Origin of the sequence: Nocardioides sp. AX2bis (assembly GCF_902506435.1) — a bacterium.
GTDB lineage: Bacteria > Actinomycetota > Actinomycetes > Propionibacteriales > Nocardioidaceae > Nocardioides.
On sequence record NZ_LR733215.1, the window covers coordinates 1,457,285 to 1,504,468 of the forward strand.

The following is a 47,184-nucleotide window of genomic DNA, read 5'->3' on the forward strand; positions in this document are numbered from 1 at the left end:
GTCCTGCGGAACGAGGGGATGGGGCAAGAACGGTGCTCCGGCCGCCGTTCTATGCTCTGCTCGAGAGGTCTCGGGACCGCTCGACGGCGCTTGCCCTCGACCACCGTCGCTGACCTGCACCGCTTGACCCGTTCGAACATGTGTTCGATGATCAGGAGGTGTCCGCACCCGTCGCCCTCGACCCCACGCGCCCGGTCCTCGACCAGCTGCGCGAGCGGGTCTCGGCGCTCGAGGGCGCCCCGGCGCGGCTGCCGCTGCCCACCCACCCCGCCGTGGCGAGCGTGCTGGGGCTGCGGGCCGGGGGCGCGTACGGCGTCGACTCCGCCTCGCTCGCGCTGGCCCTGGCGGCCGGGGCGTCCCAGGCCGGGGAGTGGGTCGGTTTCGCGGGGTGGGGCGACTTCGGTGCGGAGGCGGCCGAGGAGCTGGGCGTCGACCTGGGGCGTACGGTCCTGGTCCCCGAGCCCGGCGAGCACTGGCGCGAGGTGACCGCGGCCCTGGTCGACGTGCTCCGCGTGGTCGTGCTGCGCCCGCCGCTGGCCGTCGACGCGAAGTCCGCCGGGCGGATCGAGGCCCGGCTGCGCACCCGCTCGGCCGCCCTGGTGGTCTGGGGGGAGTGGCCGCGCTGCGACGCCCGGCTCTCCCTCGAGCAGGTGCGCTGGACCGGCCCCGACCAGGGCCGCGGCGTGCTGCGGCAGCGCCGCGCGACCCTGGCCGTGCGCCGGGGCACCGCGCCCGCGGTGCGCGCCGACGTGCTCTTCCCCGGGGAGCGCTCGGCGCTGGAGCTGGTCGCGCCTGTCGAGCACGAGCGGCGCGTCACCCGCCCCGCCCGCTGGGCGACGGCGGCTGCGGCTGCAGGAGCCGTCGGATGAGCGCCCGGGTCCTGGTCGTGTGGTGCCCCGACTGGCCGGTCGTGGCCGCGCTGGTCGAGGCCGGCCGACCGACCGCCGCCCCCGCGGCGGTGCTGCACGCCGGCGCGGTCGAGGTCTGCAACGGCCCTGCCCGCGCCGAGTCGGTGCGCCGTGGCCAGCGCCGCCGCGACGCCCAGGCCCGCTGCCCCGAGCTGGTGCTGCTCGAGGCCAACCCCGACCGCGACGTGCGGACCTTCGAGCCGGTCCTGGCCGCGGTCGAGGCGCTGCGGCCCGGGGTCTCCCCGATGCGGCCCGGCCTGCTGGCCGTCCAGGCACCGGGACGCTACTTCGGCGGCGAGGAGTCGGCCGCCGCGGTCGTCGCCGAGTGCCTGGTCGACCAGGGCGTCTGGGACTGCCGGGTCGGGGTGGCCGACGACCTCTTCACCGCCGAGCAGGCCGCCCGAGCCGCGGAGGTCCAGGGCTGCCGGGTGGTGCCCCCGGGCGGGTCCGGGGCCTTCCTGCGGGGTCTGCCGGTGGCGGTGCTCGAGGGCGACGGCCCGGCCGGCCGCGAGGCGGTCAGCCTGCTGCGCCGGCTCGGCCTGCGCACCCTCGGCGACCTCGCCGACCTGCCCGGCGAGGCGGTCCGCCAGCGCTTCGGCCGCTACGGCGGCGACGTGTGGCGCCGCGTGCGGGGCGAGGACCCGAGCCTGGTCGCGGCTCGCACCCCGCCGCCCGAGCTGGCCACCGAGGTGCCCTTCGAGCCGCCCCTGGACTCCGTCGAGGCGATCTGCTTCAGCGTCCGCACCACCGCCGAGCGGTTCGTGACCGGCCTGGCCGAGCGCGGCCTGGTGGCCACCGAGGTGCGCGTCGAGGCCGAGCAGGAGGGCGTCGTGGCGTCCTCGCGGGCCTGGCTGCACCCGCGCCACTTCTCCTCCCGCGACCTCGTCGACCGGGTGCACTGGCAGCTCCAGTCCCGCGCGACCAGCGGGCTGCGCCCGGGCCGCGACGCCGGGGCGATGACCGCGCCGGTGGGGCTGGTGCGCTTCGTGCCCGAGACCGTCGAGCCCACCGCCGCCCACGCCGAGGGGCTGTGGGGCGGCAGCGCCGACGACCAGGTCGAGCGGGGCGTGGCCCGGGTCCAGGCCCTGGTCGGCTTCGACGCCGTACGCCGCCCCGTGCGCCAGGGCGGCCGGTCGCCGGCGGCCCGGCAGGCCACCGTGTCGTGGGGGGAGCGGGCGGTCGGGCTGCGCCCGGTCGAGCGGCCCTGGCCGGGCCGGGTGCCCGGACCGCCCCCGGTGCGGGTCTTCGCGGCCCCGCTGGGCGCCGAGGTCGTCGACGAGGGCGGGCGCGCGGTCGCGGTGACCGACCGCGGCGTGGTCACCGCCGAGCCGTCCCGCTTCCGCCTCGGCGCGACCGGGACGACCACCGGGACGACCGCCGGGCACGCCACGCTGCCCTGGCAGCCGGTCGCGGCGTGGGCCGGCCCATGGCCGGTCGACGAGTCCTGGTGGGACGGCGGGGCCGCCCCCGGTCCGGCCGCCCGCTTCCAGGTGGTCGGCGTGGACGGGCGCGCCTGGCTGCTGGTCTGCGGGTCGGCCGGCTGGCGGGTCGAGGCGGGGTACGACTGATGGGCTGGAACAACCCCGAGCTGCCCTGGCGCGAGCTCGAGCGACGCCTCTCGGCACGGCCGGGTGCCGAGGACGCCCCGATCTCGCGGCGCAAGGCCGCCCGCCCCTCCGCGCGGCCGGTCGAGCGCCCGAGCGGGGGCACGCCGTACGCCGAGCTGCACTGCCACAGCCACTTCAGCTTCCTCGACGGCGCGAGCTCGCCGGGCGACCTGGTCGCCGAGGCCGCCCGGCTGGGCCTGGAGGGCCTGGCGCTGACCGACCACGACGGGTTCCACGGCGCGCCGCTGTTCGCCGAGGCAGCCGCGGTCCACGGCCTGCGCACGGTCTACGGCGCCGAGCTGTCACTGGGGCTGAGCGGGCCGCAGAACGGCGTCGCCGACCCCGAGGGCCAGCACCTGCTCGTCCTGGCCAGGGGCGTCGAGGGCTACCACCGCCTGGCCGCGGCGATGACCGAGGCGCACCTGCGCGGCGACGAGAAGGGCAAGCCGGTCCACGACCTCGACGAGCTGGCCGAGCGTGGCCGGGGCCACTGGGCGGTGCTGACCGGGTGCCGCAAGGGCAGCGTGCGCCAGGCGCTGGCCGCCGGGGGACCCCGGGCGGCGGCGGAGGCGCTGGACGCGCTGACCGCGCGCTTCGGCCTCGAGCACGTCCTGGTCGAGTTGAGCGCCCGGCCCGTGCCCGGCGCTGACGCCACCGAGGACCTGCTGGCCGCGTTGGCCGCCGACCACGGCCTCGACGTCGTGGCGACCGGCAACGTGCACCACGCCGCACCGGCCCAGGCCCGGCTCGCCGCGGCGATGGCGGCCGTCCGCGCCCGGCGCAGCCTGAGTGACATGGACGGCTGGCTGGACCTGTCCGGCGGGGGACACCTGCGCAGCGGCGACGAGGTCGCCCGGGCCCTGCCCCGTCATCCGGCCGCGCTGGCCCGCACGGTCACCCTGGCCCGCGAGCTGGCCTTCGACCTGCGGGCTGCCTCCCCCCGGCTGCCCAAGCACCGGATCCCCGAGGGCCACACCCCGGCCAGCTGGCTGCGGGTGATCGCCGAGCGCGGCTTCGCCGAGCGCTACGCCCGCACCCCGCACGCCGCGCAGGCCCGCGAGCGGATGGAGCACGAGCTGCAGGTGATCGAGGAGAAGGACTTCGCCGGCTACTTCGTGATCGTGCACGACATCGTCGACTTCGCCCGTAGCCAGGGCATCCTCTGCCAGGGCCGCGGGTCGGCCGCGAGCTCGGCGGTCTGCTTCGCGCTCGGGATCACCGCCGTCGACGCGGTCTTCTACCGGCTGCCCTTCGAGCGGTTCATCTCGCGGCACCGCGACGAGGAGCCCGACATCGACGTGGACTTCGACTCCGACCGCCGCGAGGAGGTCATCCAGTGGGTCTACGAGACGTACGGCCGCCGCAACGCCGCGCAGGTCGCCAACGTGATCACCTACCGCCCCCGGATGGCCGTGCGCGACGCCGCCAAGGCTCTCGGCTACTCCCCGGGGCAGCAGGACGCGTGGTCCAAGCAGATCGACGGCTGGTCCAGCGTGGTCGAGGGCGCCGGCAGCGGGCCGGACGACCGGGTGCACTCGATCCCCGACCCGGTGGTCTCGCTGGCCGAGGAGATGCTCGGCGCCCCCCGCCACCTCGGCATCCACTCCGGCGGCATGGTCCTCACCGAGCGCCCGATCGGGGAGGTCTGCCCGATCGAGCGAGCCTCGATGGAGGCCCGCACGGTCCTGCAGTGGGACAAGGACGGCTGCGAGACGATGGGTCTGGTCAAGTTCGACTTGCTCGGGCTGGGCATGCTCGGCGCGCTGGACCACATGATGCGGATGGCCGGGGACCACCTCGGGGAGCGCTGGACGCTGGCCACGATGCCCAAGGAGGAGCCGGCGGTCTACGACATGCTCTGCCGGGCCGACTCGATCGGGGTCTTCCAGGTCGAGAGCCGCGCCCAGATCGGCACCCTGCCGCGACTGCGCCCGCGCGAGTTCTACGACCTGGCCATCGACATCGCGCTGATCCGCCCCGGACCGATCCAGGGCGGCGCGGTCCACCCGTACATCCGACGCGTCACCGGGCGCGAGGCGGTCGCCTACGACCACCCCGAGCTGGTGCCGGTCCTGGAGCGCACCAAGGGGGTGCCGCTGTTCCAGGAGCAGCTGATGGCGATGGCGGTGGCGCTGGGCGACTGCACCCGCGACGACGCCGACCTGCTGCGCCGCGCGATGGGTTCCAAGCGCGGGGTGGAGCGGATCGAGAGCATCAAGGAGAAGCTCTACGCCGGGATGGAGCGCCGCGGGCTGGTGGGGGAGAAGGCCGACGCGATCTACGTCCAGATCCTCTCCTTCGCCAACTTCGGCTTCGCCGAGTCCCACGCGCTGAGCTTCGCGCTGCTGGTCTACGCCTCGTCGTGGTTCAAGCTGCACTACCCGGCGGCGTTCCTGGCCGGGCTGCTGCGCGCGCAGCCGATGGGCTTCTACTCCCCGCAGTCCCTGGTCGGGGACGCCCGCCGGCACGGGGTCCAGGTACGCCGGCCCGACCTGCTCCGCTCGGGCGTGCAGGCGGGGCTCGAGGCGGTGGACGGGCCGCTCGACGGGCAGGCGGTCGACCAGGTCGGGCCGACCGGGCTGGCGGGGTGCTGCGAGGCGTCGTACCCCCGCGCGGAGTTCCGCGACGACGCCCCTGACCCGACCCGGACCCACCGTCGCGACGGTCGGCTGGCCTGCCGGATGGGGCTGGACTCGGTGCGCGGGATCGGCCCGGACGTCGCCCGGCGGATCGTCGCGGCCCGTGAGCAGGCGCCGTACGCCGACGTCACCGACCTCTCCCGCCGCGCGGACCTGACCGCCTCCCAGCTGGAGGCGCTGGCCACCGCGGGCGCCTTCGAGTCCTTCGGCCTGGACCGGCGCCAGGCGCTGTGGAGCGCCGGGTTCGCCGAGAGCCCCGACCACGTGGCCGGCGTGACGCCCGCGCCGGCCGCGCCCGCGCTGCCGGTCATGGGGGAGGTCGAGGAGACGCTGGCCGACCTGTGGGCCACCGGGGTCTCCACCGAGCGGCACCCCGTCGAGCACCTGCGTGAGCAGCTGCGCGCTGCCGGCATCCTGGCTGTGGCCGACCTCGGCCGGGTCGAGCACGGCCGACGGGTCCACGTGGGCGGCCTGATCACCCACCGCCAGCGCCCCGGCACCGCCGGCGGGATCACCTTCCTCAACGTCGAGGACGAGACCGGGATGCTCAACGTGGTCTGCTCGGTCGGGGTGATGAAGGCCCACCGTCAGGCCGCGCGGCACCGCGTCGCGGTCGTGGTGCGCGGGATGCTCGAGCGCAAGGACGGCACGATCAACCTGGTCGCCGACCGGGTCACCGCCCTCGACACCGTGGTGGCCGGCGCCGGCAAGGCGCTCCAGGAGCGCCAGACCTCCCGCGACTTCCGCTGACGCGCGCTGCCACACGTTCGTGTGGCCCGGCGGCCCCTCAGCCCACACGAACGTACGGCAGCGTCGGGCCCGGGTTCGGCCGGAGCCCCACCCTGCGGTAGTGTCCCGTCCGTTCCGCCAGGCACCTCCGGGTGGCCGTGACGGGGCTTCGGGCTGTGGCGCAGCTTGGTAGCGCACTTGACTGGGGGTCAAGGGGTCGCAGGTTCAAATCCTGTCAGCCCGACCGAAGTAGTTGCAGGTCAGAGGCCGTTTCCGCCGGTGGCGGAGGCGGCCTCTCTCCGCTTGTTCCTGACGTGTGTGTGCAGCGTGCGTGCAGGAGCCCTCCGATGGCACCGAGTCGAGGCTCAGTGATGATCCTGGCCGGCGCCCCAAAGTGCGCCGTGAAGGCGTTGATATTCCGTCTGCATGAGCTGGGCCACCGCGTCGCTGGCGAGGGGTTCTGGGACCGGCGGGGGTTGGTCCATGGGTGTGTACGCGTCGGGTGCAGGGCAGCCGCGATGGTGGTGGCGGCGGCATCGGTGGCCGGTGAGCGCGGTCACGTGGTCCGCGATCAGGCCGCGATGCAGAACCGCGCCCCTTCCTGAGGGCGAGCTCGCGACCGCACGCCAGGACCGCAGTGCGCAAGGGGGCGTGATGCAGCCGTTGGTGACAGGTTCGGTTTAGGCCGCGGCCGCGGTCTTGGTGGTGATCTTGTGCTCGTACTCGATGGGGGTCAACCCGTCGAGTGAGTCCTGGGGGCGCTGGCGGTGGTACTTCCGCTCGATCCACACCACGATGGCCAGACGCAGCTCTTGCCTGGTGGACCACGGCGTTGGTTGAGGACGTTGGTCTGCAGCAGGGACCAGAACGACTCCATGGCGGCGTTATCGCCGGCAGCGCCGACCCGGCCCATAATCCGACCATGCCGTGACGGTTCAGCGCGTGGGCCATCCTGCGTGCCCGAAACTGGCTGCCCCTGTCGGCGTGCAGGATGCAGCCGGCCACGTCGTGGCCCTCAAGGCGGCGTCGGGTGACGGCGCTGTTGAGGGCGTCGACGGCGAGGTGGGCGGTCATCCGGTCGCTGATGGAGTAGCCCACGATCCGATTGGCGTGGACGTCCTTGATCGCGCAGCAGTAGAGCTTCCCCTCACTCGTGGGGTGCTCGGTGATGTCGGTGAGCCAGACCCGGTTCGGAGCATCAGCTGTGAAGAGCCGCTGCACGTGGTCTTCGAAGACCGGCGGCCCGGCCTTCGTGCCCTTCCCGCGACGTCGTCGCTGGCCGCGGAGGTGATCCCTGAGGTCCAGCACAGCGACCACGCGGTGCGGCGCGACATCCGCCACCCCGCTTTGCGGGCCTCATGGGCCAAGAACCGGTACCCGAAGGTCGGATCGTCACGGTGGGCGTCGTGCAGGGCGTTGATCCGGTGCGCCTGGAGCCACTCGGCGTCGGTGACTGGATCCTCGCGCCATCGGTAGTACGGCTGGCGGGCGAGCTTGAGGACCCGGCACGCGACCGTGACGGGCACCCCGTCGGCGGCCAGCTCACCCACGAGCGGGTACATCATTTTCCCGAGCCACCGAGCTCGAGGTTCGCCTGCGACAGGTAGGCCGCAGCCCGGCGCAGGACCTCGTTCTCCTGCTCGAGAAGCTTCGCGCGGCGCCGCAGCTGTCGTAGCTCTTCGGCCGCGTCCTGGGTCACGCCGGGACGGGCGCCTTCCTCGACGTCGGCGGCCTTCATCCAGTTCGACAGCGTCGACTCGCTGATGCCGAAGTCCTCGGCGATCTGCTTCAACAACACCCCCGGCTCACGAGCACGGGCAACGGCCACCACATCGTCGCGGAACTCTTGCGGGTAGGGAGCAGGCATAGCGACATCCTCTCTTCCGGCGCCGAGCACCAGAAGTCAGTTGTCACCTACACCTGCATCACGCCCGCGTACCTGCCTGCCTCACCTACGCGTCGTACGCCCGATGTGGGACCACTGCCCGACGGCGGGGCTGGATTCGCGCCCGTCTTAGGACGTGCCGTTGATGCGGAAGTCGACGGTCTCGACCTTTGAGGCGACGCCGATGGCTTTGAGGTCGCGGCGGTTGATGCGGCCGTCGGCGTTCTGGTCGGTGACGACGGCGGGTGCGTCGTTGTAGATGCCGTCGTTGTTGAGGTCGTCGATGACGGCGACGGTCAGCGTGGTGTTGACGTCCTTGCCGGCGATCGGGGCGCCGACGATCCAGGTGTCCCAGATCTGGACGTCGTTCTTGGAACGGTCGGTGACGCCGGTGAGGTTGAACAGGTTGGCGAGGTTGGTGCCGGGCCCGGAAAAGCCGGGCAGGGTGTTGTTGGTGGTGCTGGTGAGCACGACCAGGCCGGGGAGCCGGTCGTCGGCGCCGGTCGAGAAGGTGCCGGGGAAGGGGGCGGTGTTGTTGTGCGCGGCCGGACCAGTCAACTGGTTGGCGGTGAAGCCGGTGCCGGCGAGCGAGGTGTCGTCGAACTCGATGTCGAGGTCGACGAACCAGCCGGCGCCGGCGATGCCGGCGTTGTCGCCGCGTCCGGGGGCGAGGATCTCGACGTCCACGGTCTTGGCCGCTTGCTGGCGGTCGCGGTGGCCCGGTCCAGGGGTGGCGGCGGCACCGCCCGCGGTAGCCGCAGCGTAGGTGCTGGCGAGCGCTGCGGTCACGGTGAGAGCGGTCAGGGCGGTGGCGGTCTTCTTCATGGTGGTTCCCTTTCGTCGGATGTCAGGCAGGAGTACGCCGTCTCCCGCGGATCGGTTCACCGGGTTGCGGTGAAGAGCACCAAATCGCCTTCGGAGTCGGTGACGCGCACCTGGGCCACGTCTTGGGGGGCGAGTGCGGCGGCCCCGGCCACCTGCGCCTCGCCGTTGTCGGTCGATCCCCAGGTGGCGACCTGCTGGCGCTCCCCTTCGGGCGAGACGAGCCAGGCGACGAACTGCTCATCCTGGGGGAGCCCCCGCAGGTCGAGGTCGACAGAGGTACCCCACGGCTTGGCGCTCAATGAGGTTGCTCCGGTGGCGCTCACTCCCGCCGGGGCGCTCAGGGCGAGGGTCGTGGAGACCGGTTCATCGGGTCCGAGGACCACCGCCGTGCCGGCACCCGCTCCGGCTACCAGCACCACTGCGGCGGCAGCGGTGAGGAGCAGCCGGCGTCGACGACGGGTCCGCAGGGCTCCGATCGCGTCCCCCAGGCCGGCGTCGGGAGTCACGCGGTGCGTGGATGCGGGCGCCCCGGCCCGCAGCAGCGCCGGCAGCCCGGCGTACGTCGCGAGCTCGTCGCGACACGGCGCGCAGGTCGGCAGGTGGGACTCGAGCTGGGCCCGGTCCGCGGCGTCGAGACCGCCCAGGACGTAGGGACCCAGCAGCTCGCGCAGCCGGGTGTGGGCCCGGTCCTCCTCGTGCTTGTTCATCGCTCGACTCCCATCTCCTCGAATGCGGTGCGCAAGATGCGGATCGCGTAGTACGAGCGTGACTTCACGGTGCCCGGGCGGAGCCCGAGGGTGGTCGCGGCCTCGGTGACCGTGGCACCGCGGTAGTAGAGCTCGTCGATCACGGCTCGGTGCTCGGGTGAGAGCCGCTCCAGCGCCTGCACGACGACGTAGGCGTCGACAAGGGCGTCCGCACGGTCACCGACCGCCTGCGCCGCGACGGTGTCGTCGTCGCTGACGAGTCGTACGCGGCGCTCGTCGGCGCGCCACAGATCGATCACCAGGTTGCGGGCCACCGCGAACAGGTAGGCCCGCGGGTCGCCGCGGGTCGGATCAATTCGGTCGAGATTGCGCCAGCCGCGCAGCATCGTCTCCTGCACGACGTCCTCGGCCCTTCCCCGGTCATCGACGAGGCGCAGCACGAAGGTCATCAACGCGGTCCCGTGCCGGAGGTAGAGCTCGGTCAGCACCCGCTCGTCGGCCTCAGCCGTCCTCCCGGGTGCCCGCGAGCCAGGGCGCAGCGATCTCACACGCCTGGGTACGAGATGCTCTCTTGATCGGTTCACCGCATCGCGCCGTGCACGCTAAACCGGCGGACTCGTGGAGAAGCGAAAAGCTCGAGTCGTTGGAGCATCGCCTCGAGGACCGGTGGCGCCTGATCGGTGTAGAAGATAATCTGTGCGTGGGCTGAGCCCGGCAGGATTACCACCAGGTTCTCCCCACCGGCTGACGACTCGGGCAGGTCTGTCGACACCTGGGCTACCGCCTCGTCCACGCTGTCCACGACGACCTTCGGCTCCTCCCCGAGCCCCTCGACGATCGCGTTCGGCGCCAGCCGGATCAACTGATCAGCCGGCCCTGGCTCTTGGCTCGCGAGATCGAGGACGGCATCGGCGCCAGCGCTGGCCCCGACGTGCGCAACGTCAGCGACTCCCTCGCCTTGCAGTTGTTCGACGGCGGCGCGAATCGCATCGGGGTCGATGTTCTCGATCGCGATCACCCCCGCTCCCTGGTCGGCGATCGCGACCGCCCGCTTCTCCCAGCTGGCAGCGTCGAAGGCGGCGCCGTGCGCGAGAACGGCGCCGTGGTCTCCCTCGCCCCGTCGCACCGCCGGGGAGCCGGCATCGGAGGTCGTCTGCCCTGAGGAGCCGCCGGCCGAAGTGCTGCCGGCCGTCTGGACCCTCCGCAGCCGGCGAGGCCAGGACGACGACAAGCGCAAGCGCGGTTCGCCTCAGGCTTCCGAGCATGTCAACCACACTAGGTCGCTTGGCGACCGAATCGCTTACAAGAAGTTGTCGGCGTTCGGCTGCGAGCCAGGAAGCGGGCCGTCCACTGGCTAGGATCTGCGGCTTGTTCTAGCGCGGCGGTGGTTCGGTCGAGGGCCTCCTGGCGCCGATGTCCGTTGGCGGGTGAAAGATGGGGAACAGACAGGGTGGGGACGAGGACCGGGTGCGCGGCGAGCGTGAGGTAGCGCATCCAGCCCTCAGGCGCCGCGCTGACGAAGGGCACAACGACCAGGAGGTCGACCAGTTCGGTGACCAGTGCGCTCAAGGCGGGGCGGGCCTCTTCCAGGTCATCGATCCGGGGGCTGCGGCGCCAACCATCAGGTCCGGTCAACGCCCAGAGGATGACATTGCACCGTAGGCGCTGCGCCGGGTCGTGGAGGGGCTCAGCGCCCGGCGGACTTGTCGGCTGGTGGGATCGTCGTTGTCGAGCGAGCTGAAGCCGAGGTCACCCGCGGCGACCGTCTGGGGGCCCGGCGTGCGCCTGCCTGCCACGATCCCGGTCCTTGGCTCAGAGGATTTCGAAAGGGGTAAATCAGGGCCCGGACGGCCCACGACCTGAGGGGTGCAGGCACGCCTTGTCGTGCAGGCAGCTGGACCTGCGGCGGTTCAGGGCGCCAGGAGTCGTCCGCGCCAGGCGCCATGGATGGTGCGGGTGAGCACGGTCGCCCAGGCCAGGAGCAGTCCCACGTAGAGCGCGACGGCTGCGACGGTGAGCGCGTGCAGTCCGGTGACGACCGCGAGGCCTGAAGTGCCGGTGACGACGGTGCCGACCGGGAAGGTGAAGGACCACCAGGTCAAAGTGAAGGGCAGGCCGTCGCGGGCGGTGCGGGTCGTGACGGCGATCGCGATGCACATCCAGAGCATCGCGAATCCCCACATGGGCATGCCGTAGACCAGTCCGAATGCTTCGAACGCGGTGCCGTAGGGGGCGGGGAGGATGCCGGCGGCCGGGGTGCCGAGGTTGTGCGCGGCGGTGATCGACTGGCCGAGCGGTCCCAGGACGATCCAGAGGGTGGGGACGGCCGCGGCGGCGCCGACGTCGTGGTGGACCAGGCGGCTCCAGATCATGGCGATCACGACGATGCTGGCGACCAGGGTGAGGCCGAACATGGCGTAGCAGGCCATCAGCATGGTCTCGCGCGGCTGCCCTGCTGGCAGGTGCGGGATCAGGAGCGCGCCGGTGGCGGCGCTGACCATGGGCGGCACGACCGGCATCAGCCAGCCGCCGAAGGCCGCGTCGCCGGCCACGTCGTGCACCGTGAATGCACGCAGCGGGATCGCGGCGGCGGTCCACAGACCCAACGCGGTGCCGGCGGTCCACAGCACCGCGGACACCCCGACCGCGACGCTGGCTCCCAGCAGTGGCTCTGCGACGAGGATGGCACCCGCTCCGACCGTCATCAGGGCCATGGCGGGCGCCCCGTAGAAGTGCGACATCACGGGGTCGACGGTCCACCGGCGCGCCACGTCACGGTGGTGGACCCAGTGCCCGGCGGTGGCAGCGGTCACCACCACCAGCAGGGCGACGGCCAGCAGCCACACCGCGACGGCGAACGCGCGGATGCCCGGGATAGCGACCGGCAGGGTGACGGCCGCGTTGGCGACGATGCCGGTGCCCATGACGGACGCGAACCAGTTGGGGCCGATCTTGCCCAGGGCGGGCTGACCCTGCAGGTCGGCAAGGAAGCTGCGTCGGACGGGGCCTCGGGCGGTGTGCTCGTGGCGCAGGATCGCGTGCGTCGTGGTCATGTCTCAAGGATGGGTTGCGAAGCGGGGAGCCGGTAGGACCACCTTCTTGTGGTTGCACAACATGCGCTTGTGCGCGCGATCGGCGTTGGCACTACAGTCGCGGGCGTGCACCCACCGCTTCGCCTGCCTGACCTGCGCACCATGGAGCTGTTGGTCGCAATCTCGGCCGAGGGCAGCATCGGCGGCGCCGCCCGGCGGATGCAGATCAGCCAGCAGGCCGCCTCGCAGCGGGTCAGGGCGTTCGAGAAGAGCCTGGGGTTGACGCTGCTGGCGCGAGGCACCCGCGGGTCGCTCCTCACCGGCCAGGGACGCGCCGTCGCCGAGTGGGCCGCAGGTCTGGTGGACACCGCACACGCCGTCGAGACCGCGATCGAGGCGCTGCGCCAGGAGCAGACCCTGTCGTTGAGGGTGGCCTCGAGCATGACGATCGCCGAGCACCTGTTGCCGACCTGGCTGGTGGAGTTCCGCCGCACCCAGGACGCTAACCCCGCCTTGAGCACCTCGGTGAGCCTGCGGGCCCTGAACAGTGAGCAGGTCACCGAGCAGGTGAGCCGCGGTGAGGTCGATCTCGGGTTCGTTGAGGGCAGCGCCCCGCCCGACCAGGTGAGTCACGTCGACGTCCGCACCGACGAGCTCGTCCTCGTGGTCGCCCCCGACGACCCGCTCGCGCGGCGGCGCAGCATCCGCGCAGCCCAGCTCGCTGCGATCGCGCTGACCGCCCGCGAACCGGGCTCGGGAACTCGCGCCGTCCTGGAGGACGCGCTGGCTGACCGTGGGCTGCGGGCAGCACCGGCGGCCATTGAGCTCGGCACGACCACCGCGATCCGCGAGACGGTGCGCGCCGGCGGCGCCCCGGCCGTCCTGAGCCGGCTCGCCGTCCGCGCGGACCTGCACGCGGGCCACCTGGTCGCGGTCCCGGTCAGTGGGATCGACTTGACCCGCACCCTGCGCGCGCTGTGGCTCGGTACCGGCCAGCCGTCCAGCAGCGCTGCCCGGGCCCTGCTCGACATCGCGTGCCGGCGGCGCGCGTCCGGCCCGGGAGACCGACATGGATGAGCAGACGCGTCACCGCAAGCTCGCTGCGATCGACGCTCCCCACGTCGCACCGCTGAACGACCTGGTCCGCCAATGGCGCGCCCAAGGGCGACACGTGCCCTGGTTCGACCCCGACGGCGGAGGCACCGGCGCCACCGTGCTGCTGCTGATGGAGTCTCCCGGGCCCCGCACCATCGCGGCCGGCACCGCCGCGATCACGACCGAGGACAACCCCGACCCCACCGCACGTCACCTGCGCACGGCTCGGATCGAAGCCGAGCTGGCCGCCACCGCCTGCCTGAGGTGGAACGTCATCCCCTGGGCACTCCCCACCGGCCACAAGCCCACGATCGACGACCTCGAGGACGCCCGCCCAGCACTCGCCCAAGTCAGCGAACTCCTCCACTCGCTCCACGTCGTCATCACCTTCGGCACCGCAGCCCTCAACGGCTGGATGCGACACCTCACCCTCACCCAGAACCCACGCCTCGTGCCAACCCTCGCCGTCCCCCACCCCTCGCCAGCCAACGGGCACCGACGCGCCGAGACCCACCAACGGATCCTGAACACACTTCGGAGCGCCGCCGGAACCACGTCCTGACAATGCTGCTGCCCGAAGTCGTCGCGAGAAGGAGAGGGCGTCGGCCACCGAAGACGAGAAACAGACCACCACGGCAATCCCGCGGAACAGGAGCGCCACGAGGCGACGAGCGTGAGAGCAGCACCGGTCGAGGATCGGCATGCGGGATGGTTCAACCCCGGGTCGTTGACCGGCCGGGTCATCCTGATTCCAGACCGTACAGCGGGCCCCCCTGACCGGGGCGTGATGCATGTGTAGGTGACAACTGACTTCTGGTGCTCGGCGCCGGAAGAGAGGATGTCGCTATGCCTGCTCCCTACCCGCAAGAGTTCCGCGACGATGTGGTGGCCGTTGCCCGTGCCGGTGAGCCGGGGGTGTTGTTTAAGCAGATCGCCGAGGACTTCGGCATCAGCAAGTCCACGCTGTCGAACTGGATGAAGGCCGCCGACGTCGAGGAAGGCGTCCGTCCCGGCGTGACCCAGGACGCGGCCGAAGAGCTACGACAGCTGCGGCGCCGCGCGAAGCTTCTCGAGCGGGAGAACGAGGTCCTGCGCCGGGCTGCGGCCTACCTGTCGCAGGCGAACCTCGAGCTCGGTGGCTCGGGAAAATGATGTACCCGCGCACCACCGGCACCACCTCCGAGGTGTCCCCGAGCTCCCGATAGGCGAAGCGGGTGCCGCCGATGTCGACGTGCTGCGTACGGACATCCGTCCATAAGGTCATAACTGGTCCTCTCGGCTGGGGCGTCCAGCCATTGAAGTACGATCACGCTGCAGTTCGAGTGCTCGACCCACATCCGGCAGGACCGAGCTGACCTGCGTCTGCTGAGTGCTCGCTGCGCGAGGCCAGACCGGCCGCGGGGCCCATCCCCGTCGCTGGCGATGGACTCAGGGGGCAGTCGGGTCAGGACACGAAGGCACTCGGCGTAGTCGACCGGGGCCGTTACACGAGCTCGTGACGGGGCCTCGATGGGCGACCTGGGGCCACGTCCGAGCGGAATGTCCGCGCCCCCGCAGCGGCTCCTGGCGGTCGGGACACTGCAGCATCACCGGTTTCGCCGGCTATGGTCTGACTACTTGACTGACAACATCTTGCTCGGAAAACGGTGCGCTGCCCCGTGCTGCCGTCCGTTGCCTAGCGGCGCATACCTGTGACTTGACCTACGAGAACGGCCTAGAGTGCACCCACGGGCAACAACTCGAAACGACGCACTTCCGGCCTGGGGGTCAAGGGGTCGCAGGTTCAAATCCTGTCAGCCCGACCGAAGAAGTTGCAGGTCAGAGGCCGTTTCCACCGCTGGTGGAGGCGGCCTCTTCCTGTTCGATCTCGGCGTGTGTGTGCGGTGTGTGTGCAGGGGCCCTCCTGGAGGGCACCAGGGCAGAGGCTCCAGCGACGATCTCGCGCGCCTTGGAGCTCAGCAGGTGGGAGTACAGATCACCGGTCACGGCGGTGTCGCTGTGGCCCAGGAGCTTGCTCACGATTGTGAGGTCCGCCCCTGAGGCCAGCATGAGGGAGGCCGACTGGTGCCGCTGACCGTGGAAGGTCATCCTGGGCAAGGCGGCCTGGACGCGGAGCTTCTCGAACAGCCGGGTGACGTACTGGGGCTTGAGCGGGCGCCCGTCCTCCATGGTGAAGACGTACCCGCTCTCCTCGTAGTGGTCGCCCGCTGCGAGTGCCTCGGCCGCCTGGGCGATCTGCCAGGCCACCAGCGCTCCCACGGCCCGGTCGTCCAGGGGTACACGGCGGCGGCCTGCTGCGGTCTTGGTGTCGCCGTCGCCGGTCCGGGTTCTGTTGTTACGGATGGTCAGCTCTCGCCGTGCCAGGTCCACGTGCTCGTCCCAGCGGAGTCCGATGACCTCCCCGCGCCGCAACCCGGTGAACATGACAAGCTCGAACAGAGCACCGAGGCGGTGGGTGCCGGCGACATCCAGGAACTGGCCCACCTGCGTGGCCTCCCAGGGCTCGAAGTCCTTCTTCTCCGGCCGTGGCAGTTCCAAGTCGCGGGCTGGGGTCTCATCAATCAGCTCGTCGCGAACCGCTGCCTGGAAGGCGCCCTGGAGCACGGCAACGATGCGTCGCACGGTGACCGCACCGCGGCCTTCGTCGACCAGCGCGTCGACGAAGGCTTGCACGTGCCGTCGACGGACCTCGCGCACCTGCATCGAACCCAGGGTTGAGGGTGCGATGTCCTGGGTGACGTACCGCCGGTAGTTCTCCAGCGTGGATGGCCGCAGGGGAGCAGCTCCCTTGAGGCCGACCTTGGATCGCCGCTCGAGCCACCGGGGGAGGTAGTCGGCCAGGGTCTCGCGGGAGACCGAGAGAACCTTGCCCTGGTCGATCTTGAGCGCCGCCTTGTTGCGTTCTTGCTGCGCCTCGCGCTTGGTCGGGTAGGTCCCGCCGTTGACCTGCCGCCGCTTCTTCGTCACTGGGTCCTTGCCGGCCGAGAGCCGGAACGACCACCGCCCGTGCTTGGGGTCGGCCGTCATCTGCGGGCAGGCGCGCTCGCGCTGCTCCTCCGTGGGCCGCTCGGGCAGGACACCGTAGGTCCGGCCCTGCCCATCGCGGCACCCGCACCGCCGGAACACGCCACTCACTGGTCGGCCCCCGCCGTGATCAGACCAGCATCCCGGCACCGGGTGATCCACCGGTGGGCCGTGCTGCGGTCGACCCCGATCCTGCGCGCGGTTCTGGTGACCGCCCCGTGGGGCTTGCTGATGCGCTCGTCCTCGAGCACCCCCGCGAACGCCTGAAGGTCCTCGGCGGTGGGAGCGCTGGCGCCTCGTCCCCGTGCCAGGTCCCCTGTGGTGGGCTGCGGGTGGCTCCCCAACCATGCGTCCAGGCGGTCCATAGAGGCCAACGCGTCATCGAGTTGGAGCATCGCGAAACCCTCCGGGGTGTAGGCGTCGAAGCCCTCATCGCGCTGGCGTGCCCGGTCAACCCGGAGGAAGTCAAGCTCGCGGCCGGCCTCGTGGAAGTCTTTCTGGTCCTCGTGGTGCTGCTCACGGAAGCGCTCGACGAGGTACTCCACGAGCTCGCCAAGGCGGATCTGGCGTAACTCGGCGCCGGTCAGGGCGTCGACGTCGTCGATCCGCATGCCGACGACTCGGGGCCCACCCTCGGTCATCTTGATCCGCACCGACAAGGGGTGCGGCACCGCCGTGCCGCCGACCCCGATCCAGCCGGAAGGTCCCTCAGCCGGTACGTCGATCTCGTAATACCTCGAGGTCTCCACATCGCCAGCGTAGGCAACCGCTCGGCAGAATGCAACAGATGTGCAAAAGTGTTGCATTTGCATTCGTGGGTGCGCCGGATGCTTCGAGCACGTGTCGCCGGCCCAGTCGAGGTGGGCTCAGACTTGAGGAGTCAGCAACCGAGCACCCAGGGCGACCGGCCCTGGAACGACCCCCCGGCGGGGCCCAGCACCGCCCGAGAGGAAGACATGAGAATCCCGACGTTGGAGGGGCGCCTGAGCGTCTCGATCCCGGAGGCAGCCCTCCTCCTTGGGCTCAGCCGCAACTCTGCCTACGCCGCGGCCGAGCGTGGCGACTTGCCCACGATCCGCCTCGGCCGCCGCATCCTGGTGCCGGTTGGTCCTCTCCAAGCGCTGGTCGCGGCGGCGTCCACGCCGACGTCCTTGAGCACCGGCACCAGCACCAGCACCAGCACCAGCACCGACACCGACACCGACACCGCCGAGGGTGCGGGATCGGGTCGCGAGGGTGCAGCGTGACCGACATGGGGCCACACCCGGATGTGCTGGCGCGGCTCAACACCCCCTTGGACCTCCAGCGCGCCTTCTTCGACGCGATCAGTGCCCAGGGGAGCGACCTCCTCGTCATCGACGAGGCCAACAGCGCGACTCGAGCTGCGTGGGGTGACGTCCCGCCCGGTCGGCCCTACGCGGCGTTCCTTGCCGCCCGAGGGAAGTTCAGGACCATCGCCCTGGACTTTGATGCCTCCAAGGTGGGGACGGCTGCTTCCGTCGAGGATGCGAAGTACGCGGCCGCGGTCATCCGTCTCGGCGGCATCGACCCGGTGGTCTGCCACAGTGGGTCGCTGGGTGGGCGACATGTCATCTTCACGGTCCAGTGGCCAGGGATCAGCGCACGCCGGGCCCAGGACCTCGTTGACCGGTTCGCGGGCCTGGGTCTGGTCTCTCTGGACAAGTCCAACCTCCGCAACGGGAGCACCGGGGCGATCAGGCCGCCCTGGTCGCCTCACCGGTCGGGTGCGGGGATGTCGGAGCCCGAGGGTGACCCGCATCTTGCGCTGACCAAGCTTGTGGTGGGGCACCCGCCGGAGGCCGTCTCGATACTGGTGGACGTGATCGCTGGGGCGGGCACGCGCCGACCCCGGTTGAAGCCGCCGCCCGAGACCGCTGGAGCTCGTCGCAGCGACTCCGACGATCGGTCAAGTACGTTGCAGGGCCTGGCGCTGCGGGTCCGCAACGGCGGTGGGACGCTGGCGACCCTGACTCGACTGCTTGACTCCCTGGAGCCCGCAGACCCGGTGCGCCAGCACCTCGCGGAGAAGGGCGGGGACACCCATGCCCGGGTCGCCCGCGCCTGGCACAAGGCGGTTGCCCACTACGACAAGAACCCTCCCAGGTCGGCCGCGCATGTTCCCGACCACGAGGTTCTCGACGACTGGCGCGCCGCTGAGGTGGGCCGGCTCGGGGGTTCGGCGGCGCGGGTGGCCCTGGCCCTACTCCAGGAGGCGGAGCTCCAGCGGCGTTGCCTGGTCGGCATGTCAGTTCGCCACGCCGCGGAGCGCGCGGGGATGAGCAGGAGCGCCGCGGCACGCGCGCTCTCCGACTTGGTGGAATGGCACTGCCTGGAAGTTGCGGGAACCGCCGAGGGCACCCGCGCGGCCAGATACCGGCTCCAGCCGACCGCGCACTGGTCACTGCCCACCCACGGGACAGTCGGCATCTCCCTCTACGAGGGGGGCGTGTGGAAGCCGACTGTCCCACCAGTGAACAGCGCGCTGGCGCTGGCCGATACTCCGGGTGCCGAGGTCTGGGGTCATGGAGGCCTGGGCGAACCGCGCCGCAAGGTCTACCGGGTGCTGGCCGCCGCAGCCCTGGCCGGCGGCGAGGGGGTCGACGTGTTGACCCTTGCCGCCGAGGTGGGTCGATCGGACTCAACCGTGCGGCGACACCTTCGCGCGCTGTCCGAGGTCGGTCTGGCCCGGCGCACGTCGCCAGGGCTCTGGGTCGCCGAGGCGCGGGACGCCATGGACCTAGCCTTCGACCTCGGCGTGGCCGGCGCAAGTAGCCGCCGGGCCGCGGCCCACCGCCTTGAGCGCCGCGATCACATGACGAGGGTGATCGCGGCCAGGTTCAAGGAACGCGGAATCGAACCCGTGATGTCGCCTTTGGGTGCGTTGGCTCAGCAACTCGCCCTCGGTGAGGACGTTGACGTCCTGCAGACCACTTGATGACGGCATAGTTTCGGGAGTTTCGGGAGCCTTCCACGCGCGCGCCCGCGTGCACGCACTCTGCACGCACATGGCCTAAAAGCCCAGGTCAGAGCCAGGCCTCTTGATTGTGGGACAAGAGGCAAAATCTCGGTGGCGGCGCTCCGTCGCTGCGGGTGCGCTCATCGCGCCCCTGAGTGGTTGGGTGGAGTTGTGCAGTCGACCCCCGGCGCCATCGGCCCGCGCAGGTCCGGTGGCTGAGGTTGCCGATCGCCCACGATCGCCGGCTTGGACCGGCCCGGTCCGGTGCCGGGCCGGATGCCCGCGATCGCGCACCCGGTTCAATGGTGAGCGGACCACGTGAGTGAACCGGTTGCAGGAAGACTGCCTGCCCCCACGCGTGTGTTCGCCCTGCAGGCGATGTTCGACGGGATGGATGCGCGTCAAGCTGGCGCCCCCCTGGGCGCATGCCCGTACAGCGCGAGCAAGGGTCGGCTGCAGGAGTGGGGCCAGTACTGGTGGGTCCGGGGATGGTGGCGCCCGCGCGCTGGGGCCTGAAGCACACGGACCTCAGGGCAGCCCCCCTTGGCCACTTCGTCGCCGAGGTGGGGGGTGGGTCGATGCCATCCCATTTTTTCCCGCGTTGGGTGATTTAAGCCTGACGCTCGCGTCGAAGGTGCCCCACCGCGCACGGGCACTCCGGCTCCGCCGAGGCCCTCCGGCTCCGCCCAGGCCCTCCGGCTCCGCCCAGGCCCTCCGGCTCCGCCCAAGCCCTCCGGCTCCGCCCAGGCCCTCCGGCTCCGCCCAGGCCCTCCGGCTCCGCCCAGGCCCTCCGGCTCCGCCCAGGCCCTCCGGCTCCGCCCAAGCCCTCCGGCTCCGCCCAGGCCCACCGAGACGCACCCTCAGTGGTGCTGCTGTGCCAGGTCATCCCGACGCCTGAGTCTAAGGTGCTCGGCGCGTAGCGTCGTGGCCCGTGACTGACGCCAAGGACTGGCCCACCCGACTCAATGCGTCGTTCTACGACCAGGACCCGACGGCGTACTTCCGGGACCGCATGAGTCTGCTCGCGTTGCGGGCCACCCGAGGGCCAGACCTCACCGACCTCATGGGTTTCCGCTGGGGCAGCCTGCTGGTCGGGAGGGACCCCGCCCAGCGGTCGCCAGAGGAGGAGGCCGAAAGGACCACCCGCTTCGTTGTCGCGGAGTCGCAGGTGCTCCTGCACCACGCGGCCGAGGCGGCGATCCGCACGTTCCTGGCCCACGCCAGCAACGCGGACACGCCTTGGTTGGCAATGTCGGCACTGCAGAACCACAGGGAGTTCCGCGACCGCGTGGCCGAGTTGGCCGCGCCCGCCGCCCCGGACTGGGTCCGCGAGGGGGCCGGCTGGGCGCTCCTCGGCCTGGCGCCAGCCGCGATGGACACGGACGCCGAGGCGGTACTGGCCCCCTCCCTGCGCGTGCTGCAGGCGCTCGCCCAGCGGGTGAACGGCGACGCGAACCTCTACAACTCCGCGAAGCATGGGATGACGCTGCTACCGGGCATCGAGTCGGTCGCCCTGGAGACGGAGGACGGACAACCACTCGTGTGCGCGGACGGCACCAGGGTCACGTACCTGGAGCGCTCCGCGACCTCCCGCGCCGAGTGGACCTGGTCGCAGACCACACGGTGGGTCAGTCCCCAGGGCGCCTTCTCCCTCACGCAACTCGCGGTGCTCCTCATCGAGGCCGTGTGGCGGGTCGCGAGGTGGCGCTACGTCGACGTGCCCCTCGGCCAAGTACGGCTCGTCGACGCGTCGCTCGTCGACACGGTGCTGTCCGAGTTCGCCGCCGCCGACACAGCACGGCTGAGCCTGCGGATCGGGACACAGCCGCGGCCGCCGAGGAAAAGCAACACCGGGTGAGGACCCGCTCGGCACCGGGCCAGGGTGAGTCGCCTACCACCGCGGGGAACCGCGCCGGGCGCCTCAGCAGCTGGTGTTGTCGGACCTGGCCACCAGGACCCAGCACCGATCGGGTCTAAGGTCTCGGCCGTGGAATCAACCGTCGTGATTCTCGCCTCGGCCGCGCAGCGGCTCAATCAGTGGTGGCGCCGCTCCGGGTGGGGGCCGCGGACGGTGACGCTGCTCGGGCTGACGGGCGTCGTTCTCGTCGGCCTGTCCCTCCTGCCCGGGCCGAGGCCGGACGCCTTCTGGCTGCGCGACTTCCTCCTCACGGTGGGGTCGTCGCTAGCCCTCTTCGCACCCTTCTACCTGATCACCAGGTCACTCGACCGCCACCTCGACCAGGTGGCCGCGGGGGCGACCGAGCAGGTCGAGGGCGTGCGGGCCGAGGCGGCGCAGCGCGTCGAGGAGGTCCGACGGGAGGCGGCCAGCAACAAGAGCGCCTTGTCGGGAGAGGTGGACGCGCTGCGCGCCGACGTCGACCGCCGGCTCGCCGAGACCGCCGACAGGGTCACCGCGACCCTGAAGGCCGGGGCCCAGGCCGACCGGGCGGCGTTCGACTCGCTGCGCACCGACGCCCCCACCCGGGAGGCAGTCTGGGAGGCGCTGGAGCGCGCCCAGCGGCTCACGCTGACGGTCGCCCGCCGGCCGCCCCGCGTCAACGTCAGCCGGCTCTCGCGCGTCTACGTCGCGTTCGCGATCGACACCGGCGACCTCAGCGACGAGCCGCTGGAACTGCGCGTCGAGGGCGTCGGCGGGGCCACAGAGGACTGGGTGCCGTGGCCGGTGGACCGCGAGGCCCACGACGTGCTAGTCGAGGTCGGCCGCGCGCTGTACAAGCACACGGGCGAGACCCTGGACACCCGCGCGCTGCTCGCCGGGCTGGCCGACCTGCTTGACGCCGCCCTGTCGCACCCGGACCGGCGGCCCGCCATCGAGTTGTGTCCGCCGCAGTGGATGGTCTGCGACTGGGGGGTCGTGACCTACGGGGGCACGAGCACCCGCGGCGCCGACAGGGCAAAACTGCGCGCTTCGTCCACCATTCATAGCCACTTCGCCGGGAAGTCCTGGGTCGACCAGGACTCGTGGGAGGACGCCTACGAGGTAGCCGCGGCGCTGTGGCCGACGACCGACCCTTGGGGCACCCCGATGGGTACAGAGCCCCCCTTCTGACGAGCTCCGCTGGGGGCCGGTTCGAGCGTTCTGCCACTCAGTGAGCTTGAACGCGGCACTGGGGCCGTCGGTGGTCATGCGTGTCTTGCCCGACACTGCCCGGCATGGACGGGGGCCGGAGCACGTGTGGGTGTCGTTCACGGGGGAGCAGGGAGTAGGCAGCGACCGGGTAGGGCAGTCACTTCGTGACCGCCACCGTGACCGCCACCGTGCCCGGCACCGCCGCCCACCAGTGGGCTCAAGCCTCGTGCCACGCCCCGTCCGTTGGTACCACCGCGGCCCACACCCCCGCCAAGTCAGCCTGCGCCTGGTCCGCCGCCCTCAACAACCACGCCAGGCCCTCAACCGAGTACGACTGAACCTGGGGCTTGCCCCGCTTCACCGTCGAGACCCACAACACCGGATCGTCCAGCCGCACCGGAGCCAGGAAACCGTGAGCGAGGTCGTTCCGCAGACGGTAGAACCGTCGCAGCACCTCAATCAGGAACGGCCACCGACCGTCCAAGTCCCGCTCCTTGAGAAGATGGTCGAGGTGTCGCAGCCGGTCGTTAACTGACAGCCGCGACACCACCTCAGAGCTCAACCACAGACCTGCCGACGCGTCCCGGGCGTACGCGTCCGCTAGGACCTCGTCCAGGGCCATCTCGATCCTGGTCGCCCGCTCCAGGACTCGGGCCCGCATCCGGTGCGTAGTCGTAGTCGCCGGCTCCGGTCCCAGCATCTGTTCGAACATCGCCTCGGCGCCACCCTGGGGGTCGTCAGTACTCACGCCGGGACACTACGGGCGCTCGCAGGCGACACACCGGATGAACTGACATTCACGCGGCAGTCTCCGCAGCCACACCGTGGCACCAGCACCGACGAGATGGAGCCGGAGGCCGATGGACTTGAGAACCCGTGGGACGACCTCTGGTTCTACTCCAACCCGGTCTTCGTCAACGTCCGCTGACCCTGCAGGCGGCGCCCCCGGCCCACCAGGCCGGGGGCGTCTGCGACCTGGCGGACCCACACCGCCCTAGAGGCCGAACAGCAGGTACAACCCGGTGAACGTGTACAGCGTCATGGCGCCGAGCAACGGCAGCTGGCCGACGAGGTGACGCCGAGACGGGAGGAGCTGCAGCGACCGGTCGTGGGCGACGATCACGCCGAGGACGTGCCCGACCACGATGGCCAGCACCTTGATGGTCGCCAGCAGGGTCGGGTTCGTCGACAAGAAGTAGCTGACGCCCCAGCCGCTGGTGCCGAACAGGTCCGAGCCGTTGCTGAGGGGGTCACTGACCTGGACGAGGGTCTGCTGCCCGACCTCGACGAACAGGGTCAGGTAGTGGGCGACCATGTACCCGACGATGACCGGCACGATGCTGGCGGCCAGCTGCCGGGGCATGTGACCTCGAGGTGTGCCGTCGCTCCCGGGCCCCGCCGCGGCGACGGAGACGAAGAAGGTCGTTCCCACCACGGCGCAGGCCGCCAGCAGCACCCCGGTGTCGAGGGCGGTGTTGTCAAGCATCGTCCGCTGGCTGAACCGGACCCACGGAACCGACTCCCGGAAGCTGTCGAAGGCGGTGGACCCGAGCAGCACCGCCACCACCGCGACCAGTCCTGCTTCTCCTCGTAACCCCGTCATATTGCGCAGCGGGCTCACCATGATCAGGGTGCCGTCTGCTCGCCGCCCCCAGACCGACAACCGGGCCACCAGGCTCGCGTACACCTCGAAAGGGTCCGCTCGGGCAAGCCAACGCTCGCCGAACACCGCCGCGCCGATCACGGTCACGGCCAAGTACAGGGCAAACCAGAGCCGCAGCGGTCCGAGGTAGGTGGCCTCGGGGTACACCAGCTCCAGCCACACGAAGGCGAACAGCCCGATCGCCGCTGGCCAGTAGCCCACCCAGGACGGCATGGTCGCGACGCCGCGGTCCGGGTCGCCGCCGGTCACGCGTACCAGGACGAGATGGATGGTCCGGGCCGGGCTGGCCAGGCGGACCACCGGACCGAGGAGGAGCGAGACGGGGACGATGCCGACCCACAGCCAGACATAGACCAGGCCGAACACCGGGTTGGTCAGGAGGTCCTCGCCCGCGGTGGCGGCCCAGGCTGCGAATCCCGCGACCGCCAGGCCGATGGCTCTGACGGCCGCGCGGAGGGCGGGGTGGTCGATCACGCCGGCCAGAGGTCGCGGCACGACTAGTCCGACCTCGTCGTCGGCGTAGCGGGCACGACGCCAGGCCAGCAGCAGGACCAGGAACGACACCGTCAGGGCGGCAGTGCCTCCGGCAACCGCGAACGATGCCGGGATGGGGAGGTCGGCTCCGCTGCCCAGGCCGTGGGCCGAGACGTCCACGGCCGCTCTCATCAGCTCACCTCGAGGAGCGCGACCACGTCGCCGGTGTCGTCGTCCTCGACCTCGACGGACCCGGGGGTCTGGATGGTCAGCTCGAAGGAGGTCTCGCCGGGCTGGAAGGGGAAGTACTGCTCCGGCTTGGAGTGGACGCGCAGCTCACCCGCCCGGTCGGCCTCGACGCTCACCGACAGCGATTCGCCGACACCGACGCTGATCGCCTGCGCGTTCGGCGTGATGTCCGCACCGTCCACGACGACGGCGAGGTCGGCCGGGACGGGCTCGGCGGCCTGCGACCGGGACGGCTTGGCGGCCGGCGTGCCGGACGAGGTGGTTGAGGGGGTGGTCGAGGGAGTCGCCGCCCCGTCACCTGCCGGTGCTGCCGAATCTTCAGTGCCACATGCGGTGAGGGTGGTGATGAGGATCGCGACAAGGGTGGGGGCCAGGGCCTTGGGCGTGATGACGACGCGCATGGACATCCTTCTGAGGGTGTGGCAGGCAGTGCCGCGGCCCGCGGCGCGGGTGGGCCCAGATGGCTGTAGGGCGGTGACCTACGATGCTAGATAGTACTTGACGGCGAGCGGGAGGCAGGACATGCGGACACAGACCAAAGGTGGGATCGGCGTCATCCTGATTGCGCTGATCGCGATCGGCGCCGTGCTGTTCCTGAACCGGGGCGAGGCGACACCGGCGGCGGTGGAGAAGACCTCCGACGGCGAGGACTCTCTCCTGGTGCGGGAGGACAGCCAGGTCGTGGGGGAGCCGGCGAGCTCGGGGGACGTCACCATGGTCGAGTTCCTTGACTTCGAGTGCGAGGCCTGTGGCGCGGCGTACCCGGCGGTCGAGCAGCTGCGGGCCGAGTACGACGGGCGCGTTACCTTCGTGGCCCGCTACTTCCCGCTGCCCGGCCACGTCAACGCGGAACCGGCTGCCCATGCGGTGGAGTCGGCCGCTCGCCAAGGTGAGTTCGAGGCGATGTACCAGATGATGTACGAGACGCAGGCCGAGTGGGGGGAGAGCCAGGAGCCCAAGGACGAGGTGTTCCGGTCCTACGCCGAGGAGCTCGGCCTCGACATGGAGCAGTACGACGCCGACGTCACGAGTCCGGAGGTCGCGGCCCGGGTGCAGCGCGACGTAGAAGACGGCATGGAACTCGGCGTCCAGGGCACCCCGACCTTCTACCTCGATGGTGAGCTGCTCCAGCCCCGGACCTACGAAGACTTCACTCAGGCGCTGGACGAGGCCCTCGAGTCGTGACCTCGGCGCTCGCACCCACCGGCCCCGCATCGGCTGACGTCGACGCCGGTGTCGGGCCGGGTGTGCGGCCGCTGGCCTGGCTCCTGCTCCTCGGCGGGGTGACGGGTCTGCTCGCAGCAGCAACGCTCCTGGTCGAGAAGATCGCGCTCATCGCCGATCCCGCGTACGTGCCCAGCTGCAGCATCAACCCCGTGCTCAGCTGCGGGTCGATCATGTCGACCCCGCAGGCAGAGCTCTTCGGGTTCCCCAATCCGATCATCGGAGTGGCGGCGTTCCCCGTGCTCGCTGCCACGGGGGCGGCGCTCCTGGCGGGCGCGCGGCTTGCGCGGTGGTACTGGCTCGGTCTCCAGGTGGGGGTCGTCCTGGGCCTGGTCCTCGTGGGCTGGCTGGTGTTCCAGAGTCTGTACCGCATCGGTGCCCTGTGCCCGTACTGCATGGTGGTCTGGGCGGTGGTGGTGCCAGTGGCCTTCTACGTCACGTCGTTCAACCTTCGCGCAGGACTGCTCGGAGGGGCCGCGGCGCGCTCGCGCGCGGTCCGGGTGGTCGCGGAGTCGCACGTACTGGTGCTCGCGGTGGTGCTGGTGCTCGTCCTGGCGCTGGTCCTGCACCGCTTCTGGTCCTACTGGGTGACGGTGCTCTGATGGGTGCTCAGGACGTGGTGCTGTCGGGGTCGATGCTGCTGGCGGTCCCGGTCGCGGTGCTCGCCGGCGTCGTGTCGTTCTTCTCGCCCTGCACGCTGCCGCTTCTGCCCGGTTACCTGTCTTACGTCGCCGGTGTCTCCGACGACGACGGAGCTGGCGGCGCGGCCGCCGGTGCTCCTGCTCGGTCCCGGGTCGTGGTCGGCACCGTGCTCTTCGTGGCAGGCTTCGCGGTCGTCTTCACCAGCTACGGGGTGCTGTTCGGCTCGCTGGGCTCCTCGCTGGTCCGCTACCAGGAGACGCTCGTCCGGGTCTCGGGAGCGGTGCTGGTCGTGCTGGGGCTGCTGTTCGCGGGGCTCTCGGACCGGGTCCCGTTCCTGCAACGCACCCTGCGTCCCCACTACCAGCCGCGGGTCGGACTCGCGGGTGCGCCGCTGCTCGGCATGGTCTTCGGAATCGGGTGGACCCCGTGCGTCGGACCCGCCCTGGCGGCGGTCCTCGCGCTGGCGACGACAAGCGCCACGGCCGGTCGCGGCGCAGCCCTGTCCTTCGCCTACAGCCTGGGCATCGGCGTCCCGTTCCTGCTGGCCGCGATCTGGTACGCCCGCGCACGTCGCCTGCTGGTGTGGGTACGCCGCCACTCCACGGCCATCGCCCGCGTGGGCGGCGGTGTGCTGGTCCTGATCGGGCTGCTCCAGCTCAGCGGGGCCTGGTCGGAGATAGTCGCCCAGGTGCAGGTCTGGGTCGCCGGCTGGCAGGTGCCGCTGTGAGCGCACCGGTACCCGGGCCGGACCGCGCAGGACCGGAGCGCAACCTGAAGGGCTCCGCCGTCCTGCTCCTCGTCCTGGTGCTGGTCGCTGTCGCGGCCTGGTACCTGACCGGCCCCGCCCGCGACTCCACCGACACCGCCGCCTCGAGCAGTGCCGGCAGCGGGGACGTCATCCAGCAGTACGGCGAGGGCGACCGGAAGGCGGTCGAGCCGTTCGTCGGTTCGCTGCTCGACGGCGGTGAGTTCGACAGCACCGCCCTCCAGGGCGGTGTCTCGGTGGTGAACGTCTGGGGCTCCTGGTGCGGCCCCTGCCGCGAGGAGGCTCCTGTCCTGGCGCAGGTAGCAGGCGAGACCGAGGATGAGGGGGTGCAGTTCCTCGGCATCAACGTGCGTGACAACCCCGACGCCGCCAGGGCCTTCGAGCGCACCTTCGACGTGCCGTATCCCAGCATCGTGCCGGATGACAGTCCAGAGGCGCTTCTTGCCTTCGGGGGGTTGTTGGCCTCGGCCGCGGTTCCGTCCACCGTGGTGGTGGACCCAGACGGGATGGTGGCGGCCCGGGTGGTGGGCACCGTGACGGCGCCGACGCTCCGCGCCCTCATCGAGGACGCGTCGACGGGGTCTGCGGTGACCGGTCGGTGACTGCCCGGCCCGGTGTGCACCGATCCCGCCCCCGTCCGCGGTGGCACCGCACTGCTGGGGGGTGGAGTGCCGTGGTGGCAGTGGCGCTGACGGCCGCGACCGTGGCGACCTCGACCGGTGCGGCTCGAAGCACGGTCGAGAGCTCGACCCCCGGGGTGACGCCATCGATCAACCTCGGACCCGCGCCCACCCGGGCACCCGGCCTGGAGGCGGTCCCGGCCGCTGACCCCGTACGCCGACCCGTCGAGGGCACCCGGTTCCTTCCCGTGGTGCCACAGCAGGCGGAAGGGACGTTCGCCGTCGCCTCGGCGCAGGGTGGGTCATCCGGTCCAGCCGACCTGACCTACGTGGTGGAGGTCGAGCGCGGACTGCCGTACTCCGCCGCCGACGTCGCGACCCAGGTCGACGCGGTGCTGGGCGACGAGCGCGGATGGACCGGGGTCGTGGGCACGACCTTCGACCGTGTCGAGGCAACAGCAGATCTCCGGGTGCGCCTGGCCTCACCCGACACCACCGACCGGCTGTGCGCGCCGCTGCTCACCCGCGGTCAGGTCTCCTGCCGCAACGGCGACCTGGTGGTGCTCAACGCCGTGCGCTGGGCGGTCGGGGTGCCCCACTACGGCGGACGGGTGGCTGACTACCGGCGCTACGTGGTGAACCACGAGGTGGGCCACGCCCTGGGACAAGGACACGTGTCGTGCCCGTCGCCCGGGGCGCCGGCCCCCGTCATGGTGCAGCAGACCTACGGCTTGCAGGGTTGCCGACCCAACCCGTGGCCGGCGGTTGGCTGAGGACCGGGCCCGGGTGCGTGGGCCTCAGGGAGCGTCGAGGATGGCGGGCAGCAACTGATCGTCTCGGGACTCGGCGTAGACGCAGCACCCGGTGGTGGCGGCGTCGAATGCGGGAGCCAGGGCCAGGGCGACCGGCGTCGCCAGTAGGGCCAGCCCTGCTACGGCGGCCCCACCGGCGCGCGCGCGGGCGTGACCGACCGGTGTGCCTGCGAGACGGGTGACGCGGGTCGTGACCTGTGCCCCGGCGACCGCGGGAGCAGAGGCGCGGGTCGCGGGGGCACCGGCCATCCTCATCCTTGCCAGGGCCTGGGCGAGCTGCCGGCGCTCGGCGGGAGCGCGGACGACGTCGTCGGCCTGCATCTCCGCCAGCGCACCGATCTCCTGTGGGGCTGCCGCGAGGAGTGGCCACCAGGCGAAGGTGCGTGCCAGGGCTGTGGCGAAGGCCAGCGCGAGGTCGTGCCGCACCCGCAGGTGCACCCGCTCGTGGGCCAGGACCAGGGCCAGCTGCTCGGGGGTGAGCAGCGAGGCAGCCCCGGAGGTGACCACGATCTGCGGTCGGCGACCGGGCAGGCAGTAGACCAGCGGAACCGGGTGGGAGAGCAGGAGGTAGCCGTCGGGATGGGGCGCGCCGACCATGTCCAGCGACATGCGCTGGGAGCCCCGCTCGAGGCCGGCCCGGCGGAGCTCGACCACCGTGAGCAGGAGGACGCGCAGCAGGAGCGCGCCGACGGTGCCTGCTGCGATGGCGGCGAGGAGCGCTCCTCCCGGATTGGGGTAGTGGTGGGCGAGCTCGATCGGGCTCAGCTGCATGATCGCCGCCACCTGGTCCTCGGGTGCCAGGGGGATCGCCAGGGTGAGACCGCCGAGAGCGAGGCAGAGCACGACCGAGACCGTGACCGTCTGCCACGCCCAGATCCCCGCCGCGGGGAACCTGCGTACCCACCGCGCCCGGGTGAGGACACGGTGCCCCAGGGTCGAGGTGATCGCCGCGAACGTGACCAGGATGAGGGTCGAGATCATGGCTGGGAGTTGCCCGACCCATCCAGCGCGGCGCGGAGCTCCGCCAGCTCCGCCGGGTCGAGCTGGCCGACGAAGTGCAGCAGCGTGGAGCCGCGGTCGCCGCTGCTGCTGAGGACCTGGCCCAGGAGTGCTGCGGTGTGCTCCTCGCGGCTGGTGGCAGGCACGTAGAGGAAGGCCCGACCCGACTTCTCCCGGCGGACCAGGCCCTTGCCGTGCAGGTTGTCGAGGACCGTCATCACGGTCGTGTAGGCGAGGGGACGCTCGCGCTGCAGGTCCTCGAGGACTTCGCGGACCGCAGTGGGCCGGTCCCAGTCCCACAGCCGCTGCATCACGGCCGCCTCGAGCTGGCCCAGGTCCTTCACCACAGCCGCGCTCCACCACGGTCAGTACTATCGGTCATAGTAATATTGTCCCACACGAGAACGAGGTCGCCCGGGTGTCGTCACCGCCGCGCCCGGTCCAGCCGTTCCTGGTCCCGGGGGCCTCCCTGGGTGCTGGCCTGCTGGCCTCCGCCGGGTTCGAGCCGCTGGCCGTGGGATGGCTCGTCCCGCTCGGCACGGCGTGCTGGCTTGCTGTCACGGCGGGAGCGGGCCGCACGGTCGCTGCCGCCTCCGGACTGCTCTTCGGGCTCGGGTTCTTCCTGCCCCTCCTGGCGTGGCTCGGCCCCTCCATCGGGGTCGGGGCCTGGGTGGGACTCGGCATCGTCCAGGCCTTGTGGTTCGGCCTCGCCGGGACCGCGGTCCGTGCCGTGCGCAGCGTGCCCGGCGCCGCCCTGGCGAGCGCAGCCGTGCTCACGGCCGTCGAGCTGGCACGGCAGTCCTGGCCGTTCGGCGGCCTTCCCTGGGGCCGCGCGGGCTTCTCGGTCGTGGACACGGCGTGGTCAGGGCTGCTGCCCTGGATCGGCGTGACCGGCACCACCTTCGTCTTGATGCTGCTTGCCGCGACCGCCGCGGAGGCGGTGCGCGAGGCCGGCGTGCGGACGCTGTCCACCGTGGTCGTCGTCGCCGTCTGTTCGGTGATCCCGCAGATGGCGCCACCCGTGACCACCTCCAGCAAGGAGACGTTCACCGTCGCTGCGGTGCAGGGAGGGGTCCCTGGCGACGGAGGATCGGTCGCGGCCTTTCACCGCACCATCACGCGCGAGCACCGGGACGCGACGGTGCGGCTGGCCCAACAGGTGGCTGACGGCGACGTCGCGAAACCGGATCTGGTGGTCTGGCCGGAGAGCTCGACGGCCGTCGACCCCGTGAAGGATCCCCGCGCCCGGCGTGCCGTGGACGAGGCGAGCCGCGCGATCGGCGTGCCCCTGCTGGTGAACGGCATCGTGAGCGCCGACGACCCGGATGAGGCACTGAACCAGGCCCTGCTGTGGAACCCCAGCGGCGGAGCAGGTGCTCGGTACACCAAGCGCCACCCGGTCCCGTTCGGCGAGTACGTCCCTTTCCGCGACCTGCTCGGGGGCGCCTCGGACCGCTTCCGCAAGATCCCCCGCGACATGCTGCCGGGCCGGGAGACCCCGCCGATGGAGGTCGTCGGCGACGACGTCGTCGGGGTCGCCATGGCCATCTGCTTCGACGTGGCCTATGACGACGTCATCGCGCCCCAGGTCGCCGCGGGCGCGGAGGTTGTGGTCGTGCAGACCAGCAACGCGACCTTCACCGGCACCAGCCAGCTGGACCAGCAGCTGGCCCTGACCCGTGCCCGGGCGCTCGAGGTCGGCCGCGCGGTCGTGGTCTCCTCGGTCAACGGGGTGAGCGCCGTGATCGATCCCAAGGGCGTCGTGGTCGCCCAGTCACCCACCCGGGTCACCGACGTGCTCGTGAAGCGTGTCCCGCTGGTCACCGACCTCACCCCGGCGACACGTCTGGCTCCCGTGCTGGGATCGGCGGTGTGGCTGCTGGCTGTGTTGTCGTTGGGTCTGGCGTTGGTCCGGCGCCGCCGCCAGGCCGTCCCGACAGTCGTGCGAGGTAGTCGTTGTACGCGGTGAGCTCGGCGTCACCGGACCGGTCCTCGTGCCGGTCGAAGCGCCTGCGTTCCCGTCGGTCCGAGCCGACCCAGAGCGCGATCAGTGCCACGGCCATCACCGCCAGGGGGTAGTCGCCCAGGGCCCAGCCGATGGAGGCGCCAAGGTTCTGATCGTCCAGCAGGGAGGCGCCCCAGTCGCGCTGGAGGCTGGAGAACCAGGACTCGGCCAACACCCGGTTGCTCGACATCAGGGACACCGAGAAGAAGGCGTGGAAGCCGAAGGTGACCATCAGTAGCAGCGCACGGAACGGGAAGGCCGGACGCTCCGGGCCCGGGTCGATGCCGATGAGTGCGTTGCAGAAGAGGTAACCCGAGGCGAGGAAGTGCACCACCATCAGCTGGTGAGCGGTGTGGGCCTGCAGCGACAGCTCGAACAACGAGGAGTAGTAGAAGGCCACCAGGCTGACCACGAAGAGGCCCGCTGCGACGACGGGGTGCCCGAGCAGCTGGGCAGGCAGGGAGTGCACGAGCCGGAGCAGCCACTCGCGGCCGCCGTCGGAGCCGTCCCGGCGGCGGGGGATCGCCCGCATCGCCAGGGTCACCGGCGCTGACAGCACCAGGAACATGGGCACCGCCATCGCGATGGTCATGTGCTGGACCATGTGCATGCTGAACAGCACCTCGCCGTAGGCGCCGGGTGCTCCGCTGGTGGCCCAGGTGAGCAGGGACCACCCGAGGACCCAGGTGAACGTAAGCAGGGGCGACCAGTGGTCACCGCGCTGGGCCAACCGGCGCACCGCGACCAGGTAGGTCACCACCATCACCACGGCGACCGGCAGCCACAGGGAGTCGATGTCCCACCGGGTGAACCAGCCGGCGGCGTCGAGCGCGGGTGGCAGGTCCTTGCCGAGCAGTGACTCGGCCGCGCTGAGGGGGCGTTCTGCCCCGGGGGCTGCCGGCGGCTCGGTCCGGCTCAGGGCGACGCCGGCCCCGGCCGCCACGGCCAGCACGGAGACGTCGAGTGCGACGACACGCAGGAATCGCCCCGGCCGCCCGGCCTCCATCTGGTCGATCAGCCTGGCCCGGTGCCACCAACCCAGGGTGCCGACCAGGCCGAGCGCCGTGACCTTGACGAGCAGCACGGCACCATAGCCCGACCAGAGGCCCGCGACCTGTTGTAGCCGTAGGGCTGCGCCGAGGGTGCCGGAGACCCCGACGACCAGGAACGACCACCCGGCCAGGGTCGAGTAGCGGCGCACGACGGTCACCAGCTGCGAGCCGAGCCAGGGACGAGCGAGCGCGATCGCAGCCAGACCTCCTAGCCACACCGAGGTGCCGAGCAGGTGGAAGGCCTGCAGGTTGACGGCGTCGTCGTGGTTCAGGGTCCCGGCCGCGTGGCCGGTCAGGGCCATCGGCCACAACCCGGCCAGGGCAAGGAGGACCAGCAGACCCACGGCACCTTGCCGACCGGCGACGGTGCACCCGAGTGCCACCAGTGCCGCGATGGCGCTGCTGGCGAACAGGTAGCGGCCCAGCTCGAAGTTCTGTGCGAAGAAGAGGGCCTGGCCCACCAGTCCCGGTTCGGTGAGCGAGACACCGGCCGCGTCGGCGTAGGTCAGCACGATCAGCGCGGCACCGGCAGCGCTCCACGTCGCTGCGGCGAGCAGGGCCAGGTCCACCAGCCGCTGGCGAGGGCCTTCGAGGGCGTCCCGCCTCCCGCCGTCCTGGGATCTCGTCCTGGTGGCGCCGGCGGTGGGACCCACGCACCACGCTGCCACCACAAGCAGGCCGACGGTGACCATGGCTGCGATGTCACGCACGGACTGGACCAGAGGGATCCCGACCCGGACCGCGGCGCCGGGGTCGGGCAGGCCCGGTTCGGTCGAGGCAGACAGGGCCCCCACCGCGAGGAGCAGTCCCACAGCAGCGACCGGGGCGGCCAGGACCACGACGTACCGGACGGCGCGGGTGCTCGGCGCGGGCCGGGCAGTCGGCACGGTGCTCGGCACGGTGCTCGGACCCGCGCTCATGAGGTCGACTCGCCGGATGGTGCGCGACGCGCACGCAGCCGCCGCGCGCCCACGACCAGAAGCAGGGGGATCGCGAGCACCACGACGACGAGCGCGGCCGCGATGGGGAGCCCGGCGGCCGACTGCTGCGCTGCCGGGATTGCGTCGGGGGCGCTGCTCACCGCGCCGGCGCCCGCCTCGTCCTGGGGTGCCGCGGTGTTCGCCGACACCTCGGGCGACGGCGATGAGGGTGATGATGGTGATGACGTGCTCGGGGCGCCGGCGACGCTGAACTCCACTGCCCCCTCGATCGGGTGGCCGTCCACCGACGTCACGCGGAACCGCACCTGCCAGGGTGTCGTTCTGGATGCGTCGGGCACGGCGAGCGCCGAGGAGTCGGCGAGCATGGTGTCGGTCGATCGGCCCTGGGAGACCGGCAGGCGGCCGAGCTGGCGACTCCCCACGCTCAGCACCACCGCGGCGAGGTCCGGTGAGACGTCCTCGCTGAAGACCAGTTCGACGGTGCCCGGGGCTCGGGCGACCCGATCACCTGCTGCCGGGGCGGAGTCGACGAGGTCGGTGTGCGCCGAGGCCGGACTCGGCGTGACGAGGATTGCGACGAGCAGGGCGAGCAGGGCGAGCAGCGTCAGCAGCGCCGGGGCGATGATGATCGGGACACGGTGGGTACGGGTGATGAGCTGGGACATCCGGTTCCTGCCTCTCGGGTCTACTATCGAGCATCGTAGTTGGCGTGTGTAGACGAAGGAGGGCGCATGGGTTTCGGACACGGGCACGGGCACGACGGGGGAGGCCCTGCTGGCCACGCCGGCGGCCGCCACCGGTGGCGGCTGGCGGTCTCCTTCGCCCTCGTCGCCGGGTTCTTCGTCGTGGAGCTGGTTGCCGGGCTGCTGTCCGGCTCGCTGGCGCTGCTCTCGGACGCCGGCCACATGGCGGCCGACGTGGTCGCACTGGGCGCGGCGCTGCTCGCCACGAAGATCGCGGCGAGGAAGGACACGACGGGTCGTCGCACCTACGGGTCGTACCGGGCCGAGATCTTCGCCTCCGGGCTCGCGGTCCTGCTGATGCTGGGTGTCTCGGTCTACGTGGTGACCGAGGCCTTCTCCCGCATCGGTGAGGAGGTCGAGATCGCCACGGGCCCCGTGCTGGTGGTGGGCGTCCTGGGACTCCTGGTCAACGTGGCGGCCCTGATGCTGCTGCGTGCAGGCTCGGCCGAGTCCCTGAACGTGCGCGGCGCCTACCTCGAGGTCGTCGCCGACACCGTGGGCAGCCTCGGCGTCATCGCCTCCGCCATCCTGGTCGCGACCACGGGAGCGACCTACTGGGACACCCTCGTCGCCCTGGCCATCGGACTCTTCGTGGCCGTACGAGCAGTGTTCCTCGGCCGGCAGGTCCTTGCAGTGCTCGGCCAGCACGTCCCCGAGGGGATGGACATGTCCGACGTCACCACCGAGCTGGAAGCGGTAGGCGGTGTGGCGGGGGTCCACGACCTCCACGTCTGGGCGCTCACGTCAGGGATGCATGTCGCCACCGCCCACCTCGTCGTCGTCCCCGGAGCGGACTCCCAGGACGTCCTGGTCCGGGCCCAGCAGGTGCTCCGCGAGCAGCACCGCATCGAGCACGCGACCCTCCAGGTCGAGGACGAGCCGTCCCAGGCCTGCCACGAGGTCACCTGGTAGGCGCCGTGAGACCGACCCCACTGAGCCGGTGGCTTTAGGAGCGGGGTGATCGCGGGGGAGTCCGGTTCCCAGGCGGACGGACCGCGCTTCTCGCGTGCGAGGATCGACCATGGTGTCGACCGGGCTGCGGTGTGGGTGCTGCGGCCGTCCCAAACCTCGCGAGGCGCTGCACGCACTCGACGGCGGTGCCTTCATCTGCCGTCGATGCGGGCTGTGGGTCGCCCTCCGGCCCAGGGGTGACAAGCCGCACGACGACTGAAGGCCGGCGACCGGCGACCGGCGTTCTCACGGCACAGCCTTGGGGGCGCCGGAGTCGGGGCGCCGGAGTCGGCCCCACGGTCGAGTCATGTTGCCGCAGACCGCGCGGGCCTCTGGTCCGCCTGAGTCTGGGGCGGCACCGCACCGCGGGCGGCACCGCACCGCGGGCGACCCCACGCTCCAACCCGGCCAGGCCTAGTCGTCGTCGCGTTGTTGGCGCGCCTCACGGGCATCGCGCCGGCGCCCCCGCGCCACGAGGTAGACCAGGGCGAGGGTGGCCACGACCGTGATCAAGGCGATCACCAGGGTCGCGGCCTCCGACCCGCCACCGCCGCCCTCAGACACCGGCGTAGGAGTGCAGGCCCGGGATCCACATGTTGACCCCGAAGAAGTTGAACACGAAGGCCGCGTAGCCCGCGAGGGCGAACCAGGACGCTCGCGAGCCCCGCCAGCCGGTCGTGGCGTCGGCGTGCAGGTAGGCGGCGTAACAGACCCAGGTGATGAACGCCCAGGTCTCCTTGGGGTCCCAGCCCCAGTACCGACCCCAGGAGTTCTCGGCCCAGATGGCGCCGGCGATGACGGCGAAGGTCCAGATCGGGAAGGCGAAGACGTGGGCACCCCGCGCGACCCGCGACAAGGTGTCCGCTGTGGGGAGCTGGGCGGCGTACCGACCCCGGGTGCGGCCCAACCGCGCTGCTCGGGCGTCGTGGCGCTGCCGGACCATGAACAGGATGGTCGTCAGGGCCCCGACGGTGAAGACGCCGCCCGAGATGATCGCGGCTGCTACGTGCACCACGAGCCAGTAGGAGTCCAGCACCGGCACGAGGTCGCCGGCGGGGGTGTAGAGGACCGTGACGGCCAGGCCGAGCGTGAGGACGATCGCGCCGACGATCCAGGCGCCGAGGTCGCGCACCGGCTGGCGGCGTAGCAGGGCCAGGTAGGTCGCCCCGGCCGTCATCGTGATGACGATCGCGAACTCGTACATGTTGCCCCAGGGAGCCCGCTCGGCTGCGAGACCGCGCGTGACGACGCCGGCCAGGTTCAGCAGGAGGCCCAGGACCGCGAGGGACGACCCGACCGCACCGACGCGGGCGCCTGGTGTGCCCGCGGTCGACGACGACGGCGCCACTCGACTCGGTGGTGCCGCTGCGGGTGCCCCGGCACCGACGGCGACCGGGGCCTCGGCAGTGACCTCGGCAGTGACCTCCACCCCCCGGTTGACCCGCGCGGCGGTCTCGGCGGCGTACGCCAGCATTGCCAGCACGTAGACGGCGATGGCGGAGTAGATGAGGTTGTCGGAGAGCAGGTCCCACGTCATCGGTTCGGCTCCTGGGTGTGAGTCTGGGTGCTGGGGCTCGGGTTAGGTGTGTCAGGGCCGCGGAGCGCCAGGGACACCGCCTCGAGGTCGCCCGCGGGCAGCTGGCGTCGGGTCAGGGACCGCATGGCCACCTCCACGGCGACGAACCCTTCGGCGGGGGCCGTGTCGGTGACACGGACCCAGAGCCGCCGGCGGCGGATGACCAGCGAGGTGGTGAGGCCGCCCAGCAGCAGCAACGCGGCGACCAGGCTGATCTCCTTGCCGGGGTCGTAGGCGACCTGGAAGTTGGCGAACCGCGAGACGCCGTCGAAGGTCAGGCTGCCCTGATCGTCGGGCAGGCGCATGGTCTCGCCCACGGCGAGCGGCTGCCGCAACGGGCTGCCGTCCTCGCCGAGCACGGGTTCCAAGTTCGTCGTGTCGAGGGTGTAGACCGACTGTGTGGTGCCGTCGGACATGCCGAGGTCGCCGGTGAACGCGGTCATCACCAGCTGGGGGTCGACCGGGCCGGGAAAGGCCGAGACCGGGCCGCGCCCGTCGGTTGCCGCGGTGGGCAGGAACAGGCCCTGGAAGCCCAGTCCGACCGGTTGGGCGTCGGGGGCCTTGACGACGCCGTCGGAGGTGAAGTTGGAGTCAGAGGGAAGGAAGATGACGGGCCCGGAGAAGGTCACGGCGCCGGTGCCGTCGCGGACGGTGACCTCGGGGGCGTAGCCGTGACCGGTGAGGAAGAACTTGGTCTCGTTGATGTCCAGGGGCGAGTTCGGCTTCACCTGGGCCGTGCCGGAGCCCTCCTCGGACTCGTAGGAGACGCGGGCGTCGAAGCTGCGGGGCTCGCCCAGCTTGGCTGGATCGGTCTCGAACTCCGCGTCGAAGCTGTCGAGGGTGAAGCTGAGCGGCTCCAGGCCCTCCACGTCGGTCCACACCGAGGGGAAGAACTCGTCGTACTCGGCGCTCACGTTGGTGAACGAGCTGCCCTCGGCGATGGCGACGCGGCCCTCGAAGCCGTACAGGCGCCCGCCGGCGATGCCGACGAGCAGCACCAGCAGCGACAGGTGGAAGGCCAGGTTGCCGGTCTCGCGCAGGTACCCCTTCTCCGCGCGCACCTCGTCACCCACGATCCGGACCCGGAACCGTCGGCGGCGCAGGGCCGCCGCCGCGGTCTCCAGCGCCTGGTCGGCCGGCTCGGCGGTGGTGAGCGAGGCGTACTCCGGCTCCCTGCTCAGGTGTCGCGGGGCCGGGGGCGGTGCCGCGCGGCTCTCGCGCCACAAGCGCGCACAACGGGGCAGCACGCACCCGGTCATCGAGACCAGCAGGAGCAGGTAGATCGCGGCGAACCACGGCGAGCCGTAGACGTTGAACAGCGACAGACGGTCCATCCACGGCGCGAGCTCCGGGTGCTGCACGAAGTACCGCACGACGGCCTGCGGGTCCGAGGCGACGTTGCGCTGGGGGAGGACCGAGCCGGGCACGGCCGCGACCGCGAGCAGCGACAACAGGATGACGGCCGTGCGCATCGAGGTGAGCTTCCTCCAAGCCCACCGGCCCCAGGCCCATCGCGGCCGCAGACCCCCGGGCTCCACCAGACCCGGGGGAGCCTCGCCTCGCTCCGGCGCGGTGGAGGTCGTCATGTGCTCATTCCGTCTCGAGGCGTTCGGGGGCTACTACGGATGGTAGTAGCAGGTTGGCTGCCGTTGGTCAGCAGGTCATCCCAATGGGGATTAGAATGTTGGTATGACCGACGAGAGCTGCGAGCTGCTGTGCCTCGACCTACCGGAGGCGGAGCGGGTCCGCTCCCTGGTCCCGTCCGCCGAGGTGGCCGGGGTCTCAGCGGCGCGCTTGCGCGCGCTGGCAGACCCGACCCGCTTGCGAGTGGCCATGGCGCTGTCCGCCGCCGGCGGTGAGCTGTGCGTCTGTGACCTTGCCTGGGTGGTGGGGGCGTCCTCCGGGCTCGTCTCCCACCACCTGCGGCTGTTGCGGTCCAGCGGCCTGGCGGCCTCGCGGCGCGAGGGCAAGATGGTCATGTACACCCTCACCGAACCGGGAGAGGCGCTGTTGCGCTCCGTCACGGACAGCACTGTCGGGTCGCAGGCGACGTCATGAGCGACGCCTGCTGCGGTGGTGACGCACCCGAGGCCGTGGGTCCGGGGGAGTCCATCGACCCGGTCCGGCTGCGCGACGTCCGCGAGCTCAGGATCGCCGGCGCGGCCGGCGTGCTGGTGCTCCTCGGGGTCCTTGTTCCTCTGCTCGGTGGTCCCCTGGCGACCGGCTCCGGGGTCGCAGCGCACCTCGCTGCGGCCGCGTTGGGTGGCGTGACGTTCGTGCCAGGTGCGGTGCGCGGTCTGCGGCGGCGCCGGGTCGGCGTCGCCACCTTGATGACCATCGCGCTCATCGGTGCGCTGGTGCTCGGCCAGGTCGCCGAGGCGGCCATGCTGGCGTTCCTGTTCTCGATCAGCGAGGCCCTCGAGGACTACTCGGTGACCCGCACCAGGCGTGGACTGCGTTCCCTCCTCGCGCTCGTGCCCACGGATGTCACCGTCGAGCGCGGCGGGCTCACGGGACGCATCCAGGCCTCCGCGCTTGAGGTCGGGGATCTGATGGTGGTCATGGCCGGCGACCGGGTGGCCAGCGACGGCGTGGTCCGCAGCGGGCGGTCCTCGCTGGACGTATCGGCTATCACCGGCGAGTCGATGCCGGCAGAGGTCGGACCGGGCGACGTCGTGCACGCCGGCTCGGTGAACGCCAACGGCGTGCTCCGGGTCGAGGCCACCGCGCGGGTCGAGGACAACTCGCTGGCCAAGGTGGTGGCCGTCGTCGAGGACGCTCAACGGCTCAAGGGTGACCGGCAGCGGATCGCGGACCGCATCGCGCGTCCGCTGGTGCCGTCGATCATGGTGGTGGCCGCCCTGATCGGGGGGATCGGTTCGCTCCTCGGGGAGCCGACGCTGTGGGTGGAACGCGCGCTCGTGGTGCTGGTCGCCGCGGCGCCGTGCGCCTTGGCTCTTTCGGTGCCTGTCACCGTGGTCGCCGCCGTGGGCGCTGCGAGCCGGTTCGGCGTGCTGGTCAAGGGCGGCGCGGCAATCGAGGCGCTCGGCGCCGTCCGTACTGTCGCGCTGGACAAGACCGGGACGCTGACCGCCAACCGGCCCCGGGTGGTTGCTGTGGTGGCGGCCCAGGGCTGGACCGAGGACGAGGTCCTCGCAACGGCGGCGGCCCTGGAACGACACAGTGAGCACCCGCTGGCCGCGGCCGTGCTCTCCGCGGCGGCAGAGGGAGCCGTCGCTCAACGGGACGCGACCGACGTCGAGGCGGTGCCGGGCCACGGACTCCGAGGCGTGCTCGCCGGCCGTCCGGCACGCCTCGGCAAGCCGACCTGGGTCCTGCCTGCGGCCCTGGCGGCCGAGGTGGACCGGCTGCAGGGATCAGGTGCGACCGTCGCAGTGGTCGAGGTCGACGGCGAGGTGGTCGGGGTGATCGCGGTGCGTGACGAGCTGCGCCCGGAGGCGGCCGAGGTGGTCGCCGATCTTCGCGCGCGCGGCATCGACGTGGTGATGCTGACTGGGGACCACGAGCGAACCGCGCGGGCCATCGCCGCGGAGCTTGGCATCACTCGAGTCCATGCCAACCTGGTCCCGACCGACAAGTCGGACCTGGTGGCTCGGCTTCGCAGTGAGTCGGGCCGACCGGTGGCCATGGTGGGTGACGGCGTGAACGACGCCCCGGCACTCGCCGTGGCCGACGTGGGCATCGCGATGGGCGCGATGGGAGCAGACGTCGCCATCGAGGCCGCAGATGTCGCCCTGATGGGCTCGGACCTGCGGCACCTCCCTCAGGCCATCGGCCACGCACGTCGAGCCAGGGGCATCATGCTGCAGAACATCGCGCTGTCACTGCTGATCGTGGTGGGCCTGGTCCCGCTGGCCGCGCTCGGCGTCCTTGGTCTGGCCGCCGTCGTGCTGATCCACGAGGTGGCCGAGGTGTTCGTCATCGCCAACGCCGTCCGGGCCGGGCGCCTCGCCGCCCTTGACGGCGTCGAGGCGCCGCCCGCGGCCGATCCCGGCCGAGACCTCGGCACGGTCCAGGTGGTGGAGGACGGCTGCGCATGCTGCGCGCCATCGGCCGACGCATCGCTCGACGCATCGGTCCTGGAAATCCGTAGGGCGGCGCGGGGCGCCTGAGGGGTCCTCCCCACGCGCGCGGTCCTGGCTCAGGCCGGGGGGTCCTCGTGGGGCCGCTCGGTGTCCTCGTCGGTGGGTTCGGCGTCATCCAGCACGGGGTCGGGGCCCGGCGAGCGTTCGACGCGGGTGACCAGCAGCGCGCCGAGCACGACGAGACCGATGACGGCGGCCGGTATCAAGAAGCTCCAACCAAACCCACCGACGCTGCCGCCTCCGGTGCCCTGGGCGGTGCTTGCCGAGGCTGGCGCTGGAACGAGTACCGCCAGGGTTGCGATGACCAGGGCGCCAAGCAGCACAGGTCGCGCCGCGAACCGAAACCCGCGGTCGGTGCGACCAGGCAGGTGCTCTTGGAGTTTCATACTATGAACGATAGTAGGACTATGTTGGTGCGGGCACGCCGAGCGTGCGCGCCCGCACCACGACCTCATGAAGTGCCGTGCGTCAGGCCGGGGCTGCGCTCTGCCCGCGCGCGGCGAGCCTGCGAACCACCGGGTAACCGGTCATCAGGCCGAGGACGATGCCGAGCTGCATCAGGAACCAGAATGCCGCGTCGGTGGCGGGCGGCATCAGCTCGTTGAAGTGCAGGAGCAGCATCCAGCCACCCATGCCGATGTCGAAGGCGAGCACGGTGACCACTGCGGCGACGGCTGCGCCACCGACCGACAGTGGGTGGCCCGCACGCCGGGTCGCGACCTGCTCATAGACGAAGAGAAGTAGGATCGCCAAGGCACCGATCACCAGGATCATGACCCACAGGTCGATCCCGGCGATCGTGAGACCCGAGGCGATGACCAGCGGCACACCGATCAGGTGGGCGATGGCGGAGGCACCGCCACCCGGCAGACCGGCGACGGCGGCCGGCTGCGTGCCCGGCACCGGGTTGCGGCCGTACCGGGTGTAGAGCGGGATGGCGAACGGGCCGAGGTAGAGCGCGCTGGTGATCCAGACGATCTCGGCGGCGATGCTGGCGTGGCGGTGCCGTCGGGCGTAGACGTCGTAGGCGATCCACGCCGCTGTGGCGACTGCCAGGGCGATGAAGATCCACGCGACTGGGGTGACCCAGTCGGGGACACGGTTGGTCATCTGCATGAGGGTTTCCTTCGTCAGGGTGTGTCACCAGGTGCACCAGCCGGCGCCTGCGAACGGGCGCAACAGGGGGTGGACAGGGGGTGACACCGGGAGTCGTGTGAGGCCGCGGGACAGCGGCGATAAGCGCCGGGGCGTGCCGGTCTGCCTTGAGGGGGCGACCGGCGTGCTCATCAGACCCTGAGCAAGCACATCCGGGTCGGCGTGAGAGCGGTCCAGAAACCGTGCCCGGTCCACCCCGGGGGTAGTGCGTCACGGGCGGGGGCCCCGGAGCGGGCGAACAGGTGACGTCCTCGACGTCGGGGGAGCAGAAGCGCAAGGACCACCAGCAGGGCGACGCCGCCGCAGACCCCGGCCACCTCGGTCACGCACTCGTCATCGCAACTCATCGACATGGGTGTGTCGCTCGCACTGGCGATCGAGCTGTCGGGCGGCCCGCCCATGGACATCGACGGGGAGGCTAGGGCGGCCACGGAACACGCCAGCACCACCGCTGCGAGGAGCATCCCAGTCCAACGACGCCAACCAGGCGCGCCGGGCAGGATTGCGTCAAGACCCACGGGCGAAGAGTAGGTGCGGGACGCAAGTCCCACCAAGACCGCCGCGATTCGGTCCGCAGTGGCCTCAACAAGGTCCTCGCACCGTGAGGCGAACGACTCTTGCATGCATACCCCTAGGGGGTACCCTCAGGACATGCCCAGTCACATGACCCACCGCGATGCGCACACACCACCGACCACCAAGGACCCGGTCTGCGGCATGGACGTCGACCCCGCCACGAGCGGGCACACCGTGCTGCACGAGGACGAGTCGTACTTCTTCTGCTCGGCGGGGTGCGCCGCGACGTTCGAGGCCGACCCGGACCACTACATCGGGCCCGACCACGCTCCGGGAGAGTCCAGCGGTAGCTCCACGGGGCCGGTGCCGGCCGGTGAGGTCGCGGAGTACACGTGCCCGATGCACCCCGAGATCCGGCAGGACGGTCCGGGTTCGTGCCCGATCTGTGGGATGGCCCTGGAACCGGTCGTGGTGACCGCTGAGACGGGTCCGAACGCGGAACTGGTGGACATGACCCGCCGGTTCTGGGTCGCTGTCGCGTTGTCTATCCCGGTCGTCATCTTGAGCATGGGTCGCGACCTCGTCCTGGCACTGCACGACCTGATCGACGCCCAGCTCTCGGTCTGGGCGCAGCTTGTCTTGGCGACCCCGGTGGTGCTGTGGACCGGGGCACCGTTCTTCGTCCGGGGCTGGGGTTCGGTCCGGACTCGGAACCTGAACATGTTCACGCTGATCGCGATGGGAACCGGCGTCGCCTGGGCCTTCAGCGTGGTTGCGACCCTGGCGCCGGGACTGTTCCCCGACGCGTTCCGGATGGGTGGCCAGGTGGACGGCACCGTGGCGGTCTACTTCGAGGCCGCTGCGGTGATCACGACCCTGGTCCTGCTGGGCCAGGTCCTCGAGCTCCGCGCCCGTGAGCAGACCTCGGGTGCGATCAAGGCCCTGCTCGACCTCAGCCCGAAGACGGCGCGTCGCGTGGGAGCCGACGGCACCGAGGAGGAGGTGGGCCTCGACGAGGTGCAGATCGGGGACCGGTTGCGGGTCCGCCCTGGCGAGAAGGTCCCCGTGGACGGTGCGGTCACCGAGGGCCGTTCGGCCGTGGATGAGTCCCTGGTGACGGGGGAGTCGATGCCGGTCACCAAGGCCGCCGGTGACCCGGTCATCGGGGGCACCATCAACCAGACCGGGGCGCTGGTCATGGTGGCCGAGAAGGTCGGCCGCGACACCATGCTCGCCCGGATCGTGGCGATGGTCGCCGACGCGCAACGCTCCCGCGCCCCGATCCAGCGGATGGCGGACCGGGTCGCCGCCGTGTTCGTGCCGGCCGTCATCGTGATCGCGTTGGTCGCGTTCGCCGTGTGGGCGCTGGTGGGCCCCGACCCGCGGCTGGCGTACGCGCTCGTCGTCGCGGTCGCGGTCCTGATCATCGCCTGCCCCTGCGCCCTGGGCCTGGCCACACCGGTCTCGATCATGGTCGGCGTCGGGCGCGGCGCACAGATGGGTGTGCTGATCAAGAACGCTGAAGCCCTGGAGCGGATGGAGAAGGTCAACACCCTCGTGGTCGACAAGACCGGCACCCTCACCGAGGGCAAGCCCTCGGTCACCCGGATCGTCGCCGCGGCCCCCGTTGCCGGTGCAGGTGGTGCTGGCGGCGCAGGATTCGACGAGGCCGAGCTGCTGCGGCTGGCCGCCTCGGTCGAACGCGCCTCCGAGCACCCCCTGGCCCAGGCGGTCGTGAACGCAGCCCGTGACCGGGGCATCACCCTCGGTGAGGTCACTGACTTCGACGCACCCGTGGGACGCGGTGTCATCGGTGTCGTCGACGGTCACAGGGTGGCCTTGGGCAGCGCCGACTTCATTACCGCCCGCAACCTCGACCCCGCGGGGCTGCTGGTCGAGGCGGACCGGCTCCGTGGTGATGGGGCAACCGTCATCTTCCTCGGGATCGACACCGTGGTGGCAGGCATCTTCGCCATCGCCGACCCTGTCAAGGCGACCACTCCTGAGGCCGTCCGGGCCCTGGGTGCCGAAGGCATCGAGGTCGTCATGCTCACCGGCGACAACCGGGTCACCGCCGAGGCCGTCGCCCGCTCCCTGGGCATCGACCGGGTCGAAGCCGAGGTCATGCCCGACCACAAGGCCGACGTCGTCCAACGCCTACGCAGCGAAGGCCGCGTGGTCGCGATGGCCGGTGACGGTGTCAACGACGCCCCCGCGCTGGCCGCCGCCGACGTCGGGCTCGCGATGGGCACCGGCACCGATGTGGCGATCGAGTCCGCCGGGGTCACCCTGCTCAACGGCGACCTGGGCGGCATCGTGCACGCCCGCCAGCTGTCGGCGGCGACGATGTCGAACATCCGTCAGAACCTGGTCTTCGCGTTCGCCTACAACGTCGCAGGCATCCCGATCGCGGCCGGGGTCCTCTACCCGGTCTTCGGAGTCCTGCTGTCCCCGATGATCGCCGCCGCGGCGATGGCCCTGTCCTCGGTCAGCGTCATCACCAACGCGCTGCGTCTGCGTACCCACCGCCTCAACTGAGGGCACCGGGCACCTGACGCCCCCGACCGTACGATCACAGGAGTGAGCACCATGCGTCCGACCACCAGCACCCGCAGGGCCGTCCCCGGCCTGCTGGTGGCTGTGGTCGTATCGATCGTGCTCGGCATCCTCGGGATGCACGCCCTGTCCACCCACGGCGTCATGGGCGAGGCCGACCACGGCGGACACGCCACCATGGACGGCGGCGCCACCTCAGCTGACATGCCGGGGGCCGCAACGATCATCGACCCGGGCGCCGACCCAGTCCTCGAGCCGGCTGCCGGTGTCAGCGACGGGTCCGGTGAGGGTGGCGGGCACGACATGGGCGGCATGGTCATGCTCTGCGCCGCCATGCTCGCGGCCACCGCCGCGGCACTCCTGCTCCTCGCCGCCCTCGGCACGCGGCGCACCCCACGGTTCTGGGCGCTCCTCCCCACCGCCGCCACGAGCACGACGAGGTGGGTCACCTCCCGCCTGGGGACCGGCCCGCCACCGGTCTGGGAGTTCTCCGTCGTCAGGTGCTGATCCGGCAGCCCGCCGCCCCCGCAACGCGGGTGCGTGGCACGCAGCCGACCGTCCAGCACCCACCCAGGAGAACCCCATGCGTAGCAACCGCACGACCCGCGCCATCAGCGCGACCGCCCTCGGCCTGACCCTCGCCGTCACCGCCGCCGCCTGCGGCAACGACACCGGCAGCGACACCAGTGCTCAGGTGTCCACCACCGAACACAACGACGCTGACGTCGCCTTCGCCTCCGAGATGCTCCAGCACCACGCCCAGGCCCTCACCATGGTCGACCTCACCATGGGCCGCGACCTCGACCCCGAGGTCCGTCAGCTCGCCGAGGACATCCGGGGAGCCCAGGCCCCCGAGATCGAGACCTTCACCGACTGGCTCACCGACTGGGACGAGGAGATCCCCAGCACGATGCGCGACCACGCCAACGCCGACCACGAGGACGGCGAGGCCGGTGCAGCAATGGAAGGCATGGACGCCGGGGCCATGGACATGCCCGGGATGATGTCCGCCGCCGACATGACCGCCCTCGAGGACGCCCCCGACCCCGAGTTCCAGGACATGTGGCTGGAGATGATGATCGAGCACCACACCGGCGCGATCGACATGGCCGAGGCCGAGACCGACCAGGGGCAGTACAAGCCCGCCATCGACCTCGCCGAAGAAATCGCAGACTCCCAGACCGTCGAGATCGACACCATGGAGACGCTGCTCGCCTCCTAACCTGCCACCACAGGTTGGCTCCTTCTAGCCCTGCCTCAGGATGGTGAGGTGCAGCTTCGGCTGCACCTCACACGCCACCACCAAGCAACGTGCTGGCGTAGTGGTGACTTGACCAGGAGAACTACACTGGTGTAACCACCCCGGGAAGGCAGCCATCTGCGTGACGACCTTACGAGAGCCCGTTCAGGGCTTGTCTAGCCGGCGGTCCGATCGCGCCGCGGCCCTGGCCGGCGTCACCGCGGACCGCTACACGTCGACGATCGGGCAGGCCCGGACGGCGCTGCTCGGCGGCATCTTGGACGACACGGTGTTCAAGACCTCCTCGATCTTCGCCGACGCCGCCAATGCTGCCCAGGGCTTGTCTGGCTTGCGGGCAGACCGCACCGCGGCCCT

Annotated in this window: 41 protein-coding genes, 1 tRNA gene and 2 pseudogenes; 24 read left to right on the plus strand and 20 right to left on the minus strand. The window is 71.3% G+C overall.

What is annotated here, in order from left to right; all coding sequences use genetic code 11:
* Window positions 1-158 precede the first annotated feature (158 nt).
* The 4 genes from GV155_RS06925 (at window position 159) to GV155_RS06940 (ending at window position 6,127) form a co-directional block, all read left to right on the plus strand.
* Window positions 159-869 (plus strand): hypothetical protein, encoded by a 711-nt coding sequence (locus GV155_RS06925; RefSeq protein ID WP_160006469.1) that lies wholly within the window; start codon window positions 159-161, stop codon window positions 867-869.
* A complete protein-coding gene (locus tag GV155_RS06930; RefSeq protein WP_160006471.1) occupies window positions 866-2,476 on the plus strand; it encodes a DNA polymerase Y family protein in 1,611 nt (536 codons plus the stop codon). Before GV155_RS06925 ends, GV155_RS06930 begins: the two co-directional genes overlap by 4 nt.
* On the plus strand, window positions 2,476-5,904 hold the full coding sequence (locus GV155_RS06935; RefSeq protein WP_160006473.1) for an error-prone DNA polymerase: 3,429 nt from the start codon (window positions 2,476-2,478) through the stop codon (window positions 5,902-5,904). The genes GV155_RS06930 and GV155_RS06935 overlap by 1 nt, the downstream gene beginning before the upstream one ends.
* Before the next feature lie 149 nt (window positions 5,905-6,053).
* Window positions 6,054-6,127 (plus strand) — tRNA-Pro (locus GV155_RS06940).
* A gap of 436 nt (window positions 6,128-6,563) precedes the next feature.
* Here the strand turns inward: GV155_RS06940 and GV155_RS06945 are convergent.
* From GV155_RS06945 to GV155_RS06970, 6 genes and pseudogenes are all read right to left on the minus strand, one after another.
* Window positions 6,564-7,750 (minus strand): annotated as a pseudogene (locus tag GV155_RS06945) (IS3 family transposase).
* 147 nt (window positions 7,751-7,897) lie between these two features.
* On the minus strand, window positions 7,898-8,593 hold the full coding sequence (locus GV155_RS06950) for a hypothetical protein (RefSeq protein WP_160006475.1): 696 nt from the start codon (window positions 8,591-8,593) through the stop codon (window positions 7,898-7,900).
* 56 nt (window positions 8,594-8,649) lie between these two features.
* Window positions 8,650-9,300, minus strand: a complete 651-nt coding sequence (locus GV155_RS06955; RefSeq protein WP_160006477.1) for an anti-sigma factor family protein — start codon at window positions 9,298-9,300, stop codon at window positions 8,650-8,652.
* The gene (locus GV155_RS06960) at window positions 9,297-9,848 is read right to left on the minus strand and encodes a sigma-70 family RNA polymerase sigma factor (protein ID WP_268892582.1); all 552 of its coding nucleotides are present in this window, start codon (window positions 9,846-9,848) and stop codon (window positions 9,297-9,299) included. The genes GV155_RS06955 and GV155_RS06960 overlap by 4 nt, the downstream gene beginning before the upstream one ends.
* A 32-nt stretch (window positions 9,849-9,880) precedes the next feature.
* Window positions 9,881-10,426 carry a hypothetical protein gene (locus GV155_RS20430; RefSeq protein WP_201300095.1) on the minus strand — a complete coding sequence of 182 codons (546 nt, stop codon included), beginning with the start codon at window positions 10,424-10,426 and terminating at the stop codon, window positions 9,881-9,883.
* Window positions 10,427-11,210: 784 nt separating this feature from the next.
* Complete coding sequence (locus tag GV155_RS06970; protein WP_160006479.1) at window positions 11,211-12,353, minus strand: TDT family transporter; 1,143 nt, start codon at window positions 12,351-12,353, stop codon at window positions 11,211-11,213.
* A 69-nt stretch (window positions 12,354-12,422) separates the two neighbouring features.
* On the opposite strand from GV155_RS06970, the gene GV155_RS06975 reads away from it, so the two are divergent.
* The 3 genes from GV155_RS06975 to GV155_RS06985 all read left to right on the plus strand — a co-directional run bounded on the left by GV155_RS06975 (window position 12,423) and on the right by GV155_RS06985 (window position 14,579).
* The gene (locus GV155_RS06975) at window positions 12,423-13,409 is read left to right on the plus strand and encodes a LysR family transcriptional regulator (protein ID WP_236554112.1); all 987 of its coding nucleotides are present in this window, start codon (window positions 12,423-12,425) and stop codon (window positions 13,407-13,409) included.
* Entirely contained in the window at window positions 13,402-13,989 is a 588-nt protein-coding gene (locus GV155_RS06980) for a uracil-DNA glycosylase family protein (protein ID WP_160006481.1), read from the plus strand. The genes GV155_RS06975 and GV155_RS06980 overlap by 8 nt, the downstream gene beginning before the upstream one ends.
* Window positions 13,990-14,273: 284 nt before the next feature.
* Window positions 14,274-14,579: a transposase gene (locus tag GV155_RS06985; protein ID WP_160006483.1), complete on the plus strand. Its 306-nt coding sequence runs from the start codon at window positions 14,274-14,276 to the stop codon at window positions 14,577-14,579.
* A 666-nt stretch (window positions 14,580-15,245) separates the two neighbouring features.
* Here GV155_RS06985 and GV155_RS06990 read toward each other — a convergent pair.
* Window positions 15,246-16,454, minus strand: coding sequence for a site-specific integrase (locus tag GV155_RS06990; protein ID WP_160006485.1), 1,209 nt, complete (start codon window positions 16,452-16,454; stop codon window positions 15,246-15,248).
* Between the two features lie 104 nt (window positions 16,455-16,558).
* Entirely contained in the window at window positions 16,559-17,200 is a 642-nt protein-coding gene (locus GV155_RS06995; protein ID WP_160006487.1) for a hypothetical protein, read from the minus strand.
* 207 nt (window positions 17,201-17,407) lie between these two features.
* Between GV155_RS06995 and GV155_RS07000 the strand changes: the two genes are divergently transcribed.
* The 4 genes from GV155_RS07000 to GV155_RS07015 all read left to right on the plus strand — a co-directional run bounded on the left by GV155_RS07000 (window position 17,408) and on the right by GV155_RS07015 (window position 22,498).
* Entirely contained in the window at window positions 17,408-17,698 is a 291-nt protein-coding gene (locus GV155_RS07000; RefSeq protein WP_160006489.1) for a helix-turn-helix domain-containing protein, read from the plus strand.
* A 5-nt stretch (window positions 17,699-17,703) separates the two neighbouring features.
* Window positions 17,704-19,407 (plus strand): helix-turn-helix domain-containing protein, encoded by a 1,704-nt coding sequence (locus tag GV155_RS07005; RefSeq protein WP_442938862.1) that lies wholly within the window; start codon window positions 17,704-17,706, stop codon window positions 19,405-19,407.
* A 952-nt stretch (window positions 19,408-20,359) separates the two neighbouring features.
* Window positions 20,360-21,286: a hypothetical protein gene (locus GV155_RS07010; protein WP_160006493.1), complete on the plus strand. Its 927-nt coding sequence runs from the start codon at window positions 20,360-20,362 to the stop codon at window positions 21,284-21,286.
* Between the two features lie 129 nt (window positions 21,287-21,415).
* Window positions 21,416-22,498 carry a hypothetical protein gene (locus GV155_RS07015; RefSeq protein ID WP_160006495.1) on the plus strand — a complete coding sequence of 361 codons (1,083 nt, stop codon included), beginning with the start codon at window positions 21,416-21,418 and terminating at the stop codon, window positions 22,496-22,498.
* 238 nt (window positions 22,499-22,736) lie between these two features.
* On the opposite strand, the gene GV155_RS07020 is transcribed toward GV155_RS07015, so the two are convergent.
* The 3 genes from GV155_RS07020 to GV155_RS07035 all read right to left on the minus strand — a co-directional run bounded on the left by GV155_RS07020 (window position 22,737) and on the right by GV155_RS07035 (window position 25,312).
* Complete coding sequence (locus tag GV155_RS07020; protein ID WP_201300096.1) at window positions 22,737-23,267, minus strand: hypothetical protein; 531 nt, start codon at window positions 23,265-23,267, stop codon at window positions 22,737-22,739.
* 246 nt (window positions 23,268-23,513) lie between these two features.
* On the minus strand, window positions 23,514-24,848 hold the full coding sequence (locus GV155_RS07030; protein WP_160006501.1) for a hypothetical protein: 1,335 nt from the start codon (window positions 24,846-24,848) through the stop codon (window positions 23,514-23,516).
* Window positions 24,848-25,312, minus strand: a complete 465-nt coding sequence (locus GV155_RS07035) for a hypothetical protein (protein ID WP_160006503.1) — start codon at window positions 25,310-25,312, stop codon at window positions 24,848-24,850. Before GV155_RS07035 ends, GV155_RS07030 begins: the two co-directional genes overlap by 1 nt.
* 115 nt (window positions 25,313-25,427) lie before the next feature.
* Between GV155_RS07035 and GV155_RS07040 the strand changes: the two genes are divergently transcribed.
* From GV155_RS07040 to GV155_RS07060, 5 genes are all read left to right on the plus strand, one after another.
* A complete protein-coding gene (locus GV155_RS07040; protein WP_160006505.1) occupies window positions 25,428-26,090 on the plus strand; it encodes a DsbA family protein in 663 nt (220 codons plus the stop codon).
* Entirely contained in the window at window positions 26,087-26,731 is a 645-nt protein-coding gene (locus tag GV155_RS07045; protein ID WP_160006507.1) for a vitamin K epoxide reductase family protein, read from the plus strand. The genes GV155_RS07040 and GV155_RS07045 overlap by 4 nt, the downstream gene beginning before the upstream one ends.
* Window positions 26,731-27,498 carry a cytochrome c biogenesis CcdA family protein gene (locus tag GV155_RS07050; protein ID WP_160006509.1) on the plus strand — a complete coding sequence of 256 codons (768 nt, stop codon included), beginning with the start codon at window positions 26,731-26,733 and terminating at the stop codon, window positions 27,496-27,498. The genes GV155_RS07045 and GV155_RS07050 overlap by 1 nt, the downstream gene beginning before the upstream one ends.
* Window positions 27,495-28,139 carry a TlpA family protein disulfide reductase gene (locus GV155_RS07055; protein WP_160006511.1) on the plus strand — a complete coding sequence of 215 codons (645 nt, stop codon included), beginning with the start codon at window positions 27,495-27,497 and terminating at the stop codon, window positions 28,137-28,139. The genes GV155_RS07050 and GV155_RS07055 overlap by 4 nt, the downstream gene beginning before the upstream one ends.
* 155 nt (window positions 28,140-28,294) lie before the next feature.
* The gene (locus tag GV155_RS07060) at window positions 28,295-28,930 is read left to right on the plus strand and encodes a DUF3152 domain-containing protein (RefSeq protein WP_236554114.1); all 636 of its coding nucleotides are present in this window, start codon (window positions 28,295-28,297) and stop codon (window positions 28,928-28,930) included.
* A 24-nt stretch (window positions 28,931-28,954) separates the two neighbouring features.
* Here the strand turns inward: GV155_RS07060 and GV155_RS07065 are convergent, their stop codons facing one another.
* Window positions 28,955-29,950, minus strand: a complete 996-nt coding sequence (locus GV155_RS07065; protein WP_160006515.1) for a M56 family metallopeptidase — start codon at window positions 29,948-29,950, stop codon at window positions 28,955-28,957.
* Entirely contained in the window at window positions 29,947-30,315 is a 369-nt protein-coding gene (locus GV155_RS07070) for a BlaI/MecI/CopY family transcriptional regulator (RefSeq protein ID WP_236554117.1), read from the minus strand. Before GV155_RS07070 ends, GV155_RS07065 begins: the two co-directional genes overlap by 4 nt.
* A gap of 71 nt (window positions 30,316-30,386) precedes the next feature.
* On the opposite strand from GV155_RS07070, the gene lnt reads away from it, so the two are divergent.
* Window positions 30,387-31,937, plus strand: coding sequence for an apolipoprotein N-acyltransferase (gene lnt / locus GV155_RS20675; protein WP_160006517.1), 1,551 nt, complete (start codon window positions 30,387-30,389; stop codon window positions 31,935-31,937).
* Between the two features lie 76 nt (window positions 31,938-32,013).
* Here lnt and GV155_RS07080 read toward each other — a convergent pair.
* Together GV155_RS07080 and GV155_RS07085 are read right to left on the minus strand one after the other, a co-directional pair.
* A pseudogene (locus GV155_RS07080) lies at window positions 32,014-33,945 on the minus strand (cytochrome c oxidase assembly protein); the annotation flags it as partial.
* Window positions 33,942-34,724, minus strand: a complete 783-nt coding sequence (locus GV155_RS07085) for a copper resistance CopC family protein (protein ID WP_160006521.1) — start codon at window positions 34,722-34,724, stop codon at window positions 33,942-33,944. The gene GV155_RS07085 and the pseudogene GV155_RS07080, both read right to left, overlap by 4 nt.
* Between GV155_RS07085 and GV155_RS07090 the strand changes: the two genes are divergently transcribed.
* Window positions 34,698-35,621, plus strand: coding sequence for a cation diffusion facilitator family transporter (locus GV155_RS07090; protein WP_160006523.1), 924 nt, complete (start codon window positions 34,698-34,700; stop codon window positions 35,619-35,621). The genes GV155_RS07085 and GV155_RS07090 overlap by 27 nt on opposite strands.
* A gap of 453 nt (window positions 35,622-36,074) precedes the next feature.
* On the opposite strand, the gene GV155_RS07095 is transcribed toward GV155_RS07090, so the two are convergent.
* Genes GV155_RS07095 through resB form a run of 3 tightly spaced genes read right to left on the minus strand, consistent with a single transcriptional unit; the run spans window position 36,075 to window position 38,708 of the window.
* Window positions 36,075-36,224 (minus strand): hypothetical protein, encoded by a 150-nt coding sequence (locus GV155_RS07095; protein WP_160006525.1) that lies wholly within the window; start codon window positions 36,222-36,224, stop codon window positions 36,075-36,077.
* Entirely contained in the window at window positions 36,217-37,197 is a 981-nt protein-coding gene (gene ccsB / locus GV155_RS07100) for a c-type cytochrome biogenesis protein CcsB (RefSeq protein ID WP_160006527.1), read from the minus strand. Before ccsB ends, GV155_RS07095 begins: the two co-directional genes overlap by 8 nt.
* Window positions 37,194-38,708: a cytochrome c biogenesis protein ResB gene (gene resB / locus GV155_RS07105; protein ID WP_236554119.1), complete on the minus strand. Its 1,515-nt coding sequence runs from the start codon at window positions 38,706-38,708 to the stop codon at window positions 37,194-37,196. Before resB ends, ccsB begins: the two co-directional genes overlap by 4 nt.
* A gap of 217 nt (window positions 38,709-38,925) precedes the next feature.
* On the opposite strand from resB, the gene GV155_RS20955 reads away from it, so the two are divergent.
* Both GV155_RS20955 and GV155_RS07115 read left to right on the plus strand, forming a co-directional pair.
* A complete protein-coding gene (locus tag GV155_RS20955; protein WP_160006531.1) occupies window positions 38,926-39,294 on the plus strand; it encodes an ArsR/SmtB family transcription factor in 369 nt (122 codons plus the stop codon).
* A complete protein-coding gene (locus GV155_RS07115) occupies window positions 39,291-41,369 on the plus strand; it encodes a heavy metal translocating P-type ATPase (RefSeq protein ID WP_160006533.1) in 2,079 nt (692 codons plus the stop codon). The genes GV155_RS20955 and GV155_RS07115 overlap by 4 nt, the downstream gene beginning before the upstream one ends.
* Before the next feature lie 29 nt (window positions 41,370-41,398).
* Here GV155_RS07115 and GV155_RS07120 read toward each other — a convergent pair whose 3' ends face one another.
* Window positions 41,399-41,728: a hypothetical protein gene (locus GV155_RS07120; protein WP_160006535.1), complete on the minus strand. Its 330-nt coding sequence runs from the start codon at window positions 41,726-41,728 to the stop codon at window positions 41,399-41,401.
* Window positions 41,729-41,810: 82 nt separating this feature from the next.
* Entirely contained in the window at window positions 41,811-42,458 is a 648-nt protein-coding gene (locus GV155_RS07125) for a DUF4396 domain-containing protein (RefSeq protein WP_160006537.1), read from the minus strand.
* 690 nt (window positions 42,459-43,148) lie between these two features.
* Between GV155_RS07125 and GV155_RS07130 the strand changes: the two genes are divergently transcribed.
* The 4 genes from GV155_RS07130 to GV155_RS07145 all read left to right on the plus strand — a co-directional run.
* A complete protein-coding gene (locus GV155_RS07130) occupies window positions 43,149-45,551 on the plus strand; it encodes a heavy metal translocating P-type ATPase (RefSeq protein WP_236554126.1) in 2,403 nt (800 codons plus the stop codon).
* 51 nt (window positions 45,552-45,602) lie between these two features.
* Entirely contained in the window at window positions 45,603-46,076 is a 474-nt protein-coding gene (locus GV155_RS07135; protein WP_236554463.1) for a DUF6153 family protein, read from the plus strand.
* Window positions 46,077-46,152: 76 nt separating this feature from the next.
* Window positions 46,153-46,791 (plus strand): DUF305 domain-containing protein, encoded by a 639-nt coding sequence (locus GV155_RS07140; RefSeq protein ID WP_160006543.1) that lies wholly within the window; start codon window positions 46,153-46,155, stop codon window positions 46,789-46,791.
* Window positions 46,792-46,951: 160 nt separating this feature from the next.
* Window positions 46,952-47,184: hypothetical protein (locus GV155_RS07145; protein WP_160006545.1), on the plus strand; the 233-nt coding region annotated here is incomplete at its 3' end.

Coding starts and splice junctions, on each gene's coding strand:
- GV155_RS07140 (WP_160006543.1), top strand. CDS start 46,153: ATGCGTAGCAACCGCACGACCCGCGCCATCAGCGCGACCGCCCTCGGC.
- GV155_RS07115 (WP_160006533.1), top strand. CDS start 39,291: ATGAGCGACGCCTGCTGCGGTGGTGACGCACCCGAGGCCGTGGGTCCG.
- GV155_RS20955 (WP_160006531.1), top strand. CDS start 38,926: ATGACCGACGAGAGCTGCGAGCTGCTGTGCCTCGACCTACCGGAGGCG.
- GV155_RS07040 (WP_160006505.1), top strand. CDS start 25,428: ATGCGGACACAGACCAAAGGTGGGATCGGCGTCATCCTGATTGCGCTG.
- GV155_RS06980 (WP_160006481.1), top strand. CDS start 13,402: ATGGATGAGCAGACGCGTCACCGCAAGCTCGCTGCGATCGACGCTCCC.
- ccsB (WP_160006527.1), bottom strand. CDS start 37,197: ATGACGTGGGACCTGCTCTCCGACAACCTCATCTACTCCGCCATCGCC.
- GV155_RS07000 (WP_160006489.1), top strand. CDS start 17,408: ATGAGAATCCCGACGTTGGAGGGGCGCCTGAGCGTCTCGATCCCGGAG.
- GV155_RS06985 (WP_160006483.1), top strand. CDS start 14,274: ATGCCTGCTCCCTACCCGCAAGAGTTCCGCGACGATGTGGTGGCCGTT.
- GV155_RS07005 (WP_442938862.1), top strand. CDS start 17,704: ATGGGGCCACACCCGGATGTGCTGGCGCGGCTCAACACCCCCTTGGAC.
- GV155_RS07120 (WP_160006535.1), bottom strand. CDS start 41,728: ATGAAACTCCAAGAGCACCTGCCTGGTCGCACCGACCGCGGGTTTCGG.
- resB (WP_236554119.1), bottom strand. CDS start 38,708: ATGCGCACGGCCGTCATCCTGTTGTCGCTGCTCGCGGTCGCGGCCGTG.
- GV155_RS06970 (WP_160006479.1), bottom strand. CDS start 12,353: ATGACCACGACGCACGCGATCCTGCGCCACGAGCACACCGCCCGAGGC.
- GV155_RS07130 (WP_236554126.1), top strand. CDS start 43,149: ATGCCCAGTCACATGACCCACCGCGATGCGCACACACCACCGACCACC.
- GV155_RS06935 (WP_160006473.1), top strand. CDS start 2,476: ATGGGCTGGAACAACCCCGAGCTGCCCTGGCGCGAGCTCGAGCGACGC.
- GV155_RS07065 (WP_160006515.1), bottom strand. CDS start 29,950: ATGATCTCGACCCTCATCCTGGTCACGTTCGCGGCGATCACCTCGACC.
- GV155_RS06930 (WP_160006471.1), top strand. CDS start 866: ATGAGCGCCCGGGTCCTGGTCGTGTGGTGCCCCGACTGGCCGGTCGTG.
- GV155_RS07035 (WP_160006503.1), bottom strand. CDS start 25,312: ATGTCCATGCGCGTCGTCATCACGCCCAAGGCCCTGGCCCCCACCCTT.
- GV155_RS06955 (WP_160006477.1), bottom strand. CDS start 9,300: ATGAACAAGCACGAGGAGGACCGGGCCCACACCCGGCTGCGCGAGCTG.
- GV155_RS06950 (WP_160006475.1), bottom strand. CDS start 8,593: ATGAAGAAGACCGCCACCGCCCTGACCGCTCTCACCGTGACCGCAGCG.
- GV155_RS06990 (WP_160006485.1), bottom strand. CDS start 16,454: ATGACGGCCGACCCCAAGCACGGGCGGTGGTCGTTCCGGCTCTCGGCC.
- GV155_RS07090 (WP_160006523.1), top strand. CDS start 34,698: ATGGGTTTCGGACACGGGCACGGGCACGACGGGGGAGGCCCTGCTGGC.
- GV155_RS07030 (WP_160006501.1), bottom strand. CDS start 24,848: ATGAGAGCGGCCGTGGACGTCTCGGCCCACGGCCTGGGCAGCGGAGCC.
- GV155_RS07050 (WP_160006509.1), top strand. CDS start 26,731: ATGGGTGCTCAGGACGTGGTGCTGTCGGGGTCGATGCTGCTGGCGGTC.
- GV155_RS07135 (WP_236554463.1), top strand. CDS start 45,603: ATGCGTCCGACCACCAGCACCCGCAGGGCCGTCCCCGGCCTGCTGGTG.
- GV155_RS07125 (WP_160006537.1), bottom strand. CDS start 42,458: ATGCAGATGACCAACCGTGTCCCCGACTGGGTCACCCCAGTCGCGTGG.